Source organism: Dasania marina DSM 21967 (assembly GCF_000373485.1).
Lineage (GTDB): Bacteria > Pseudomonadota > Gammaproteobacteria > Pseudomonadales > Dasaniaceae > Dasania > Dasania marina.
The window spans coordinates 1-57,671 of record NZ_KB891586.1; the positions used below are offsets into that span (position 1 = coordinate 1).

A 57,671-nucleotide genomic window follows, 5' to 3' on the forward strand; every position below is an offset into this window, starting at 1 on the left:
CGGTGATCTCAAGCGGTCGCTGCAACACAAGTATTAAATCTAGCAGCAGGTGTTTCGTATTCCAATGTTTTTCTCGGCCTTTCGTTGAGTCGTCGAGCTATCCCATTTAACTTTGCTTGGGAGTGATCAGACAGGTTTGTTCCTTTTGGAAGATACTGCCGCAATAACCGGTTAGTATTTTCATTAGAGCCTCGCTGCCACGGTGACTGAGGGTCACAAAAGTAGACCTTAATATCTGTCGCTAGCGTAAATCTCTTGTGAGCGGACAGCTCACTACCGCGATCCCATGTCAGAGATTTATAGAGTTCGTTGGGTAACTTTTTTGATTGTTTGATTAACGCTGTAACTACAGTGGCTGTCTTTCTGTCTGCTACTTTCACGAGCATGACGTATCGCGAATGCCGCTCAACTAGCGTCGCTATATAGCTGTTGTGGGTACCTGCAATTAAATCGCCCTCCCAGTGACCAGGTACCGCTCTATCTTCAACGGATGCGGGTCTCTCACTAATGGTAATGGCATCTACGATCTTTCCCCGCCCTACGCCTTTAAGACTAGAATACTTTGATCTACGCTTAACACGTTGTGATCGCAGGCACTGAATAAGCTCTTTTTTTAAGGCTCCTCGCGCTTGTATATAAAGCGTTTTATAAATAGTTTCGTGTGACACGTAAAAGTTCTCACCTGCCGAATATTCTCTCTTCAACCAACCTGATATTTGTTGAGGAGACCATCCAGCTTTAAGTTTTCGAGCGACGATCATACTAAGCGATTGATTACATAGCAGCTTACATCGCTTTGGCCGCTTGGCTCTCTCCCATGCGACTTTATCTGCTCGGCTAGCCCGATAGAGGTCGTATCCTCCGTTACGATTAATTTCACGACTAATTGTAGACGGAGCGCGACAAAGCCCACTCGCTATCTCTCTAATTGATTCATCAGTCGCTATGCCTCTGGATATTTCCTCTCGCTCGGATAACGACAAACAACGGCTCGACCTTTTTCGGACTGGAGGTCGTATGCCACCGGTTTCAGCGATGATGTGCTCAATTGATGAGTGATACCTATCAAATAGCCGAGCTATATCGGCTAGTGAGTCACCTTGTTGGTAGCGATCCCACATTAACTCTCTCTGCTCGGCGGTATAATATATTCGTTTTCTTCGTTTCATAGCGACGCTCTCCTTAATTAAAGAATAGCGTTGCAATGACCAATTGAAACCACAGCTAGATTTAGACTTTTAAGTCTATACCAACAGTTAAAAGTGTGAATATGCACATAAATAGTTCGACTGTATAAGCCTCTCAATAAATAACCAATGGAAGTATATATAGATAAGCCCCCTTTCAACGCACGATATTGCAGGCAGTAAGCTAGTTGTTTGCAAGACAGTCGCTGGCATGGATGCCAGCGCCTAGCCTACACGGATGTATTCACGGCGTGTCTTGCGGGCAGCTGGCTTGCTGCGGCCACAAGGATTAATAAATTATTTAGGGATTAGGTTTATCGCGCTAAGTTAGAAATGATTGGCGGGTAGGCCGGATTAGGTGGATACCGGATCGAGTCCGGCATGACAGGGTAAGTAGAACATAGTGATAAGCAGTTTAACCCTGCACCGCAAAATAAACTGAACCCCAGTAAATTAAAGATCATTATTATTCAATAATTCCACTGTGATTTTTTGGCTATGAGCAAAAGTTTCCGGCCCAAACTGATTATAAATAGCCACATCGGCAGCATCGCGGCCAAAACCTACCGCAATATATCCTCCCTTAAGTTGGGCTTGGGTGGGGTCAAAACTATACCAGCGGCCGCCCACATAGGCTTCAAACCAGGCATGTAAATCCATGGGCTGTAACTGGTGTAGATAGCCCACCACCAGACGCGCAGGTATGCTAATACTTCGGCACATGGCGATAGCAATATGTGCCAAATCTCTACACACCCCTTGGCCGTTTTGATTGACCTCTACCGCAGTGATGGGCCAATTATCTTGGCTAGGGCTATAGCTGATATTTCGCCTCACCCAGTCGACTATGGCCGCCACTTGATCATAGCCCGCTAGCTGCCCATCCACTACCGGCATAGTCATTTCATGGAAACGATCAGACTCGCAATAACGGCTGGGTAATAAATAAATTAATACCTGCTCAGGTAAATACTGTATCAAGGTGAACGGTGCACCTGGCGCTACATCCAGCTGAGCGCTAGTCATGATGTCGGCACTGGTACGTACAGTTAAATTACCGGGATCAGCAATCAAGCGTTGGCAGAGGTTACCGTAAATATCGGTAAATTCCGAAGCCTGATAATGCGGGGTGATAGCGTATTCCTCACGCGCCACCCATTGTTGAACACCACTGCGCGGCCTTAGCATAAACACAAAGGGCGTAGGCTGGTGTATCACAAAGTTTAATTCGCAACTAGTACGCAACCACATGAGTCATGCTCCTTCATAGTTAAAACTTCATCATTAAAATCAGTATTATTGTTTGTTAGAGCCTGGAACTTTTAAAATCTGGCCCTACATCAAGCACTGCTCTGCTCTTGAGACTGCATTTTTCCAGACAAAAAATACTGATCGGCAAAAGCATCGCTAATATGTATCAGGCTGAGCTGTAACTCATCGATATATTCATGCAAGGCTTCTTGCTCCAGTTTGCCCACCTTAGTTTCAATCAAGTCGCGCTTTACCCGACCTATAAGCCGTAAAGGCGCTTCATTATTAGGTAAGTCTAGGGTGCAAAATTCAACTCTAGAAATACAATGATAAGGCGCACGCGGAAACACCTCAGATTGGAATAAAAACTTCAACACATCCGAACGATTAATTTTTACCTGCATACTACGCCGGTACATTTGATAGGCAGACAGGGATTTCAAAACACTCATCCATTGAATCAGGTCAAAAGGCTGCAGGGTTTGATTTTCATCAGCCAGCAAATCGGCGGAGCGCACATCGATAATACGCGAGGTCATATCACAACGTTCTAAATTGCGGCCTATTAACAGAAATGAATAACCCTCATCTTGATTCATAGTGCCAGCCAACAAACCATTAAGGGTTTGGCAGCGTAAAATAATGTTATTTAAGTACTCGAAGCGTTGCGATTTTATAAAAACCCTACTGGCATTGTCTTTAGCGTATAAATACAGGGCATTAATCTGCTCCCAGCTTTCCCTGGGGATGACATCGCGTATGGTGCGGGCGCTTTCTCGCGCCCCGGCCAAGGCCTTTGCCAAGGACGAAGGGCTATTCTCTTGGTTAACTAAATACGTTAACACCGTGCGCTCACTAAAATCATCATGCAGCTCAAGATAGCGCTCGCGTGTGCCGGTAATATTGATCAATGGTTCCCATCCTGGGGCTATGCTTTTAGGTAAGTCCAGTAATAAATTAGAGTTAACATTAATCAGCCGAGCTAGATTTTCGGTGCGCTCTAAGTATCTAGCTGTCCAATAAATCATTTCAACAACGCGAGATAACATACCCTAGGCCTCTTCATCCACTATCCAGGTATCCTTGCTGCCACCGCCCTGAGAGGAATTAACCACCAAGGAGTTTTTCACCAAGGCCACTCTAGTTAAGCCACCGGTAGTGACCTCTATTCTATCGCTGCTTAAAATAAAAGGCCGCATATCCACATGGCGCGGCTCCACTTTATCGCCAACCAAGGTGGGCACTGTTGACAAGTTCAAGGTGGGCTGGGCTATATAATTACCGGGGTTAGCTTTAATTAACGCCGCAAACTCCTTTTGCTGCTTTTTGGTAGAGGCAGGGCCTACCAGCATGCCATAGCCGCCGGACTCGTTGGCGGGCTTTACCACCAACTTATCTAAGTTTTCCAACACATACTTCCTATCGTCTTCATACATACAGATATAGGTTTTTACATTGGGCAAGCTAATTTCTTCGTCTAAATAATATTTAATAATTTTTGGCACAAAAGCATATACCACCTTATCATCGGCCACCCCAGCACCCGGCGCATTAGCCAGTGCAACATTATTTTTACGCCATGCTCGCATTAACCCTGGCACACCTAAAGTCGACTCTTTATTGAATACTTCCGGGTCTAAAAACAAATCATCGATACGGCGGTAAATCACATCTACCCGTTTTAGTCCTCTCATGGTGCGCATATACACACAGTCGTCATCGCAAACTACCAAATCTCTACCTTCCACTAATTCACAGCCCATTTGCTGGGCAAGATAGGCGTGCTCAAAATAGGCGGAGTTATAAATACCGGGGGTTAGCACCACCACTTCCGGGTAATCGGCAGGCCTAGGTGAAATAGACGCCAACATATCAAACAGTTTTGAGGGGTAATCATCTACCGGCAGTATGCTGTAATCCTCAAACATTTCAGGGAATACCCGTTTCATGACCAGCCGGTTTTCCAACATATAAGACACCCCAGAGGGCACTCTAAGATTATCTTCCAGCACATACATAGTGCCATCTTTATCGCGCACTAAATCTGATCCGCAAACATGCGCCCAAATATTTAAGGGCGGCTTAACACCTACACACTGCTCGCGAAAATTTTTTGAATTTTTAAACACCGCTCTAGGAATAATGCCATCTTTTAAAATGCGCTGTTCACCATACAAGTCGGCGATAAATAGGTTTAAGGCCTGTACCCGCTGTTTTAATCCCGCTTCGATTTTCTCCCATTCGGTTTTAGTCATAATGCGGGGGAATATATCTAAGGGCCAGCTGCGATCTATAGAACCGCCTTCCTGATTATAAACGGTGAAACTCACCCCTATTTCCTTAATCGATAACTCTGTCGCTATACGATAAGTTTCAAGCTCACTATTGGATAAAGAGGCTAGGTATTTTGCCAGTTTCTTGCCATGGGGGCGGGCTTTATTACCTGACAGCATCAATTCATCATAGTACTTTTCGACTCGATAATTTTTCCATTCAATAGTCATATCATGCACTTTCCTGGCTGGGTGCCAACATGGGCGCAACATCCACTTTCACTTCTAACTTATGCGCGCCACCGCCATAAATAACCCCCTTCAAGGGAGTAACATCAGCATAATCACGCCCCACCGCCACGGTCACATAGCGCTCATTGGGCTGTTGATTATTAGTAGGGTCGAAATCTTGCCAGCCAAAACCTGGGATATAAACACTGAGCCAGGCATGGGAGGCGTCCGAGCCGACTAATTTCACTTTGCCGGGAGGTGGGTCGGTTTCTAAATAACCGCTCACATAGGCTGCAGGCAGGTTCATGCTGCGTACGCAGGCGATTTGTAAATGAGCAAAATCCTGGCACACCCCTTTGCGGTGCTCCATCACTTCGCTGAGTGGTGTACTAATAGTGGTAAAGCCAGGTTCATAGCTAAAGTCGGTATAAATACGGGTGGTTAAATCTTGTAAGGCCTCAAAAACAGGCCGGCCTTCGGTAAATGATAACTGGGCATAGGCTTTTATTTCGTCATCCAAAGGGACTAGTGGCGAAGCCAATAAATATTCTTGGGCTTCTATATCGATACTATTAGTCGACGTTTGGATAATATCCCGCGCCTCATGCCAAGGCATTTTCTCGCACTCTACACTAGGCTGCGGTGGCGGTAACGTAAGCACCTCACTCACCACTGTAACGGTGAGTATTTTATGCTCTCGATGTATATCAAAGCTTGCCACCTTATTGCCAAAGTAATCTAACCTTTCAAAAACTTTTTGCGGCGCAGGAAATACTTTAGTTTTTGTTTTCTCTACCGTTTGGCTGCGATTATTAAGCGGGGTCATGCGTACTTCATTATGACAACGGCTGACAGATTCACTATAAATATATTTGCTGGTGTGGCTCACACGGTACTTCATGGTGCGATCTCCAAACGTATAGTCGTTAACTGTTGTGCACTTTCGGTATGGCTAAAGTAGGTGTGATGCAGGGATTTAGAAAGCGCGGTAATAGTCTGCTCAATATCATCCAAAAATAAGGTTAATTCAGCACGCTTATTATTTTCAACCGCCGTTAAATCATAAGCCCGTGTAACCCTAATACGCGTGGTGGCGAGTAAACACAGGCGCTGCTCTTCATCTAAATGCTGCGCCTTACTGGTGCGAGGCAAACGACTCACAAATTGATCGATACGATAAACCTGGTAAGCCAAGGAGCGCGGGTTAGTCGGCTCCAGTAACAACAACTCTAATGCAGTTTCTATACTCTGGGATTTTCTAAAACGCCGCCTATGGGTAATTAAACTTTCCTGCGTGGTTAACATGGCCTCGATTAATAGATGTTCAACCACTTTTTCTCTGACATCACTTAGGCAAAAACGCAGCAATTTAATTTGTATTAATACCCGCTCTATACGCCGCCCTATATCCAATAAATGCCAGCTATTATCGTGTGGCATGCTTTCACTGGCTAAACCGATAAAGGCCATAATATACGATATGGCCTTATCTAAACGATTGTGCAGTGTGTACAAATTGGTGGGAGTAGCTTGTAATTGATTAAATTCTTCGTCTAGATCATCTATGGTTCGCCAGGTATCGTTAGACCATAAATCACGTACACTAAATGCCGAACGCACAAAGCTATTTAACACTTGCGCCAGCCCGCCCATACGCTTGCCATCGAGTATCAAAGACTTAAGCTCTACAAAAGGTTGCTGTAATAGCTCTGCCTTTTTCTCACCTATAAACCCCGGTAAAGTGCCGGTCATGACAGTCAATGCTTGTAACAGTATGTGCAGGCAGGCCTTATCGCTATCATCACCATAGTCATCACTGTCGTTGAGGTTGGCAATCACTGTGCGCAACAGCCTAGCCGTGCTCTCACTGCGCTCTATATAGCGCCCCACCCAATATAAGTTTTCTGCTGCGCGGCTTGCTAGCACCTCCTCTTCCGGGTTGTCGAATTGCCCCGTGTGCGCCACCTGCGGCCACACTCTTAGTTGCTTATCGGGAGCGTCGCTTAAAATCCAGGTATCCTTACTGATGCCACCTTGCTCAGCCGACACATAAGAACTATCAGCATGGCGTGCCGTGCGGGTTAAACCGCCAGGCATAGCGCTATAACCGTTTTCAGTCGCCACCAAAAAACTACGCATTACGCTAAGCCTAGGTTCAAGTGAGTTACCAATTAATGTTGGCGCAGTTGAACAATGTAAATACTCTTGGCCTACATAGAGATACGGATTGCGCTTTATACGTAAACGTAACTCATCCAACTGTGCTTTATTGAGTTCGTGACAAAAGATACCCGAGTGGCGATCGCTAATAGATTTAACGACCAGCTGTGGCAAATGCTCTAACACATACTGTAATTCTTTATCTTGGCCACACCACCACGTTGCCACTGATGAAATCTTTAATTCTTCCCCCAACAAGCTTTTGGCAATTGCCGGTAAAAAAGGTAATAGCCCAGGGCTTTCCAACACGCCTGAGCCTAAGGGGTTAGCAATAATGACTTGTTTCTCACGTACAGCCTGTAACAAGCCAGGTATACCTAGCTTGGAATCTTCATGCAGCTCTAGCGGGTCACAACAACTATCATCTAAACGCCGAAAAATAATATCGACTTGTTTTAAACCCTCTAAGGATTTAAGCCAGACCTTGCCATCTTTTACGGTTAGGTCATTACCCTGCACTAAATGGTAGCCTAGGTATGAGGCCAAATAGGCATGTTCAAAATAGGTTTCACTGTTTGGGCCGGGTGTTAAAACTACAATGCGGGGATCTTCACGTAGCGGCGCGAGCTTGCTTAAACTTTCACGTACCATGCGAAAAAATAACGACAACCTATGTACTTGAATCTCCCTAAAGGTATCGGGAAACAAACGCGTCATCACTATACGGTTTTCTAAGGCATAGCCCGCACCGGAAGGCGTTTGCGTGCGATCGGCCATTACCCACAGCTGCCCGTCAGGGCCGCGAGAAATATCACAGGAATAAAAAGTTAAGGTGTTGGCTTCTTTTGGTAAGTTATTACAGGGGCGCAAAAAATGTTTATTGCCATACAATAATTTTGCAGGGATTAATCCCTCTTTAATTAGGCGGCGCTCACCATAAATATCCTGCAGGATAAGATTAAATAAGGTGGCCCGCTGCGCTAACGCAAGCTCGCGCTGATCCCATTCTTTTTGTGGTACTAATAAGGGAACGGGGTCCAGCTGCCAAGATTGTGAATAATTATCGGCATCATGATAAACATTGTAGTTAACGCCATTCTCGCGCAACAAACGCTGCGCCTCCATATGGCGGCGTTGTAACTCCTTGCCACCGACCGCCTGCAAAGAGCTAATTAAAGGCTGCCAATGCGCCTGCGTATGCTTGCCCTCTTTAGACCACATTTCATCATAGGCCTGCCCTTGCAGCGCGCCATAATTATTAGCTAGCTGTAGGCCTATAAGCTCGGCGGTTGGCATTTCGGTTGCATCAGTCAATCGTCAATCCTTCTATAGTCATTAGCGTAAATCGACTTACGCTATGTACAAATTTAAACTCTTTATAGTTTTTTTAGTATTAGGCTTCAACGAAAAATAAGCACATTATTTTTTTGCCCGCCGCAAATCTAAGGTGTGCGGATATTCCGGCTCAACAATGACTTGCGGCAGTGCCATAGGCCCAAGCATCGATCCTTCTGCCACAAAATAGCCAGCGCTAACCTGGCCGGAAAACTGCGCGCCAAAATTGCCCGGGGTGTGGCCGATATCCCAAAAGCGGGACAGCCTTCGGCCCTCGGCCTCTAAGCTATTGACGGGGAAGGTGGCAAAATGGCGGCCCCCTGGATGGCTAACATGGTAAGTGCAGCCGCCCACCGCCCTGCCCGACCAGGTATCAATTAAGTCAATTATCAGCGGCGAATGCACAGGAATTGTAGGATGCAGCGCCGAAGGTGGCTGCCAGGCGCGAAAGCGCACACCGGCCACATATTCACCCTGCACACCGGTATTCATTAAAGGCAGGCGATAACCATTGCACGACAGCGCATAGCGCGTGTCGGTTAGGCCAGTGACTTTTACTTGTATGCGCTCTATAGAAGAATCGACAAACCGCGAGGTGCCACTGCTGCTAACCTCCTCACCCAATACATGCCAAGGCTCGATAGCGGTGCGCAACTCTATTTCTATATCGTTAATTTGGCGGCGGCCATACACCGGAAAACGAAACTCTAAAAAGGGAAACAACCACTCGGCTTTAAAATCAAAACCGGCGAGCTTTAAATCTTCGGCGATATCTTTAATATCGGCCCACACATAATGGGGCAGTAAAAATCTATCATGCAGCTCAGTGCCCCAACGCACTAAGGGGTGGTGATAAGGCTGGTGCCAAAACCGCGCGATCAAAGTGCGCAGCAATAACATTTGCACCAAACTCATACGCGGATGTGGTGGCATTTCAAAGGCGCGAAATTCTACCAAACCCATGCGGCCGGTAGCACTATCGGGCGAGTACAATTTATCGATACAAAACTCAGAGCGGTGAGTATTACCGGTAATATCCACCAACAGGTGGCGCAACAATCTATCCACTAACCAAGGCTGTGGTGTTTCGCCGTTAGGTATTTGGCTAAAGGCGGTTTCCAGCTCATACAAATATTCATGGCGGCCTTCATCCACCCTAGGCGCTTGGCTGGTGGGCCCTATAAACAAACCAGAAAACAAATAAGACAAACCTGGGTGATGCTGCCAATAGGTAATTAAACTGCGCAGCACATCGGGGCGACGCAACATGGGGCTGTCGGCAGGGGTAGCACCACCTATGGTTACGTGATTGCCACCGCCGGTGCCGGAGTGGCGGCCATCGAGCATAAACTTTTCGGTGCCCAAGCGCGCCAAACGCGCTTCGGCATATAAAGTATGGGTGTTGTGTTTTAAATCCTGCCAGTTTGCCGCGGGGTGTATATTGACTTCTATCACGCCGGGGTCGGGCGTCACCGCATATTTGTTAAACCGGTTATCATTAGGTGGCGCATAGCCTTCAATAATCACCGGCATGTTGATGGTTTTGGCGCATTGCTCTATGGCCGCCAACAACGCTAAGTAATGTTCTAGGTAGGCCAGTGGCGGCATAAAGATATACAGCTTGCCCTCTCGGGGCTCTACTGCCAGCGCGGTTAATACCTTCTCTGCACTGGCGATGCTGGCCGAGGTTTTAGCAGCGGCTGCATGCTCTTGCTTACAAGCTTTTGTCGACTTGGCAGTGACCGGCGCTACCGCTTGCTGGCTAAAGGTTTTTGGTAAAGGCGCTACCGCCTCAAACAAATCCCGCGGCTGCAAGGTATCGGCAGGCTCGGGGCTGTGGCCATAAACCCGCTCTAACGGCAGCCGTAAGCCCATGGCGGAATTACCCGGTATTAAAAACACATGTTCACGGCGCAACTGCCAATGGCTGCTGTGCCAAGCTTGCGCGCGTAGATTCCAAGCTATAGGCAACACATAACCCACCGCCTTACCTAGATCATTGCCAAGTACTTGCGCTAGTTTTTGGCGCTCATGGGAGTCTTTTAAATCCGCCTTAGTGGGATCTAGGCTGGCCGGTTGATTGCCCTCCAACCATAAAAAATATAACCCATCTTCATAGGCGGGTTTTATGTAACTATTAGCCAAACCAATGATGCGACATAACTCGATGGTGAACTGTTGGGCGTGCTCAATCGTAGCGCCATAGTCTTTACGCCTATCTGCCATTAACGCGGCATCATGCCAAATAGGCTGTTGATCACGCCGCCAATAACAGGCCAGTTGCCAGCGTGGCAAAGGCTCGCCCGGGTACCATTTACCTTGGCCATAATGGCGAAAACCGCCGGGGGAAAATTGCGCCTGTAGGCGCAGCAATAAATCTTCTGCCAACTCACGTTTGTGCGGGCCATCGGCGGCGGTATTCCACTCATCCGCCTCCATATCGTCTATGGATACAAAAGTAGGTTCGCCACCCATAGTCAGGCGGGTATCGTTTTTTTCTAACAAGCTATCTACATAAATACCCAGCTGATCAATGGCCTGCCACTGTTGTTCGCTATAGGGTTTGGTTACCCGTGGGTCTTCATGGATGCGGGTGACGCTATTACTAAAACTAAACTCCACCTCGCATTCATCGGTGCCGCCAGTAACCGGTGCGGCACTTTGATAGTGAGCGGTACAGGCCAGCGGAATATGGCCTTCGCCGGCAAAAATTCCGGACGTTGGGTCCAGCCCTATCCAGCCTGCGCCGGGCACATAGGCTTCAACCCAAGCATGTAGGTCAGTAAAGTCCTCAGCCGGGCCACTGGGGCCGTCCAGCGATTCAACATCTGATGCCAATTGCACCAAGTAACCGGAAACAAAGCGCGCGGCCAAACCTAACTGACGCAAAGCCTGCACCAGTACCCACGCCGAGTCGCGGCAAGAGCCAGTTTTTTTAGTGAGAGTTTCTGCGCAGCTTTGCACCCCAACCTCAAGGCGTATGGTGTAGCCTATGTGTTGTTGCAGCGCCGAATTTAGGCTTACTAAAAACGAAACGGTATTGCCTTTATGCTCCCTAAAAGGCTTAAGCCAGGATAGCAACTCTGGACTATCGTCTTCACATTCAAAATACGGGGCTAGTTCTTTTTTAAGCTGCGCTTCGTAGGCAAAGGGGTAAACCTCGGCATACTCTTCCACAAAAAAATCAAAGGGGTTAATCGCCAACAGCTGGGCGATGATGTCTACCTCAAAGGAAAACTCAGCGGTTTTTTCTGGAAACGTCACCCGCGCCAAATAGTTACCAAAAGGGTCTTGCTGCCAGCTAATAAAATGGTTTTCAGGAATAACCTTAAAACTATAGGCCTGTATATGGGTACGGCTATGGGCCGCAGGCCGCAAGCGAAACACATGGGGCGACATCGCAACCAAGCGGTCGTATTGATAATGGGTCTTGTGGTTTAAGGCAACGGTGATAGACATCAAGCGAACCCTTGGTACTGAGCATAGCCTAGGGGGGCTGATAGCTCGGATTAAACCCTTTACTACTGCTAATCGGCATAGTGATTATAGCCGGTTAACTATAGACCTAAATTGGGAATAAAGCTTTTTTGTTATTAGAAAGGTAAGGCCCATGGCTGTGGCTTGGATACGGTATTGGGCGCTGTGTTGGCTATGTCTAGTTTAGGCTGGAGGGGTGTGGCGGGGAGGTTTTTGGCGGTTGTAGCTTAGAGTGAAAAATTGCATGGGTTCAGTAACTGCTGATAGCTCATGGGGTTGGTTTTTTAAGGGCTATGGCTTTGTTGATCCATTAATCACGGTTGTTTGTTATATTTTCTTGGCGCCGGTAAATATTTCTCTGGCCCTAAATCACTGACGCTACAGTACTGCCCCTACAGTACTCGCCTTAAAGCACTCTAGAATCATAACGCCGCATTAGCGGCTTGTACGCTGCAAGGCCTTGTTGAGTAACTCTATATCAGGCATTTCCTCAAAGTGTTTCCCAGATGACGGAATCTCTTCCCAGCTTGCTTTTGATTGGGTATAGATGTGCACCACAATTTCTAGATCCTCTTCATTTTCAAGCAGCCCTGCTGGAACCCAGTATTTGTCCGTGCTTCCCAATTGATTAGGAACGGGGCTACCGCATTTAGCGCAAAAACTGGAACTGAAACCAGTATCTTTTTTGTAATGGGAAACGTTATTTTGACCAGACGTCCAAGTGAACTTACTTTCATGCACAAATGTTGAAGCATTGGCAGATGAACCACTTTGTTTGCGGCATAATGAGCAATGACACTGTAAAAGATTTGGAATTTCACCTTCAATTTCAAATTGCACGTCGCCACAAAGACATTTTCCGATCATTTTTATTTCCTATTACACTTAACAGTTTGTTATTGGATGTGGTTAGATCTAAAGTTCAAAGGATCAGAGAGATACTGCCTAGTTTATTATCTCGATGTAGTTACAGGGTTAAGTTTCAAAAATTGTGACTCCTTGATCGCATGATCGCACTACACATTGCTCATCGCTGAGTAGTGTGAAATTACGCGCTTATTCCACCGTACTAAAGTATTTTTTCTTTCCATATGAGAGCTTAATAGCTTTTTATCCTCAGCTCTAAATTCATTTTTTTCATAGATATAGTTTTGAAATTCGTAGACCTGCTTAACCAGCTCATGCAGTGGATTTGAATCAGAGTGTTTAATATTCTCAAACTCAATTGGTTGATCAACATCAAATATAGGGTCGACGCGATCCTGGTGCTGAAAATAAAGCACCCCCCTTTCCTGCTGGATATGGCTAACCACTAATAAGACACCCACTTTAAAGCTTGACACAGAACCAAACAACTGTATATTTAACCAGCATCAGTAACCAAGGAGCGGTTAACTATGCCAAAACCCAGAAAGGAACTGGTCTCCCTAGACGCAACCCCTTACTATCACTGCACCTCCCGCTGTGTAAGGCGNNCTTTTTTGTGCGGTATAGANAGCTTTACCGGCAAAAGCTACGAACACCGAAGGCAATGGGTTGAAGACCGTATTTTATTGTTAGCTAAAGTCTTCACCATTGATCTGTGTGCCTATGCAGTGATGAGTAATCACCACCATGTTGTATTGCATATCAATAAGGCAGCATCGCTAAACCTAAGCGATAAAGCAGTTAACTGATGATTAAGCCCGACAGAACTTGATGCTGTTAAACTCAAGCTTGAACAATGGCGCTTACAGCTTTGTGATATCAGCTGGTTTATGCGGGCTTTAAATGAACCTATCGCCAGGCAAGCCAATGCGGAGGACCAGTGCACCGGCCGATTTTGGGAGTCACGTTTTAAATCACAAGCCCTATTGGATGAAAAAGCCCTGCTTGCCTGCATGGCCTATGTAGACCTTAACCCCATTAGAGCCAAACTGGCTAAAACACCTGAGCAGTCACAGCACACCTCGATTAAAAAACGTATAAATGCAATAAAACAGCAGCAACACCAACCCAAAGCCCTAGCCAGATTTATCGGCAACCCCCGAGATCCTATGCCAGAAGGCATCCCCTTTCATCTAAAAGATTATATAGAATTAGTCGACTGGACTGGGCGCATTATTCGCAGTGATAAACGCGGTGCTATTAATCAACAGCTACCACCTATACTTGAGCGCCTAACGATAGAGCCACAACAGTGGCTAACGCTAAGCACTCAATTTGAATGCCGATTTAAAAGCTTGGTCGGAGTGAAAGAGAAACTGAAAGAAATGGCGAAGATTTTTGGCTATCAACGTACGCCTGGATTATCTAACTGCGCAGCTTTGCTTTAATTAAATCCCACTCTCAAATAATCCTATGCCAGATCGGTAGGTTCAGTGCTGCCTAAAAATCGTGAAGACTATTAATTCTTGTAATTTTAAAGATCTGACAACTCACTTCCTTGAATCAGTTGTTTCGCTTGATTACAGGATTGTGTTTTTTTAATTTATTAGAGTGGGTGTCTTACTAAGATTGAAGATTGATTTATTAGAGTGGGTGTCTTACTAAGATTTAGAGTGGGTGTCTTACTAAGATTTTATTACAGGATTGTGTTTTTTTAATTTATTAGAGTGGGTGTCTTATTAAGATCTTGCGGCGAAGATTTTTGGCTATCAACGTACGCCTGGCTTGGCTAACTGCACAGCTTTGCTTTAATTAAAACCCACTCTCAAATAATCCTATGCCAGATCGGTAGGTTCAGTGCTGCCTGAAAATCGTGAAGATTATTAATTCTTGTGATTTTAAAGGTCTGACAACTCACTTCCTTGAATCAGTTGTTTCGCTTGATTACAGGNTTGTGTTTTTCTTAATTTATTAGAGTGGGTGTCTTACTAAGATTCTGGTGTCTTACTAAGATTCTTTAGAGTGGGTATCTTACTAAGATTTTACTAAGATTAAGATTGGGGAATTATTAAAGCTTAAGCTAATCGCGCTAATTTAGAAAAGGTTAGCGGGTAGGCCTGATTAGCTGGATGCCGGATCGAGTCCGGCATGACAGTATGAGGAGCAACTGGACACCGGCTAGCAGGCCGGTAATGACCCTATGAGGATGTACAACTTGATACCGACCAGAGGCCGGTATGACAGAGAGGCAACCGCTAGGCGACTTTCTGCGCCGCTTGCTGGCTAGCTAAGTACTCATCATAAGTACCTTGGTAGTCGATGACCGCTTCATTTTTAATCTCTACCACTCGAGTAGCCAAGGAAGAAACAAACTCCCTATCGTGGCTAACAAAAATCAAAGTGCCATCGTAGCCTTTCAGCGCGATGTTTAACGCCTCTATAGCTTCTAAGTCCAAATGGTTAGTGGGCTCATCCATAATTAACACGTTAGTGTCCAGCATCATTAACTTGCCAAATAACAAACGGTTTTTCTCACCACCCGAACATACTCTTGCTTTTTTGTTAGCGTCATCCGCGGTAAACAACAGGCGACCCAACATGCCACGCACAGCTAAATCATCGTGCTTAGGGCTGCGCCATTGTGACATCCAATCGAACAAGTTGAGGTCACTATCAAAATCGGCGCTGCTGTCTTGCGGGCAGTAACCTATATTGACGTTTTCTGACCACTTAATCATGCCGCTATTAGCTTGCAACTCATTCATTAGGCAGCGTAAAAAAGTGGTTTTACCGGCACCGTTATCACCTATTACCGCTAACTTCGCACCGGCTTCTAAAATCATATTGCCGTTACTAAACAACGTTTCGCCGTCGTAGCCGTGGCTAAGCTTTTCTAACACTAGCGCTTGACGGTGTAATTTTTTAGTTTGCTGAAAGCGTAGTGAAGGTGTTTGGCGACTGGTAGTTTTCACTTCGTCTAAAGAAATCTTATCCATCTTTTTAGCGCGCGAACTAGCCTGCTTAGCTTTAGAAGCATTAGCCGAAAAGCGATTAACAAAGGCTTGCAGCTCGTCTATCTCGGCGCTCTTTTTCGCGTTCTCGGTTAATAGCTGTTCGCGTATTAACGATGAGGCTTCTAAAAAGTATTCGTAATTACCCGGGTAGATGCGCAGCTCGCCGTAATCGATATCGGCCATATGAGTACACACTGAGTTTAAAAAGTGCCTATCGTGCGAAATAATAATCATGGTGCACTTACGATCGTTCAGTACTGTGGCCAACCAGTTGATGGTATCGATATCAAGGTTGTTGGTGGGTTCGTCCAGCAGCAATATATCGGGGTTGGCGAATAGCGCCTGGGCCAGTAGCACACGTACTTTATAACCGGGGGCGACTTGCGCCATAGAGCCAAAGTGAAACTCCTCAGCTATGCCTGCTTCTAGCAAGATATCGCCAGCGCGGCTTTCGGCGCTATAGCCGTCCATTTCGGCAAATTCAACTTCTAGCCCGGCAACTTCCATGCCTTCGTCTTCGCTCATTTCTGGCAAGGCGTAAATACGATCGCGCGCTTGCTTTATCTTCCACAGGGCCACATCGCCCATAATCACCGCATCCACGACACTGTAAGCCTCAAAGGCAAACTGATCCTGGCTAAGCACGCCGACTTTAGCGCCGGGGTTAATAGACACATTACCCGAGGTAGGTGCCAGCTCGCCGCTGAGTATCTTCATAAAAGTGGATTTGCCGCAGCCATTGGCGCCAATTAAGCCATAGCGATTGCCGCCGTCAAATTTAGCAGAGATATTTTCGAACAAAGGCGCAGCGCCAAATTGCATGGTGATGTTTGCAGTGGTAATCAAGAGAAGTTCCAGAATGCTGTAGTGTAGTGGGCCCGCAGCTAATGCTCAGGGGCCGCGCACTATAAAGAGTAGAGAGGCTAATGTCGAGAGCTGCTCACTATTTAACCTAAAAAACAGCTCTCAACCTAGGGAGTTTTAGCGTAAATAGCGGGCTACTAGCTACTTAGCATCCCGCTAGTATTAACGCTTGCAGCTTAGCTGTTTTCCGCTAAGCCAGCGGCAGCGGGCTTGTTAGCGTGGCTGGCAGTATCAGCCTGTTCATTGGCTTGCGCGGCCACACCCGTTACTACACCCGCGCCTGCACCTGCACCCATACCTATACCTAAATAGGCCAACACTATAGACATCACCGGGTTGATCAAATTAAAAAAACAGTAAGGTAGATAAGTGAGCGTGGCTACCCCCAGGGTACCTGCTAAAAAAGCGCCGCAGGTATTCCAGGGTATGAGTGGCGAGGTGATGGTGCCGCCGTCTTCTAGCACGCGGGAGAGTATTTCCGGCCTAATGCCGCGCTTTTTATATTCCTCGCTATACATACGGCCGGGCATGACGATGGAGATGTATTGATCCGAGGCTATGGCGTTCACCCCTATGCAACTGACGATGGTTTTAGCTACCAAAGCCGCGCTGGACACCGACATAGCCAATAGGCCGCGCACTAGCTTTTGTAACATGCCGGTTTTTTCCATCATGCCGCCAAAGCTCATCGCCGCAATAATTAGCCATAAGGTATGCAGCATCGAAAACATACCGCCCCTAGATAGCAGGCTGTCGATTTTGCTATCGCCGGTATGGGACTCATAGCCATCAAACAGCACCGTCCAGGTGCCCTTCACCATGGCCTCAAAGGTATTTAAGCTGCTGTCATCCACAAACTGAATAATCACCGGCCCTTGAAATAGGAGGGCAAACACACAACCCACGATAGTACCCGCCAACACCGTAGGCAGGGCCGGCACTTTTTTCATGGCGAGAAACACCACAAAGGCCACCGGCAATAACATAAAGCCATTAATGGTAAAAGTTTCGGCTAAACCCGCCGAAAACAGCGCGCTATCTACCGCCGTAGCCGGAGGCTGATAATTGAGCCCTAACACGGTAAAAATAACTAAGGTAATGAACATGCTGGGCAAGGTGGTCCACATCATGCTGCGTATATGGGTAAATAAATCGGTGCCCGTCACCGCCGGGGCAAGATTGGTGGTGTCGGACATGGGCGACATTTTATCGCCAAAGTAAGAACCCGATATAATCGCACCGGCGGTAATATCTATAGGCAGATCCATGCTTACCGCCGTACCCATTACCCCTACCCCTATGGTGCCTACAGTAGTCCAAGAGCTACCCACACAAAAAGACACCAAGGCGCAGAGCAAACACCCCGCCACATAAAAATATTCAGGGCTTAGCAGCAGGCCGCCGTAATAAATCATGCTAGGCACGGTGCCGGATAAAATCCAGCTGCCGATTAAGCCCCCTACTGATAGTAAAATCAGTGCGGCCATTAATGCCGCCGACACCGAGCTAATAATAGTTTGCTCAATATCCTGCCAACACAAACCATTTTTAATACCTATAATCGCCACCACTGCAGCAACAAAGGTTAAGACAATTTGGTTGGGGCCTAGGGAGGAATCCTCACCAAAAAAATACACTGATAGCGATAATAAACTCACTAACAAAACCAAGGTAAAGCCTATATCCCAACGGGAAGGCGCTTTAAGCGTAGACATAATAAGCGGCCTCTGTGCGTTTCAATACCTGCATGATGTTAGGCATGTTTTAGCTCTCTGTATTACAAGCACTTTTTTAGAGTGGCTTAAGGCTTTATGGTTGGCTGCAATAGTTATTATTGATGTAAAACTGCGTTAGCCAGCTGTAATAAAACCGCAATAAAATTCAAAAAAAGACCATAGCTTAGCGGGCTAAGCTATGGTCAATAGGGACATACTCCTGGGAGCACTATGAAAACATGGGGGTAAAATAGTGTTTACAAAAACACTAGCTAACCCCAAAGGGCTTAATAATCGTAAGACACCCGCAAGCCTACGGTGCGCGGCCGGTTGGTGGTAATTCTCAAGCTGGTATCTAGCGAGTTAATAAACAACTCGGCGCGCTCATCGGTTAAGTTCTCTACAAATACCTCTGCACCCCAGTGCTCATCTATAGCCATGCCGAATGAGGCATCAACGGTTTGATAAGCATCTTGTAGATAGCGATTTTTCTCTATCACTGAGCTGTATTGCTCGTCGGTATAGGAGTAAACCACTTGCGCATAGGGCTGCATATCACCTATGGCCCACTCATAACGCGCGCGCATATTTAACTGCACCGGTGGCGCTAAGGCTATTTCGCTGCCGGCTTTGGCAATTTGGCTACCGCCCTGTGCGACTTTGGTCATCTCGGTATCTAATAATGAGAATGAAGCAAATAGCATTAGGTTATCGGTGGCGGCAAAGGTTAAGTCGCCCTCTATGCCGTAAATTTCTGAGTTAGACACATTGCCTACAAAGGTCACTACGCCTACGTTTTCGAAATCGGTAATGCCTACTTGCATGCCCTTCCAATCGATAAAGTACATCGCGCCGTTAAAGCGTACCCGGCCATCCATCCAAGTCGTTTTCCAACCGAACTCATAGTTAGTGACTTCATCGCTGTCGTAGGTTTGCGAAACAAAAGCGCTTTCAGGTGGGCGGTTTAAACCACCGGGCCTAAATCCTTCTGAGTAGGTGAAGTAATACAACTGGTCTTCCGTATGGTTGTATTCCATGGTGGCTTTAAAAATGGTGTCGTCTTGCTCGTAAGGTAGGTGATTGGCAAAAATTTCGTCGTAGTTTCTGCCGTTATCATCTTCGTCTGCTGTATTACCCACTTTCGGTGTGGCAAAGCTGGTAGAGCCCAACATAGTGATATCAATCTCGTAATATCTGGCACCCAGCGTTAAGGAAAGCTGATCGCTAAGGTCTAGATTTAACTCACCAAAAATAGCGCGCTGATCTTCTCTACGGGTAATATCATTGGTGTAGCTAATACCCCGTGGACGGAAATCAGGATTTACCGTGGTAGAGCCAGGTATGGGCCTGTTTTGGTAAAAAGATTCGCTATCGTAAATGGCCTGTACATAAAAATTGCTGTCCACTTCGGTTTTTGCATCGTCGTGGTAAAGGCCGGCAATAAAATTAACACCGCCATCAAAATTTGAGCTTAAGCGCAGCTCATTGGTTTGCCTTTTGTTATTCACCTGGCTATCTGGCATGCCCTGTATGGGGCTGCCACAGTGGGTGTAACTGGGTTGGCATAAGTAGTAATAGGAGAAGGTGCCGACGTGGGTATAGCCGGTGTAGTCAAAGCTATTAACCACTTCCCTATCCAAATAAGAACCGGCATAGACTAAATCTAACTCGCCTATGTGGCCTTCTATGGTAATGCCCATTTGATCAAACTGATCGTCTAACTCATCGGGGAAGTAACGGGTAACTTCTAAATCGCCTACCGCAACACCGGTAATGGGTTCGCCTGATGATTGCAAATCATCTATCTTGCTGGGGGCATGATCGAATACACCATCGGCTACCAACTCTTGGTGCATAAACTGACCTAAGATACTCCAGTCATCGTTGATGATGTATTTGGCACCCAAACGGTAACCGGTATATTCAGTGTCGTTAAAATCATCCTCTACAAAGGCTGCGTTATTGGCAACCGTAGTGGTGGCACCTACGGGGAAGCCTTCATCGCCGGGGCCAAAGGAGGTTTCCCCGTAGACGTTATCGATATAGCCACCATCTACCGCTTTATAAAACACACCACGCACCGCTAACTTGCCCTCGATTAACGGAAAGTTAAGCACTAGCTCTTCACTATGGCTGGACTCACCCATGTGGGTGTCAGAAACACTCACATCGACAGCAATTTGTGTTTCATTCACATTCGGCTTATTGGTAATTAAGCGTATGGTGCCCGCCTGTGAGCTAGCGCCAAATAAGGTACCCTGCGGCCCAGGCAACACTTCTACCCGCTCAAGATCAGCGGCGTAAACATCTAAGTTACGGCCAGTGGAGCTGGCAGGCTGCTCATCTAGGTATAAAGCCACATTGGGAACGGGGGCACCAAACTCCACCGAGGTTTGGTCTGAGGAGTCGGTAGCCATGCCGCGTATAAACACGGATGACTGGCCAGGCCCGCGGCCTGCGGAGTTAACGCCTGGCAAGTAACGTACATAGTCGTCAAAGTTAGTGATATTAAACTCATCTAACTCATTCTCTCCCATGGCGGTTACCGCTATGGCAACATCCTGCAAACTCTTAGCGCGCTTGGTTGCGGTTACTACCACTTCTTCCAATGCGCTGACTTTTTTTTGTTCCTGAGCCTGCACGGCGGCGCTCATACTGCTGGCTGAGGCCACGATAATGGCTTGTGTTAATAGTTTTTTAGTAAACATTGCTTATCCCTTGTTATTGTTTTGGGCTTAAGGTCAACACTTAGCCGCCAGAAGCTGCACTAAGTTTATTGATAGAACGAGGCTATAATAGGCAAGGCTGTAGGCTGCTGAATAGTGAAAAGAAAACACCGCAGCTGTAACTAAAAGGCACTAGCTAGCTAACCCCTGCACTAGCGACACTATTTGGGCATTGGCCTTGTTTAAAAACAACTAAATTCATACACTTAAAAGCTTGTTAACTTACACCTAGCTATAAAAATTGGGCTATAACGCTTTATGACTAAACTGCCACCACTCAATGCCCTGCGCGTATTTTCTGCGGTTGCCAAGCACTTATCCTTTGTGCGCGCTGCCGATGAGCTATGCGTTACCCACAGCGCAGTAAGCAAACAAATCAAACTGTTAGAAGACAACTTAGCAGTAAAATTATTTGATAGATCCACCACCCAGGTGCATTTAACCGCCGAAGGTAAAACGCTGCTACCCGCCGTTAGCTCAGCGCTAGAGCTAATCACCCGCTCGGTAAAAGATTTAAAACAAGATGACTATAGCGGTGAGTTGGCCATTTCTACCCCCCCCGCCTTTGCCGCCTATTGGCTAATGCCCAGGCTGCATAAATTCAAAGCCCTATACCCGCAGCTGCGTATTAACTTACTCACCTCCGACGACATAGAAGCCGCCTACAACCCCGACCTAGACGTGTGCATATGCTGGGGCAACGCCGACCAATGGCAATACCGCGATGTGATTTTACTGGTGGAAACATTGAGCTTTCCGGTGTGTAGCCCAGATTTATTAGCGCAAGAGCCGAAGCTGCTTAGCCCCATAGACCTTAAACAACACACCTTGATTAACGAAGGCAACGATGGCCTGTGGTCTACCTGGTTGGCCGCCGAAGGGGTAACCGGCATAGACACTAGCAACAGCATGATAATACCCAGCACCATACATCAGATGATTGCCGCAAGGCACGGCCTAGGCGTAGCCATGGGGGATAACCTCACCTGCGCTGACGATTTACTCACAGGCGTTTTAGTACAACCCTTTGCCAGTAAAATTCACGACCCTTCGTCCTACCATTTAATTACCAGCCAGCAAGAAAGTTTGTCCGAGCGTTGCAAAGTATTTATAGAATGGCTGCTAAGCGAAGCTAATATGACCATACCGACCTAAGCCCTCGCAGTCGTTTCGTTCAGTTTTTAGCCTGATGTAACAGACTTGTGAATATATATCACAAGCCCTCTTAAAAAATGTCTCTTGTGGCTATTTTAAAAAAAGTTGAGAGTACACTCAGTTTCACATTTCCTTAATTCATAGTGTTTGCAAAAACACTGCAACTGAGTATGAAGAATGAGCCTAGCTGTCGCTTTACACCCTTGGGGCCGCCCCGGCCACTTGACCAGCCAAAACAATCAACTGTATATCGATGGGGTAAATACAACTGAGCTGATAGAACAATACGGTTCGCCCTTATATGTGTATTCAGAAGCTAAGCTGCGACATAACGCCGAAGATATACTGAGTAATTTCCGCCGTGTGCACGCCAACACCACCGTGTGCTATGCCAGTAAGGCCAATGCCAATATTGCTGTGCTGCAAGTTTTAAAAGACGCAGGCCTCAGTATAGAAATTAACTCTAGCGGCGAGTTTTTTAAAGCCAAAACTGCCGGTTATAGCGCCCAAGACATGGTATTTAACGGCGTGGCCAAATTGCGCGTAGAGCTAGAGCAAGTTATTGCCGAAGATATCAAAGCCATTAACGTGGACTCCGTCGCCGAGCTAGAACGCATTCTGTCGGTAGCCCAAGACTTAAACAAAAAAGCCAATGTCACCCTACGCATTGTCCCCGAGATTAAAGGCGGCGCTATCGCCGGCTGGGAAACCGGCACCTCGGACTCTAAGTTTGGCATGACCCGCGAAGAGCAGCTTACCGCCATTGCTTTAATTATTCAGCACCCTGAATTTTTAACCATGACCGGTATACACGCGCACATAGGCACGCAAGTCACTGACCTTAGCACCTATCAAAAAGAAGCGGATTTTTTAATCGCCTATGCCAAAGAAGTGAGCGCATTACTACCCTACCCCTTGCAACATATCAACCTGGGCGGCGGTTATCCCAAAAACTACAGCAGCTCACAAGAAAACTGGCGCACCGTTGCTGAGCACTATCAAAAAAAATACCGCACAGATGTCGATTTTGACGCCATCGCCAAAATTTTAATCCAACCCATTACTGACTCCCTAGGCAGTGATATAGAAATCATTGTTGAGCCTGGCCGCAGCATGATGAGCGATACCGCTATTTTATTAAGCCGTATAGAATGCGACAAACAGCGTAGCGCTTTCCCAGTGTATTATTTGGATGCAGGCTACAACATCTTGTTTGATATTTTTTCGGGCTGGTATTTCCACATGGTTAACGCCAATCGTGCCGACGATACCGACACCAAGCTATGCCGCATAGTGGGGCCACTATGCGACAGCAGCGACACCTACTACGACATAGAAGGCGAAGGCCGGGTTAAATCCCTGCTGGCTACCGAACCGGCATTAAGCGCCCACCATGCCACTTTAGAGCAGGTGTTAGTACACCAGCCCAACCTGCGCGAGCTGCCCGCCAACACCCAAAACGGCGACATCATAGCGCTATTGGACACCGGCGCTTATGCACTGGAAATGATGAACGACTACTGTGGCCGCCTATCCGCTGCCGCTGTGCTCACTGACATGCAGCAGGGCAGCAAGCTGATACGCAGGCGCGCAGAGCCTGAGGACTTGTTACGCTTTGATGTGTTTTGATGTCAGTCGCTAGTTCTTAGTCTCTTGTCTCTAGGTGGCAGCCTCTAGGTGGCAGTCTCTAGAGGCTATCATCTAGAGTTAATCGCCAGTTAATGCTGACGATTAACTTCTGCTCCATTCCCTAGTCCTTCGCAATAGCATAATCACTCAGCAGTGCTAACCTTAAATAGATCCAACTCTGCCACTCTGTAATATTCATACGATGAGAGTAAGCCTATGTCTGCTGTTGCCTGTCATGTCGCTATTATTAGTCACGATAAAGATTTCCGTGAGCACTGGTGCGCACAACTTAATCGCTGTGCGCTACAGCAAAAAAATGACCTCAATATCAGTTTTATAGCCAGCAGCTGTGACCAGGCCGCGACGCTGGCTAGCGATGACGGTTTACTGCAAGCGGTAGTCATAGATACAGCCACCATAGACCAGGCCCAACAATTATCCTCAAGCCTAAAAAAACTGCGAGCCGAGCTATCACAATTTTTAACCGTTGCCGATGCCAGCCCTATCGCCGACAACTTCGATGAGCTGTTTGCCCGCGACGAACACAACTTCAATAATGTGTACCGCTTAATTCAGTCTGCCCTGCAAAAACGCGCCAGCACGCCCTTTGCCGATGCCCTGCGTGAGTATATCTACAGCGCCAAAGACTCCTGGCATACCCCCGGCCACGCCGGTGGCGACAGCCTGCGTAGCAGCCCCTGGATATCCGATTTTTATGCACTGATGGGCGAGCATGTATTTAATGCCGACCTGTCCTGCTCGGTGCAATCGCTGGACTCATTAATGGACCCACAATCGGTAATGCAAGAGGCACAAAAGCTGGCGGCAAAAACCTTTGGCGCTAAGCATACTTTTTTTGTCACCAATGGCACCTCTACCGCCAACAAGGTGGTGGTACAACAACTGCTGGGCGGTGGCGGCAAAATATTGCTAGACCGAGGCAGCCACAAATCTATGCACCACGCGGTGATCATGTTTGGCATAGAGCCCATCTACCTCAACCCCAGCCTGCAACCTGAATACGGGGTTTATGGCCCGGTATGTCGCCGTGATATTTTAGCCGCCATAGACGCCAACCCCGACGCCAAACTGTTAGTGCTTACCTCGTGCACCTACGACGGCCTGTATTACGACTTAGCGCCTATTATTGAGGCTGCCCACGCTAAAAAAATTAAAGTGCTAATAGACGAAGCCTGGTATGCCCACGGCTATTTTCACCCCGCACTCAGGCCCAATGCCCTAGACTGCGGCGCCGATTACGTCACCCAAAGCACCCACAAAATGTTGTCGGCGTTTTCGCAGGCCAGCATGGTACACGTCGCCGACCCCGATTTTGATGAACACCGCTTTCAAGAAAATATCAATATGCACACCTCCACCAGCCCGCAATACTCCATGATTGCCAGCTTGGATGTGGCCCGCAAACAAATGAGCATGGAAGGCTACCAACAACTCAGCCGCTGCTTGGCCATGTCTAAGCGGCTGCGGCTAGAGATCAATCAAACGCAGGTTTTTCGCGTATTAGAGCTGGAGGATTTACTCGCCCCCGAAGTACAAGGCGATGGTATACGCCTAGACCCCACCAAGGTCACCATAGACACCAGCGCCTCTAGCTACACCGGCAAGCAGTTGCAGCAATTGCTGTTTGATCAATACGGCATACAGGTGGAAAAAACCACACACAACACCGTCTCGGTATTAGTCACCCTAGGCTCTACCGACAGCAAAGTGCTGCGCCTCATCCACGCCTTGCAGCAAATGGCCAGCACCGCTAAAACCCCCAGCAACACTAACCAAGTCATTCCCTTACCCGCCATGAGCGAACTCAAATGTTTACCTAAAGACGCCTACTTTGGTGACACCGAAGACCAGCCCTTATTGGATGACAGCCAAAAGGTAAACCCCAGCCTAATAGGCCGCATCAGCGCCGACGAGTTAGTGCCCTACCCACCGGGTATACCGCTACTAGTACCCGGCCAAGTGATCACCCAAGGCATAGCCGACTATTTATTACAGCTCATTAAAGGCAAACACGTAACCGAGGTACATGGCTTAATTTACTTGGATGAAGAGCCTATGCTGCGTTTGGTGCGGGATTAACTCACAACGGCTTATGGGGCTATTGATTTTTTAGAGCGACTACCTTGTCGGTGACCTTGTGGCTGACCCTGTTAGCGCTAGAGCCTAGATCTTAGATCCATAGGTCCATAGGTCCATAGAACCATAGAACCATAGAATCTAGATTAATAGAGCCTAGCCCTATGGTGAACACTGCAGTTGCAGAATTTACCAAAGCAGCGATAATAGCCGCCATCGAATCAGCCGCCGCCAAACATAACCACCATGGCTGCACCCTGACCCCACGTACACTGTGATGACGCCATCAGTTGTCATCTCATAATATAAACACGTCAACCACAGCTATCAGCAACCGGTAAATTCCATGCGCGCCTTTGTTTTACGAGCTCGATCCGCACCTACCGACAGCCAAAAATTATTAGCCGCCGTCGGCCAAGAAGCACACAGCGAAATTATCGCGCACACCCTGATGAATGCTATTTTTGTGGCGCAATCACACCGCGACGACGTTATTGTCCATATCGTATTAGAAAGCACGCAGGATTTTTCCCGCACGGTAAGCTTTAATTCCAATGAAATACGTAATATTGGCGGCTTCCATGAGCAGGCCCTATTACAAAAAGTGGCACAGGCACTGGACGTATCAAAGGGCATGGGCAAGGAACAGCAACGCCAAGTGGAAGCGGGCATTAGTGTACGCACCATCAGCTTTGAAAAACTGGTGCAAGAGTTAGCAGAAGATTATCAACTGTTTGTGATGGATAAAAAAGGCACCGCTATCCGCGAGCAAGCCTTTGACGGTAACCCCTGCTTCCTACTCACCGACCATATTCCCATGCCGAAAAAAAGTTTTAATAGTTTGAAACGCCTAGGCGCAGAAAAAATTAACTTAGGCCCCAAGATGCTATTTGCCTCACAGTGCGTGGTGCTAATTCACAATGAACTGGACTGCCAGTAATAGCAGCAGCTAATAGATTCAAACGATTTTAATTATCATCTTAGTTAGGTTTTTAAATAACCTTCATCAGATCACCAGCTAGCAACGAAAATACTTTATATGCCAAAAGCCAACGACAGTACCGCGCAAGATTTTTTACAGCAAGTATCCGCCAGCCTAGAGCAGAAGAACCTGGTAAAACTGCTGCTAGGTAAATACCGCGGTAGCGATAAAGAGTTACAACGCTTAACCATGCGTCCTATAACACTGCGTAATGAAGCCGCTATCTCCTGTGTTTACACTTATAAAACCAACACTATCACCAAGAACTTCCCGCCCGCTGAAGCGTTAACATTGATAACGGAGCTGCTACAAAGTGATTTTAAAAGCGCACACCTACATACTGACACGGTAGAAACCCAGCTTAACATCAGCAAAAAAGGCAAGGCCAGCATCAGCAGCCACAAGGCCCAACAAAATGCCCCCAGCAGCCAACAGCACAATCGCGAGAAGAAGCGCTATATCGACATTAAACGGCCTTTTTTAACAGCCTTAGGCGTTACCGATCAGCAACAGCAACTGATACCGTCGATGTCACGCAAATGGAAACAAATTAATAAGTTTATCGAGGTGTTCAGTCAGGCCCTAGACAGTTCACCTGCGCCTAAAGACACAGCCTTACAGGTGGTTGATTTTGGCTCTGGCAAGGGCTACTTAACCTTTGCCATCCATGACTATTTACGTCATAGCCTAGGTAACCCCTGCCTAGTTACCGGCGTTGAACTGCGCCAGGAATTAGCTGACTTGTGCAATAACACCGCTAAAAAACTGGAACAAACTGGCCTGGAATTTGTTTGTGGTGACGTCAAAACCCATGCGCCTAGCCACACCGATGTGATGATAGCCTTGCATGCCTGTGATACCGCCACCGACTATGCCATCAACTACGGCATTCAGGCTGGCGCCTCTATCATCATGTGTTCGCCTTGCTGCCATAAACAAATACGCCCACAAATGCAAAGCCCGGCGCTGTTTAAACCCATGCTGCAATACGGTGTGCACTTAGGCCAAGAAGCCGAAATGGTGACCGACTCCTTACGCGCCCTGCTCTTAGAAGCCCATGGCTATAGCACCAAGGTCTTTGAATTTATCAGCCTAGAGCACACCAACAAAAACAAAATGATCCTGGCGGTAAAAAGAACGACGCCGGTAGACAATAGCGAAGTGTTACAACAGATCGCTGCTATAAAAGAGTTTTATGGCATTAGTGAGCATTGTTTGGAAAGTTTATTGGCGCAATAACACGTACCCCAAACTTGCTCTATAAGCGCAAAACTCATTGACGCTTGTTATAAAAGTGCTGCTGAATCGTTTCTCTAAAAGCCTGATGGCAGCGCAAGCAATTATTTTGTATTACTGCAAATTGCTCAATAACTGCAGCACCATCTTCACGACCCGCTGCTTCTGAGAAAGCTTTCACGCGACTCTATCTTTACGTGCTTCGGGGGTAAACTATGCGTTTTGTTATGGCTAAACGCCCAAAATTAAAAGATAGCAGTCAGCCATCACCTTGTTGCGGATAGGTATTTTTCAATAATTTAGTATGGTGCTGTCCCGCATAATCCCGTCCTAATCCTTATTGATTAGCGCAACCAAGGCATTAGCAAAGTAATCAAAACTATGCAGATTACATTTAAAAACAACCCCACCCTAATCATTTGTCTTTGCATGACTAGGCCAGTGCCGTACACAATCGCATTGGGCGGTGTTGCAACAGGCAACATAAATGCACAGGAGGCAGCAACCGCGATAGCGATAGACAGCAACTCCGGCGATACGCCAATTTGCGATTGCGGTAGCGAATAGAAAATAGGAATGAGTAACGCAGCACTGGCGGTATTACTGGCCAGCTCGGTTAAAAATATCATCAGCGCAACCGCTAAAGCCAAAAAAAGCAACGCAGAGCCGCCAGCAAATATGGCGACTAACTGATCGGCCAAAAAAGTGCTTGCCCCGGTTTTGGCCAGTACAACACTCAGCGTAATGCCGCCGCCAAATAACAGTAACACGCCCCAGTCCGTCGAACTCTCTAACTCTTTCCATTTCAGCAAGCCCGAGGCCAACAATACGATGATGGCAGTTAGGGCAACAATGGTATCGAAACTTTGCGTAATATCCAGCCATTCGCTAATGGGCTTGCTCATCAGCCAGCAACTCACAACGGCTATAAAAATAAATAGCACCCACCAAGTTTGCTGCCCCCAAGGCGTTACCTCTAGAGTTTTATCTGACATTGCTGGCAGCTGTGGCCGTATACATAACCATAGAGTGAGTATCATTGCTGGCAACAACACAATTACCAGTGGCACACCAATAGCCATCCACTCAACAAAGTCCAAGCCCAAAATCGATGCGGCAATGGCATTGGGCGGGCTGCCCACTATTGTACCTATACCGCCTATATTAGCGCTGTAGGCAATACCCAGTAATACAAAAGTAAAAGTGGCCCGATAATGCTCTTTATCCAGGTTGGCTAGTAGGCCAAACACTATAGGTAACATCATCACCGCCGTGGCGGTGTTACTAATCCACATACTCAGAAAAGCGGTCGCAACAAACAGTAAAACAATGGCAACAATAAGACGGCCGCGGGCAAGTTTTATCACATGTAAAGCCAGCCATTGGTCCAAGCCCTGCTTACGCATGGCAGCGGCTAAAGCAAAGCCTCCTAAAAACAGGAATATTATAGGATCGGCAAAACTCACTAACGCTTCGTCTATAGAAAGCACACCTGAGATTGCCGCAACTATAGGCACTAGCAACGCCGTAGCGGTGATATGAATCGCCTCAGTAACCCACAGTATTGCGATCAAGCTCAATATCGCTAAGCCCTTAGCCAAAGCAGGCTCCAAACCACTGCCCCAGTAAACCGTTAAAGCTACCGCAACAGCAACGGCTATCAATAGCACTACCCGCAATGAATACTCTCCCCTAAGACATGCCAAAGTTGGCTCTAATTATAAATCAGTAGGCTGAATGGTATTCTCAGCGCGGAATCCTTGCCGACAGAAAATAAACCAACGATCGTGTAAAGCCAATAGGTCTAGCTAAGCTAATAGTTCATGCTAAGAAAGTGTAATACCTTCTCACCACCCTTGCCGTCAGTAAAGCATTTCACCCACCCCATACAAATTACGTCCCATTTATCGTAACATCCCCACCCTAATACCTTCTTTAACCCAAATAATGACGAAGCCTTAAATGACTGCACCTACTGCCACCGCCCAACACACGCCTATGATGCAGCAATACCTTAAAATTAAGGCTCAGCACCCTCAGGAGTTGGTGTTTTACCGCATGGGTGATTTTTACGAGATTTTTTTCGATGATGCGAAATTAGCCTCCGAAGTGCTGGACATCACCTTAACCGCACGGGGTAAGTCGGGCGGCGAACCTATTCCTATGGCAGGCATACCCTATCACTCCGCTGATGGCTATTTGGCGAAGCTAGTGAAGCACGGCATTTCGGTGGCTATCTGTGAGCAAGTGGGCGACCCGTCCACCAGCAAGGGGCCGGTAGAGCGCAAGGTCATGCGCATCGTCACCCCTGGCACGGTGAGTGATGAAGCCTTATTAGAAGACAGACGCGACAACCTGCTGCTGGCCATTAACCAGCACGGCGAGCGCTACGGCGTAGCCAGCTTGGATATAGGCAGCGGCCGCTTTCAGGTGTTTGAGGTAGAGGGCTTGGATGCGGTATTAGGCGAAGTGCAACGCCTAGACCCTGCCGAGATTTTAATACCCGACAGCTTGGACAATAGCTCGACCTTTACCCGCAAAGGTTTGCGCCGCCGCCCGGTGTGGGAGTTTGAGTTGGAAACCGCCGAGCGCTTATTAACCCAGCAATTTCACACTAAAGATTTAACCGGTTTTGGTTGCGCTGATTTACCCTTAGCGATTAGCTCGGCGGGCTGCCTGCTGCAATATGCGCAAGAAACTCAGCGCACCGCCCTGCCTCATATACAAAACATTATTCATGAGAAGCGTGAAGACAGCGTAATTTTAGACGCTGCCACCCGCCGCAATCTAGAGATAGACATCAACCTCAATGGCGAAAGCGGGTACACCCTGCAGTGGATTATGGACCGCTGCAAAACCGCCATGGGCAGCCGCCTGTTACGCCGTTGGCTGAACCGTCCGCTGGCCAATATACAGCTTATAGGCCAGCGCCAAGATGCCATTCAAGCGCTGCTGCACAACTACCACTTTGAAAGCCTGCGCGAGATACTCAAGCCGGTAGGCGATATGGAGCGTATTTTAGCGCGCGTGGCCCTGCGCTCGGCTAGGCCCCGTGACTTATCGCGGCTATTACAATCCTTATCGGTGTTACCGGCTCTGCAACAGCACTGCCAAGATATTAGCGCCGCCCAAATACAGCAATTGGCCCAGCAGGCGGGCATCTACCCCGAAACCACCGAGCTGCTAGACCGAGCAATAATTGAAAACCCACCGGTAGTGATACGCGACGGCGGTGTGATTGCCGAAGGCTACGACGCCGAGCTGGATGAGCTGCGCGCATTGAGCAGCAACGCAGGCCAATTCTTAATCGACTTAGAAACCCGCGAACGCGAGCGCACCGGCATCGCTACCTTAAAAGTGGGTTATAACCGGGTACACGGCTACTTTATAGAAATCAGCAAAGGTCAGGCCGGCAAAGCCCCCGTCGAGTATTTGCGCAGGCAAACCCTAAAAAACGCCGAGCGCTACATCACCCCCGAGCTAAAAACCTTTGAAGATAAAGCCCTCAGCGCCAAAAGCCGCGCCCTTAGCCGTGAAAAAATGCTGTATGAAGAGCTAATCGAAAACCTCAACCAGCAGCTGCGCCAATTACAAGACACCGCCGCCGCCTTGTCGGAGCTGGATGTGCTGGCTAACCTAGCCGAGCGCGCCGATCAGCTCACCCTATGCCGCCCCAACTTTGTAGAGCAACCCTGCATTAACATCGTGCAAGGACGCCACTTGGTGGTGGAGGCGGTGATGGACGCCCCCTTTATCCCCAACGACGTTAAGCTGGACGACAGCCGCCGTATGCTGATAGTCACAGGCCCAAACATGGGTGGTAAGTCTACCTATATGCGCCAAACCGCGGTGATCACGCTACTGGCCCATGTCGGCAGCTTTGTACCGGCACAGGCGGCTACCCTGGGCTTAACCGATCAAATCTTTACCCGCATAGGCTCTGCGGATGACCTGGCCGGTGGCCGCTCTACCTTTATGGTAGAGATGACCGAAACCGCCAATATTCTGCATAACGCCAGCGAACGCAGCTTGGTGTTAATGGATGAAATAGGCCGCGGCACCAGCACCTTCGACGGCCTATCGCTGGCCTGGGCTGCGGCCATACACCTGGCCGAGCAAGTTAAAGCCTTTACCTTGTTCGCCACCCATTATTTTGAGCTAACCGCCCTACCCGACAGCTACGCGCAAGTGAGCAACGTGCACTTGGATGCCACCGAACACAACGACCACATCGTATTTTTACACAGCATACAAGAAGGCCCAGCCAGCAAGAGCTACGGCTTACAGGTTGCCAAGCTCGCCGGTATACCTAAGCAGGTAGTCGATGCAGCTAAGCAGAAGTTACAAGATCTGGAAAGCGGCTCAGCAGCCGAGGGCTCGCAGCCGGTAGCCTCCGCTATACCAGCACCTGCATCTGCGCCCAAGGCAGCAGCCGCTGTTAGCAGCTCGCCGCAACCCGATATGTTTGCGGTGGCTGAGCACCCAGCTATTAGTAAGCTTAATAACATCAACCCCGACAACCTCACCGCCAAACAAGCGTTGGATTTATTGTATGAGCTAAAAAAGCTATAAGCGTCAAGCTGCAAGCCGCAAGAAATTACTTACCACTTACAGCTTGTGGCTTGTGGCTTCATTAATTTGATGATGATAAACTGCGCGCCGTTGCCGATGGCAGCTTAGATTAGCGTTTAGGATTAGAGGCAAAACCATGACATTCGTAGTTGGCGAGAACTGTATCAAGTGCAAACACACAGACTGTGTGGAAGTATGCCCTGTGGACTGTTTTTATGAAGGCCCAAACTTTCTTGTCATTCACCCCGACGAGTGCATAGATTGCGCCCTATGTGAGCCCGAGTGCCCCGTAGACGCGATTTACTCTGAGGATGAGCTGCCCGAAGATCAGCTGGCGTTTTTAGAGCTCAATGCCGAGCTGGCAGAAGTATGGCCTAACATCACCGAGATGAAAGAAGGCCCAGCCGATGCCGAAGAATGGGACGGTAAACCCAACAAGTTAAAACTGCTAGAGCGCTAAGCGAAAAGTGTGAGTCTTTCCGGCCTCCGAGCCGGAATCCAGCTGTTGAATATGGATACCGGCTTTCGCCGGTATGACAAAGCAGTGAAGAAATATGGCTTAAGTAAGTGCCATTCGACTCTGACCCCAGTTTTTCAGACACAAAAAAGGCAGCCTAGGCTGCCTTTTTTAGTTTATGGGGTTTAACCCCTATTCATCTGCATCTATTACTAGTGTTATTGCCCAGCAAAGACGGACTCACTGCTCAAACCCTGCTTCTCTAAAATATCTCGTAGGCGCTTAAGAGCTTCAACCTGAATTTGGCGTACCCGTTCACGGGTTAAGCCTATCTCTCTACCTACTTCTTCTAGGGTGCTGGTTTCATAACCGCGCAAGCCAAAACGGCGGGCCACAACTTCGCGTTGTTTCTCCGTTAGCTCACCTAACCAGTCACCTATGCTGGCGCGCATATCATCATCCTGCAGCAAGGAAGCAGGGTCTGACACATGCACGTCGGCTATGGTGTCCAGCAAAGACTTATCCGATTCAGGGCCTAAGGGCGTATCGATAGAGGCCACACGTTCGTTTAAACCCAACATGCGTTTGACATCACCAACGGGCTTATCTAATAAGTCGGCAATCTCTTCCGGCGACGGTTCATGATCTAGTTTTTGGGTTAGCTCGCGAGCGGCGCGCAAATAGACGTTTAGCTCTTTCACCACATGTATAGGTAAACGTATGGTGCGCGTTTGGTTCATGATGGCGCGCTCTATGGTTTGACGTATCCACCAAGTCGCGTAAGTAGAAAAGCGGAAGCCGCGCTCGGGGTCAAATTTTTCAACCGCCCGAATCAAGCCCAGGTTACCCTCTTCTATTAAATCTAATAAGGTTAAGCCACGGTTAACATAGCGGCGTGCTATTTTAACCACTAAGCGCAGGTTGCTTTCTATCATGCGCTTACGCCCCGCATCTTCACCGCGCATAGCCATGCGGGCAAAATAGACTTCTTCTTCGGGGGTTAATAAGGGGGAGAAACCTATCTCATTGAGATAGAGCTGGGTAGCATCTAGCGTTTTTTGAAAGCGATCGGCGGGGAGTTTTACCGGTTTGGATTTTTGTTTGGCTTTGGGCGCAACGACCAACTGTTCGGCATCATTGTCACTATCATCCAAATTAAGATCTATATCATTTACATCAAAATCACTGGCAACAATTTTATCAAACTCAATTTTGCCTACACTCTCTTCCCGTGTCGCTTCCATATATATACCCTCTCTCTTGGGTTAAGAAGAATACTAAGCTTACACCTAAACTAAACAGTTTTTTGGCAACACCCCTGCATACATCCTCGGGGCTAAACTCAGCACACTTTAACTGTTACTACTATGCTTACTGCAGAGTGAAACACGCACTACCTTCTCTTTGGCAACAAACTCTCTGGGTTTACCGGCTTACCATCTCGTCGAATTTCAAAGTGCAATTTAACGTGATTGGTGCTGGTGCCACTATCACCCATTTCGGCAATCTTCTGGCCTACTTTAATCAGCTGGCCTTCATTCACCAGCAGCTTGCTGTTGTGGGCATAAGCACTTAAATAACTTTCACCGTGCTTAACAATAATTAACTTACCATAACCAGCTAAGCCACTACCCGCATAAACAACAGTACCGCTGTTTGCTGCCAATACAGGCTCTCGCAAAACACCATGAAGATCAATACCCTTATGCTGCGGTGCGCTGCCACGAAACGATTTGATCACCCGGCCTTTAGCAGGCCACTGCCAACGAAAAGGGTAGCCCTTAGGCAAAGTTACGGAAGTAGCTTCTTTATAGCTAACAGTTTGCTTCGTGGTGCTGGCCACAGCACTTTTGCGCGATGCTTTTGGTAGGCGAGGAACAGCGGAGGGCGCTGACCCTGTCACCGCAGATGTTACTTTGGCCTGATCATTCAGTAACACTTTGTCACCGGGGCGAATAAGATAAGGCGCAGCAATATGGTTAGTTGCCGCTAACCCTCTAGCATCTAAATCATAACGCCAAGCAATAGAATATAAGGTTTCACCACGGCTCACTATGTGATGCTTATTAAAAGAAAAGGGGATTTTTGAGCGATCTTCTATGGGCGCATAGTTACTTCCCGTACCGCAACCAGAAAGCAGTAACACGTAAAACACAGTCCATAGACTTAGTAATTTCAAGCCAAAACTTGCTTGCTTTTCAGCCACAAAAATACTATCTCCAGAGGGCTAGACAGCCCAGCTCATATTAAAATTATGTCTTAAAACACTGATTTTATTCAAAAAAATTATATTTCGTCGACCGCTAATGCTTATATTTTAAACGACTAACAACCACTTAAGTGTATAAAAAACAAAATGTATATAAAAATAAAATCTAAGTATTTGTGAATTATTTCATAGTTTTTAACTTGCTTTCGTATTTTTACTGCTTACCAGCTCCAATGCCAGCACCAAAATCACTCCCAATACCGCCATAGCGATGCAACTGAGGGTTTGCGCAGATTGCTGCGTTAGCAATGCGTAGTCTGTGGGCCAGCGATTGATCTGTTCTAAGGCCAACTCTTTGCCTTTGCTATTGGTATAGGTGCTGAGGGTTTGCTTCCAAGGCCACACCAGATTGAGCGAGCCTAACAGAAATCCCGTTAGCAGACTCATGGTGGCATAGTAAAAACGCGCCAACAACCACGACAGTAAATGGGCGAAGCTCAACAAACCTACCCCGCAGCCCGCGGCAAAGCAGGCGATAATCACTAGGTTTAACTCTTTTACCGCAGTCAAGATAGGCCCATACAAGCCCATAAGTACTAATAAGAAGCTGCCGGAGACCCCCGGTAAAATCATCGCACAAATAGCGATGCTGCCCGCTGCAAACACCACCCAAGGGCTAACCGATAGTTCTGAGGGTTTCAGCTCGGTTATAGCCACCGCTAACACTACCCCCACCATCAGTATTAAGGCGTAAGACCAGCGCCAGTGTTTAATTTGCTTGCCCACATGCAACGCCGAGGCAACGATCAAACCAAAAAAGAACGACCAAATCAGCAGCGGGTGCTGCTCCAATAAATAACTAATGACTCTAGCCAAAGACAAAATGCTGGTGACTATGCCCAGCAATAAAGCCAATAAAAAATTGCCGTTAACCGCCTGCCAAAAGGCCTTAAAGCCCTGCTGGTAAATCAGCTTAATATTGCTAGGGTTTACTGATTTAATAGACGCCAGCAAGGTTTGGTATATGCCGGTAATAAAAGCAATAGTACCGCCAGAAACCCCAGGCACCACATCGGCCGCGCCCATGGCTAGGCCTCGTAAATAAATTCCTATTAAGGACATGTAACAGTCTCTAGTTAGCAGTCTCTTGTCGCTAGTTTGTTTCGCTGTGCCTTTCTAGAGACTAGCGACTACCAATCTAGCGACTGCAATTATTTAATAGTGCCTGATTGGAAAGGCACAAAGAAAGCGGGCTCTATAATTTTACGTTTTATACCCTGTTCGGTTTTTTCTATGAGCACTAAATCCTGCGAGGTTTCATTGCCTACGGGTATCACCAAACGGCCGCCTTCGGCTAGCTGGTCTATCAGCTCGGCGGGTACATCGGCTGGCGCAGCAGTAGAAATAATCCCGTCGTAGGGGCCTTTGTAAGGCCAGCCAAAAACACCGTCGGCGTGTTTGTATTGCACGTTGCGCATGTTTAATAGCCGCAGGCGCTCACGGGCTTTGTCTTGCAGGGGTTTAATGCGCTCCACTGTAAAAACATTTCCCACTAGCTGTGCCAGTATCGCGGTTTGATAACCCGAACCGGTGCCCACTTCTAACACCCGTTTTAAGGGACCCGCCGCCAATAGCAACTCAGTCATCCGCGCCACTATATAGGGCTGCGATAGGGTTTGGCCGTAGCCTATAGGCAGCGATTTATCTTCGTAAGCCATATGCGCAAAGGCTTCATCCAAAAAAATATGTCTAGCGGTTTTACTCATGATATCTAACACATGAATATTGCTAATGCCTTGGTCAACTAAACGCTGTACTAGCCTATCACGGGTACGCTGGGAGGTAACGCCTATCCCGGCGAGATTAAACTGACTCACTGATTGCAACTCCTAATACAGCCTTACTGGTTTTAATTATTGTTGTTGTCCACGTTTTTACTCACGGCCTTGTTATCGGCCACGTCTTGAGAGTAGTCGCGTTCCATAGTGCTATAGGCGACTAATTCTGCCATAACTGCGGTAGCGAAACAGCCACTGGGCAACTCAAAGCTCAACTCTAAAACATCATCAACTAATTGGTGGCTGAGCTGAGCCGGTATTACCCGCAAAGCACGGCGTTCAGACGCAAGCCCCTGCGTTAACAGGCCAGCACACAAGTCTGGGTGCTGTTCAAAAACACTTTGCTCTAACGCCCCCGCCTGCTCACTGGTCGCCATAGCAGAAGCTTTGCCAAACATCGGGCCGGTACTATGCACATCAGCTTGCTGCAAACGCAGCGCTATATCTTCAACTTCATTTAATTCAGGTTTAAAAACACTATGGGTGCCAGCCAGCATCATAATATCGCCGGGGATATAGTCAGCCCAATTACCCTGCGCCACCCGTGCCGACAGTATCTGATTAAACAGTAAAGAACGCGCCGCCGATAGAAATATACCCTGCTGGTTGCGGCGCGGCTTAAAGGCACCGGCAAACCAACGCTGAGCCGAATTAAGATTACGGCCACCGTGGCCAAAACGTTGCTCACCAAAATAGTTAGGCACGCCTAGGGTGGCGATGCTGGCCACTCTATCGGCCAAGTAACTGCTATCGCCCTCAAGCTGGCGCAAACGCAGGCGGAAGTAATTCGCCTTATGCACCCCTCTACGCAATTTACGCGGGTGGCGACTTTGTTTTAATACGGTTATTTCGTCATGTTTGAGCGCGGTAAAATCAGGACTGGTTTTACCGGGCAGGTGCACGCTAAACCATTGCCTAGTGACCGCCCAGCGATCTTTCATGCCGGAAAAGCTCACGTTTTTTATCGCCACCTTGGCAAAGGCAGCTAACTGCTCGGCAACAAACTGGGTATTAGCGGCGGTTTTTTCTATATATAAAAAAACGTGCTCGCCTTCACCTTCGGGCTCAAAGCCTAATATTTCATCGACAAAAAAATCTTCTGGGCAACTGCGTAACACGCCACTCAGTGTGGGCTTGTCGTAAGCGCTGTGCTGGCTATTGAGTAGCGTTAGATAATCAGTCATCGCGTGCTGCCAGTAATACCACGGCGTGTGCGGCTATGCCTTCTTTACGGCCAGTAAAGCCCAGTTTTTCGGTGGTGGTGGCTTTAACATTGATTTGTTTAATTGTGGCCGACAAGTCAGCGGCTATATAACTACGCATGGCATCGGTGTGCGGTGAGAGTTTAGGTGCTTGCGCAATCACAGTAATATCGGCATTAAGCAGTTGGTAGCCCTCTTGCTTTACTAGGCTATAAACATGACGCAATAATTCACGACTATCGGCACCGGCGTATTGGGCATCGGTATCGGGGAAGTGTTTGCCTATATCCCCCAGTGCACAAGCGCCTAGTAAGGCATCGGCTAAAGCGTGTAATAATACATCGCCGTCAGAATGCGCCAACAGACCTTGCTCATAGGGGATGCGCACACCGCCTAATACAATTTCATCGCCGTCACAAAAACGGTGTACATCATAACCATGACCTATACGCACCGTTATTTTTCCTCGCTGTTGTTTGTTAGATTGCTTGTTAGATTGTTAGCTAGATTGCCTGCTGGATTATTTGCTAAATTGCTCTCTAAATAATAAGCCGCCAGAGCTATATCTTCCGGCCGGGTAATTTTGATATTGCTAGCCAAGCCTTCTACCACCTTGGGCTGTAAGCCTAATAGCTCTATGGCCGAGGCTTCATCGGTAATCGCCAAGCCCTGTTGCAAGCCCTGCTGTAAACCTTGTCGTAATAAATGATAGGGGAACATCTGTGGCGTTTGCGCAGCCCATAACAGATTGCGATCCAGCGTACGGCGTATCATTTGCGGTGGGCTTACTTGCTTAACAGTATCACTCAGCGGCATAGCCAAAATACCGCCTACCTCGTCGTCTTTTAGACTAGCTATGAGCTTGTGTATAGACACTGCAGTAAGACAAGGCCTAGCCACATCGTGTACCAGTATCCAATCGTCAGGGTTTACCTGCAGTGTCGTTAAGGCCGCCAGCACAGAATCACTGCGCTCTTTACCGCCCTGTACTATGCGTATCAGTGGGTGCTGTAATAAGGCTATCTGCTGCCAGTTATTATCTTGCTCGCTAACCGCAATGATAATTTCGCTAAACACCTCGGCACTTAATAGCGCAGCCAAGGTATGCTCTAAAATTGTTTTGCCCTGTATGCGTATATATTGCTTGGGCTTATCGGCCCCTACACGGGCGCCTACCCCAGCAGCGGGTATCACCGCGTAGTATTTTTTATCGCTAGCCGTCATGGTTTGCGACTCGTATTCTTATCACTGATTAGCAGATAGAAGGTTTCATCTTCTTTAATCATGCCCAGCTCGGTACGAGCGCGCTCTTCTATCGCCTCATAACCATTTTTTAAGCTATACACTTCACGCGCTAATTCGGCGTTGCGCTGCTCTAAAGTATGGGTGGTTATTTTTTGCTCGACCAGTGTTCTTTCTATAGACACGATATTCGCCCAGCTACCCTCACCTATCCACAGGCGATATTGCAGGCCTATAAATACAATGATTAATAAAGGGAGTAGCCAGCGCATAGGGTACACAACTCAATAAAGTAAACCGTGATTATTATCCACAATAGGTTTCAATGCTATCTTCATTCTATCTACACATCACTGCTAATACAGCAGAGCCTAAACACAAAAAAGGCGGGCCATGCCCGCCTTCCTTAATGCTGAATTATGCTTTGAATTCAGCGCGTCCGCGGTAAGGTGCAGCGGCACCTAGCTCGGCTTCTATACGTAACAAACGATTGTACTTGGCGACGCGGTCAGAGCGACACAAAGAACCGGTTTTGATTTGGCCTGCAGCAGTAGCAACAGCTAAATCAGCAATAGTGGTGTCTTCGGTTTCGCCAGAACGATGCGAGATAACCGCGGTAAAACCAGCAGCTTGCGCCATTTTAATCGCATCCAAGGTTTCGGTTAAAGAGCCGATTTGGTTGAATTTGATTAAGATAGAGTTGCCTATACCTTCATCGATGCCGCGCTTTAAGATTTTAGTGTTGGTCACAAATAAATCGTCACCCACTAGCTGTACCCTATCTCCAATTTTATTGGTGAGGTCAGCCCAACCTGCCCAGTCGCTTTCGTCCATACCATCTTCTATAGAAATGATAGGGTGCTTGGCACTTAAGTCCGCAAGGTAATCAGCAAACTCAGGGGCGCTGAATACTTTGCCTTCGCCGGCTAAATCGTATTTGCCGTCTTTATAAAATTCAGACGCAGCACAATCTAAAGCTAGGGTAATGTCTTTACCTAATTCATAGCCGGCATTGGCAATGGCTTCTGAAATAATATCCAAGGCAGCCTCATTAGAGGGTAAGTCGGGGGCAAAACCACCTTCATCACCTACCGCTGTGCTCAACCCTCTATCGCTCAATACTTTTTTCAGCGCATGAAAAATTTCAGCACCTTGACGCAAGGCCTCGGTAAAGGTTTTAGCCGCAACTGGCTGTATCATAAACTCTTGGATGTCGACGTTGTTGTCGGCGTGCTCACCACCGTTGATGATATTCATCATAGGCACAGGCATGGAGTACTGGCCGGGGGTGCCGTTTAAATCAGCAATGTGTTGATAAAGAGGAATACCCTTTTCTGCTGCTACCGCTTTTGCTGCCGCTAATGACACGGCCAAAATCGCATTGGCGCCAAACTTGGCTTTATTTTCGGTGCCATCGGCATCAATCATAAGCTGATCTATAGCACGTTGGTCGCTGGCATCTTTACCCACTAATAAGGCTTTAATATCGACATTGATATTATTAACCGCGGTTAACACGCCCTTACCTAAGTAGCGGCTTTTATCGCCGTCGCGTAATTCCAAAGCTTCGCGGCTACCAGTAGAGGCACCAGAAGGTGCACAAGCCGAACCTATCGCACCTGAGGCCAAAATCACATCGGCTTCTACGGTGGGGTTACCACGAGAATCTAAAACTTCGTACGCTTTAATGTCGGCAATTTCAGCCATGATGTTCTACTCCACAATTTTAAAGTTAAAAAGTTTGAAAGTTAAAAGGTCTAAAGTTAAAAAATTAATCGATATCCAGAGCCGGCAAAGATTTTACCGCCTCATCTATAGCTTTCATATGCACTAAGAACGGCTCCAATGCCGACAAAGGCAAGGCCGAGGGGCCATCACATTTAGCCTGATCGGGATTGGGATGAGCCTCTAAAAACAAGCCCGCTATGCCTACCGCCATACCAGCGCGACCCAACTCGGCTACCTGATGACGACGGCCACCGGAGGCTGAACCCATGGGATCGCGGCACTGCAGCGCATGGGTGACGTCAAAAATAATCGGTGCGCCACCGCTAACCTCTTGCATGGTGCGAAAACCCAGCATGTCTACCACTAAATTGTCATAACCCATGCAGGAGCCACGTTCGCACAACATCACATTTTCGTTGCCGCACTCTTTAAACTTTTCCACAATATTGCCCATTTGCGCGGGGCTTAAAAATTGGGGTTTTTTAATATTGATAGCCGCGCCGGTTTTTGCCATAGCCTCGACTAAATCCGTTTGCCGCGCCAAAAAAGCAGGCAGCTGAATAATATCGCACACTTCGGCTACGGGTTGTGCTTGGTATATCTCGTGCACATCGGTAATCACCGGCACGTTAAAAGTCTGCTTAATTTCTTGAAATATTTTTAAGCCTTCGTCCATGCCGGGGCCGCGATAGGAATGCACCGATGAGCGGTTGGCTTTATCGAAAGAAGCTTTGAACACATAGGGGATATTTAAACGGCCACACACCTCTACGTAGTGCTCGGCAATTTGCATGGCCATGTCGCGAGATTCCAACACATTCATACCGCCCATTAAAACAAAGGGACGGTTATTGGCGATAGCGATATTCGCGACAGAGACCGTTTTATGCATGGCTAATTATCCTAGGGCTAGCGCTTATAACTGCGACTGTTTAATGGCGGCGTTAACAAAGCCAGTAAACAAAGGGTGGCCATCTCTTGGAGTAGAGGTGAACTCGGGATGGAACTGGCAAGCGACAAACCAAGGATGGTCTACCACTTCTACCACTTCTACCAAGGTGTCATCAGCTGACCAGCCGCCTATGCGTAACCCCGCCTGCTGTAACTGATCAACAAAATTATTGTTAACCTCATAGCGGTGACGGTGACGCTCAACAATTAACTCTTTACCGTACACCTGTTTAACCAGTGAACCTTCGGCTAAGCGACACTCTTGGCCACCTAAGCGCATAGTGCCACCCAAGTCTACCGCCTCATCGCGTTTTTCTTTATTGCCTTCGGCGTCTATCCACTCGGTAATTAGCGCAATTACAGGCTCTACCGCGTGCTTATCAAATTCGGTGCTATTGGCTTTGGTTAAGCTGGCTACGTTTCTGGCGTATTCAATTACCGCCACTTGCATGCCTAGGCAAATACCTAAATAGGGGATTTTATTTTCGCGGGCGAATTTAACCGTGCTAATTTTACCCTCTACGCCGCGGGCGCCAAAACCGCCGGGGACCAATATGGCATCCACTCCTTCTAATGCGCCAGTGCCTACGCGTTCTATCTCTTCAGAATCGACATATTTAAAATTAATTTTGGTGTAGGTGTGAATACCCGCGTGCTTCATGGCTTCGATTAGCGACTTATAAGCATCCAGCAGCTCCATGTACTTGCCCACCATAGCAATGGTGACTTCTTGCCTGGGATTCATGTCGCCATCTATGACTCTATCCCACTCGGATAAATCGGCAGGTTCGCAATCAATTTCAAAGCGCTCAATAATAAACTGATCTAAACCGCGCTCGTGTAATAGGCGGGGGATTTTATAAATACTATCGGCGTCTTCTAAAGGAATTACCGCACGCTCTTCAACGTTGGTAAAAGAAGAAATCTTTCTTAGTGAAGGGTCATCAATTTTATGATCTGAGCGACATAATAAAATATCAGGCTGCAAGCCTATGGAGCGTAACTCTTTAACAGAATGTTGAGTGGGCTTGGTTTTGGTTTCACCAGCAGTGGCTATATAAGGCACTAAGGTTAAGTGCATTAGCATGGCGCGCTTGGGGCCCAACTCCGATTTTAGCTGCCTAGCCGCTTCAAAAAACGGCAGGCCTTCTATATCACCTATGGTGCCGCCAATTTCTACAACGGCGACATCGACAGAGCCAGCGCCTTCAATAACCCGGCGCTTAATTTCATCGGTAATATGGGGGATAACCTGTACAGTGCCGCCCAGGTAATCACCGCGACGCTCTTTGCGCAACACGGTTTCGTAGACACGACCGGTGGTGAAGTTGTTACGGCGATTCATTTTAGCGCGTATAAAGCGCTCGTAGTGGCCCAGGTCTAAATCGGTTTCAGCGCCGTCTTCGGTAACAAATACCTCACCGTGCTGTATGGGGCTCATGGTGCCCGGGTCTACGTTAATATAAGGGTCTAACTTGAGTATGGTCACATTGAGACCGCGGGCTTCAAGTATGGCCGCTAAAGAGGCCGATGCAATACCCTTACCGAGTGATGAAACAACACCACCGGTGACGAAGACAAATCGAGTCGCCATGAAGAACCTTTATATAAACTGTATCGTTGAACGTGTGTGCAATGTACTTGAGTTGGGTGTGAACAGCTTATAAATAAAGCAAAAAAACAGCCGCTATTTTACCCCCTAAGATGGGACGCCAGTGTACCAGCATTGGCATAGTGGCTCAATCAGATAATCGCACTGTAAGCGCTGAAAAGCAGATTTAAGCGCCTGATATTTCAGCCGCCGTAGTTTTAGGAATTTAAGGCCGCTGCCACTGGATTTGCCAGCCCGGCTCACCGGCCGCGGCCTGCCAACCTTCAGCCACCAGCATATCGGCCACCGCGATCAGCTCATCACCACTATAAATCAACGGTACTCGCTGGCGTAGCCAGTATGGTACAGCCAGCTCTTGCAGTAGTTTTTTAAGCTTGCGGGAACCGCCGCGACCAGCCGGCCGACACTGCTCGCCGCCTTGGCGAAAACGTATGGTTACATCCGCAGCACTTACACCCGCAGGCAGCCGCAAAGCGCCATCAGTACAGGGCTTAATCGACAAGACCCCTGCGCCAGCCAAGGTGATAGCACTGTGTAAATCCCAGCGGTACTGGCTACTAGCCGCAAAGTCAGGCAAGGGTGCGTGGGCAAACAGCCTGCCCTCATAGCGGCAAACCTCTACCCCCGGCCATGAAACAGTAGGGCTGGCATCGGCCTGAGCGTTGATCACCGTTGCTATTACCGCCAGCAACTGCGCCTCGCTGGGCATGGCCAGTTGCTGCTGCGCCAACCAGTAACGCAGCAGGTTTTTGCCACGCGCTGCCGTTAATTTTTTCAACCCCGCTACAGCCAAGCCTGCGCCATGCGCACCCCCTGACTCATCCGCCAAAGCTTGGGCATCGATAGCCGCCAGCTCTTGGTTGAGCTGATAAGATTCTGCACTCAACCGCGCCGAACGGGAGAAGCTCTCTAACACTTGCGGCCAACGCTGCGCTAATTTGGGCAGCAGCTCTAAGCGCAAGAAATTGCGATCATAGTCGCTGCTTTGATTACTGGGGTCCTCTATCCACTGCAACTGCTGTTGCTGGGCGTAGGCTTCAATGTCCGATCGAGATACCGCCAACAGCGGCCGCACCAGCACACCCGCAGCCAAAGGCCTAGCGGCTGGCATAGCCCCTAAGCCTTGGCTGCCACTACCCCTAAGCAAGCGCAGCAATAGGGTTTCGGCTTGATCGTTGCTGTGATGACCCTGCAGTAATAAGTCGCCAGGCTGCAACAGCTTTTCAAAGACTTGATAGCGCGCCTGCCGGGCCTGATCCTCTAGACTTTGCCGGGGCTGCTTATTGATAGTTACCGCCTCCACCTGCAAAGGCACAGACCACACCTGCGCCTGCTGCTGACACTGCTGCGCCCACTGCAACGCCGGCGCCTGTAGGCCGTGGTTAATATGCACCGCGCACAGTTCGGGTAGAGCTTGAGCAGATTGCTGCGCCAAAAAAGTATGACAAAGATGGAGTAAAACCAAGGAATCTACCCCGCCACTATAGGCCACCACCCAACGCTGGGCGTTGGGGTAGTCAGTGAGTAGCGGGGATAAGAGTTGGGAGGCTGAAAGTGTTACGTGTGTAGCCAATCGGCCTCCCTGCAGTGATGTGTTATTCGTTACCGTAGGACATTAAACGCTGATAGCGTTTTTCTAGCAAGTCTGCCTCGGGTAAATTTTCCAATACCGTTAAACGCTTAACCAAATGGTCTTTAATACGCTCGGCCATCAAATCGATATCGCGATGGGCGGCACCCAGCGGCTCGGGGATGGTAGCGTCAACTATGCCCAAATCTTCAAGTATAGTCGAGGTCAAGCCCATAGCCTCGGCGGCCTCAGGCGCTTTTGCTGAGGTTTTCCAAATAATATTGGCACAACCTTCAGGGGAAATGACGAAGTAGGTAGCGTATTGCAACATGGCTAGGTGATCACCCACGCCTATGCCTAAAGCACCACCTGAGCTGCCCTCACCTATAACTATGCAGATTATCGGCGTGCTTAGACGCGACATTACCGCTAGGTTTTTGGCTATGGCTTCACTGATGCCACGCTCTTCTGAATCTATACCAGGGTAGGCCCCGGGTGTGTCGATTAAGGTAATAATGGGCAGTTTAAAGCGCTCGGCCATTTCCATTAGGCGCAGGGCCTTACGGTAACCTTCGGGCTTAGGCATACCAAAATTGCGGCGTACCTTTTCCTGCACGCCACGGCCTTTTTGCTGGCCTATCACCATCACAGGCTTGCCATTCAACCTGGCCATACCACCAATAATGGCGGCATCATCGGCAAAGTGCCGGTCGCCGTGCAGCTCTTGGAAATCGGTAAATACGCGATCGATATAATCCAGCGTATAGGGGCGCAGAGGATGACGGGCCACTTTGACCGTATCCCAAGGGGTTAAATTCGCGAAAATCTTTTCAGTGAGCTTGGTACTTTTTTCACGCAGCTTGTCAATTTCCTCAACAATATTGAGGTCGTTATCGCTGCCTACCAGCTGTAACTCTTCAATCTTAACTTCTAGATCGGCAATGGGCTGTTCAAAATCGAGATAATTTGGGTTCATAGGGGGCAAAAAACTCAGTTTACGAAACAATGAAAGGCGCAGACTCTACTAGAATTTTTCTCCAGAGTCGACAGCTAAGGCCGCATAATCAAAGGCTTGTAGCGCATTTTACAACAAACCCGTTAGACGATTTTACGGTGTTTATACCACAACTGGCCGCGCCAATAGGCTAACGGCCGCTATCGTCGAGAAAAAGCACAAAACCTGCGCACCGGTTCTATTAATACTTTAGCTCAACTTTTTCATTTCCGAAGCGATCTTTTAAACATTGTATTAACTCATCGCTGGGGCTGACCTGCCAACTGGGCCCTAAGCTCAGTTCACCCTGCGCTTGCGCTTGCTGATAGGCTATACGCACCGGGCAAGTACCGCCCAAAGCAGGGGTTAATATATCGCTAAACTCTTGGCTAAAGCCACGCCTGTGGCTGGAGTTAAAATCTTCGCTATTAAGGCTTAACGTCAGCGACTGCACTAATTCCTCACGCACCTGTAATAGGCTGCGTACGGATTTGCCACGCACCTTAGTTTGCTTGCGATACTCATCATACTCCACCTCGCCCTCTACCAAAATCACGGTATCTTTACCGAGCAAGTCTCTGGCCTGCTCATAGGCATCAGAGAACAGGCCTATTTCTATACGCGCGGTTCTATCGTCTAATTGCACAAAGGCCATGGTGTCGCCACGCTTGGTTTTCATGGTGCGCATATCCACCACCAAGCCTGCGATTAGCTGGGTACTGCGATCGGGCTTTAAATCGACGATGCGATTGCGCACGATCTTTTTTAATTCTTTTTCATATTCGTCTATGGGATGACCGGTGACGTATAGGCCCAAGGTATCTTTTTCACCCTTTAAACGTTCTTTAGGGGTGAGTGGCCGCATATCTTCAAAACCAGCATAAACATTATCGCCCTCACCGTTGGGCACTACCTCGCCAAATAAATCCATCATGCCGGCGTTTTTATTGCTGGCGCTTTGTTCTGCCGCCTTCACCGCCTCTTGAGTGCTGGCAATTAACACGGCCCGCTCTACCCCTAAGCCATCAAAAGAGCCCGAGCGTATCAAGGCATCCAAGGCGCGTTTGTTAACCTTACGTGGATCTACCCGGCCACAAAAATCAAACAGGTTTTTAAAGGGGCCACCCTCTTGCCTAGCGGCAATAATACTGTCTATCGGACCTTCGCCTAAGCCTTTAATCGCCCCTAGGCCGTAAATAATTTCGCCCTGCTCGTTAACCGTAAACATATACTCGCCCTCGTTCACGTCGGGCAGCTTTAAGGGCAGTTTCATCTCGCGACATTCTTCTATGAAGATCACGATCTTATCGGTGTTTTGTAATTCCGAACTCATGGTGGCGGCCATAAACTCAGCAGGGTAATGGGTTTTTAGCCACGCAGTTTGATAAGACACCAAGGCATAGGCGGCAGAGTGGGATTTGTTAAAACCATAACCGGCAAACTTTTCCACCAAGTCAAAGATTTTCATGGCCAGGTCGCTATCCACGCCCTGCTTGATGGCACCCTCTTTAAAGATACTGCGCTGCTTAGCCATTTCTTCGGGTTTTTTCTTACCCATAGCACGGCGCAGCATGTCAGCACCACCTAGGCTATAGCCCGCCAAGACCTGGGCAATTTGCATAACCTGCTCTTGGTAAACAATAACCCCGTAGGTGGGTTCTAATACCGGCTTTAGCCATTCATGTTGATACTGCACATCGGGGTAGGCCACTTCTGCCACCCCGTGTTTACGGTTGACGAAGTCCTCAACCATGCCCGAATCTAGTGGGCCTGGGCGGAACAGCGCCACCAGTGCAATCATATCTTCGAGGTTATCGGGCTTGAGCTTTTTAATCAGCTCTTTCATACCGCGAGATTCCAGCTGGAATACCGCAGTGGTTTCACCCCGTTTTAATAATTTAAACGTTTCGGCATCTTCTAAATTGATGCGATCAATGGCCAAGGCCGCGACGCTGCCGTCGGGCTTGGGGCGATTGATCATTTTAACCGCCCAGTCGATGATAGTTAGAGTGCGCAAGCCCAAGAAATCGAACTTAACCAAGCCCGCCTCTTCCACATCGTTTTTATCAAATTGCGTTACCAAACCACCGCCGGTTTCATCGCAGTACAGCGGCGCAAAATCGGTGAGTTTAGAAGGTGCGATAACCACACCACCGGCGTGCTTACCGACGTTACGAGTAACCCCTTCCAACTGCGTGGCCATGGCCCAAATTTCTGCAGCCTGCTCATCGTCAGTAATAAAAGATTTTAAACTAGGCTCTTGCTCTATCGCCTTAGACAGGGTCATGCCTATCTCAAAGGGAATCATTTTAGAGAGTTTATCGGCCAAGCCATAAGACTTGCCCTGTACCCTAGCCACGTCGCGCACTACCGCTTTTGCTGCCATAGTACCAAAGGTGACTATCTGGCTAACCGCATCCCTACCGTAGTTATCGGCCACATAGCTAATCACCTTGTCGCGGTTATCCATGCAAAAATCGACATCGAAATCCGGCATGGAAACCCGCTCGGGGTTAAGAAAACGCTCAAACAGCAAGTCGTACTCTAGCGGGTCTAGGTCGGTTATTTTTTGCACATAGGCTACCAGCGACCCAGCACCGGAACCTCTACCAGGCCCTACCGGTATATCCTGATCTTTCGACCATTGAATAAAATCCATCACGATAAGAAAGTAGCCGGGGAAGCCCATTTCCAAAATTATATCTAACTCAAAATCCAAGCGATCTAGATATTCCTGATCCACCAAGGGCGGCAGACTGGCTTTACGATGCTCTTTTAAAAAAGCTAAACGTTCATCCAAACCCTCACGGGAAATTTTTCTAAAGAAAATCCCGGTGCGCAATTCTTTTTTATACTCAGGGCTGTCTTCTTTACCGGCCCAGTTTTTTGCCAGCGACTTTACCGTTTGCTGTTCAAGCAACTGATAAGAAACTTTTTGAAAATAGGGATCAGCTTCTAAATCATCAGGGATAGGGTATTCGGGCAGATAATAAGTGCCCAGTTTGATTTCAACATTGCAGCGCTTGGCGATTTCCACGGTATTTTGTAACGCTTCCGGGATATCACTAAACAGCTCTTGCATTTCCGCAGGGGAACGCAGGTATTGTTGTTCAGAATATTTTTTAACCCGGCGCGGGTCATCCAGGGTTCGGCCCTCGTTGATACACACCCGCGCTTCATGGGCTTCAAACTCGCTGGCTTTTATAAAGCAAACTTCATTAGTCGCCACCACTGGGCACTGATACTGGTTAGCCAAGGCGACTGCTTGATGCAAATAATTCTCATCGTTTTCTCTGCCGGTGCGCTGCAGTTCTAGATAAAACCTATCGGGAAACAGAGTCATCCAGCTTTGTAAACGTTCAGCCGCCAGAGCCTGTTTGCCCGATAATAAAGCCCTACCGATTTCACCGGCCTTACCGCCGGACAAAGCAATTAACCCCTCAGCCTTTTCCGCCACCCAGGAGCGTTTAACATATGCCACCCCTAAATACTGACCCTGCTGATAGGCCATAGAAATTAATTCGGTTAAGTTTCTATAGCCTTTGTCGTTTTGCGCCAGTAGGCACAGCTTAGAGACTTGGGTTTCATCGTCATCATCTTTAAGAAAAAAGTCACTGCCATAAATAGGCTTAACACCGGCAGCTACTGCAGCCTTATAAAATTTTATTTGGCCATAAAAATTACAATGGTCGGTTAAAGCTACCGCAGGCATACCCAAGTCTGCCACTTGCTTAACCAAGGGCTTTAGGCGCACCAAACCATCAATGAGCGAAAACTCACTGTGTAGGCGTAAATGGACAAAAGATGGATTCATAACAGGTCGCTCAGAGTCATAGTTATAGCAAACGCAGTTGTTCTATTAGTTTTTTAACCGGGCCAAAAGAACGCCGGTGTATAGGCGTAGGGCCTAACTGCTCTAAAGCCTGCATATGCACTTTAGTGGGGTAGCCTTTATGCCCCGCTAAACCATAGCCGGGGTATATCGCATCCATGGCCTGCATCTCTCGGTCGCGCGTCACTTTCGCCAATATGGACGCTGCGGCAATGGCGGCAACACGGCTATCACCTTTAACCACCGCTTCGGCGGGATAGCGCCACTGCGGGATTTTATTGCCATCCACCAAAACATGCTCAGGTTGCACCGCCAGACCCTCTACCGCTCTGGTCATAGCCAATAAGCTGGCCTGCAAGATATTAATCTGATCTATCTCCTGCACTGAGGCTCTGGCTACACACCAGCTTAAGGCACGCTCTTGAATGAGCGGAAACAAGGCTTCGCGTTTTTTCTCGGTAAGCTTTTTAGAATCGTCCAAGCCCTCTATAGGATTATTGGGATCTAAAATAACCGCCGCGGCAACCACATCACCCGCTAGCGGCCCGCGCCCCACTTCATCAGTACCGGCCATCAGTACGCCTTGATAACTGCTTTCAAAAGCCTCCATTACGCTTGCCCTGCGCTGGTTTCATCGCGACGATGTTGAATCATTTTTAATAATACCTCGGCGGCACGCGCACTGGCGTCCCGTTTTAATTCTTGATGCAACTCGGTAAAGCGCTTATCTAATACGTCACGTTTGGCTTGATTTTGTAAGGCCTCCAACACCAACGGCCCTAACATTTCTGGGCGCACATCATCTTGTAGCACTTCCGGTACCAGCTGCTCGTTCGCTAATAGATTCGGCAGGCTGATAAATTTTGATTTCACCATGCGTGAGATGATGGCATAAGACAGCTTGGCCATTTTATACGCCACTACCATGGGACGTTTTAATAACATAGCTTCTAAGGTGGTGGTGCCCGATGCCATTAACACCACATCGGCCGCCGCCATCGCGGTTTGCGAACCACCTTGTATTAAGGTGATAGGTAGCCCCGCACCCCGTTGCGCAAGCATGGCCTGTAACTGCTGATAACGGGCCTCGTTGGCGGCGGGTAAAATAAACTGTAAATCTGCGCGTTGGTGCAAACACCAGCGGGCGGTTTCTATAAAGGCCTCACCCAACATACGCACTTCGCCGCCACGGCTGCCGGGCAACAATGCCACCAAAGGCTGCTGACCGGAAATGGCCAGCGCATCTTTAGCTTGCTGCTGATTATTTTGCAGTGGGAATTTATCCGCTAAGGGGTGACCTATAAACGACACCGGCACATTATGCTGATGATAAAACTGCGCCTCAAAGGGAAATAAGGTAAGCATTCTATCTACCGCTTTGGCAATTTTATGCACCCTACCACTGCGCCAGGCCCATACCGATGGGCTAACATAGTGGGCAGTTAGCAGCCCCTGCTTGCGCAGCGCCAGCTCTAAGCCTAGGTTAAAGTCGGGAGCATCTATGCCCAAAAACAAATCGGGCGGGTTAGTAATAAAATGCTGTTTTAAACTGCGGCGTATGCGCAATAATTCCGGCAGGCGTTTCAAGGGCTCGACCAAACCCATCACCGCCAAACGCTCCATGGGGTAATGGCTGTTAAAACCTTGCGCCAACATTAGTGGCCCACCTATACCTTCAAACTCGGCATGGGGATGACTCAATTTTAGCGCCTGCATCAGGCTGGCACCGAGAATATCGCCGGACGCTTCACCGACTACTATCCCTATGCGTAAACGTTCCGCCATGATTTAACCCTAAAGACGATGATGAAAATATGACTGACCGACGAATAAATTATTAGCGAACTTTCCCCTAACTACAGTGGAGCTAAAGAAGAACTACAAGCAAACTATCAACCCGCTATACACAGAATATAATTAACGAACGATACCGCGCTGCGAAGCCCGTATGGATTGTATTAATGGGCCTAGCTCGGCACAGTCTGCTTGCATAGCTTGCAACTCTTGCAAAGCTTCCTCAGTGGTTAAACCGCGCCGGTAAATCACTTTATAGGCTTTGCGTATAGTGGCTATAGCCTCGCTACTAAAACCCCTACGCTTTAAACCTTCGGTGTTAATACCTTTGGCCGCCGCGGGACTACCCACCACCGTAACATAGGCAGGTACATCTTTACCTATAGCCGAACCCATACCACTAAAAGAGTGTTCACCTATGCGGCAAAATTGATGGATTAAGGTATAGCCACTGACTATGGCCCAATCCCCTATGTGCACATGGCCCGCCAAAGCTGCGTTATTAACCAAGATGCAGTGATTACCCACCACCGAGTCATGGCCTATGTGCACATAGGCCATAATCAGATTGTCGTTGCCTATGGTGGTTTCGGCCCTATCTTGCACGGTGCCGCGGTGTATGGTGACACCTTCGCGTATCACATTATTATCACCTATCACTAAACGGGTAGGCTCGTCCTTATATTTAAGGTCGGGGGTATCGTCACCAACAGTGGCAAACTGATAAATCGTATTGTTACGGCCGATAACTGTAGGGCCTTTTAGCACCACATGGGATTTAATTACCGTGCCCGCACCTATCTCCACGTCGGGACCGATGATACTCCAAGGGCCCACTTCTACATCGTCGGCCAGCTTGGCGCTGGGATCAATAATGGCTCTACTATCTATCAACATTCAACTGTGTACTCTTAAACTTTTTTATCTGCACATAATATAGAGGCAGATGCCGCTAATTTGCCATCGACAAAGGAACTGCATTGAAACTTCCAAATACCGCGCCTATCAGAGACATAGTCCACTTTTAGCTCTAGCTGGTCACCAGGGACTACTTGCCGCTTAAAACGCACATTATCCACACCAACAAATAAATATATAGAGCCATCCGAGGGTTTTTTATTTTGAGTTTTAAAACCCAAAATGCCAGCTGCCTGCGCCATGGCCTCAATAATTAATACACCGGGCATAACTGGTTTATCAGGAAAATGACCATTAAAAAAAGGTTCATTAGCGCTGACATTTTTAATCGCAGTAATAGACTCACCTAACACCAACTCAGTGACACGATCTACCAGTAAAAAAGGATAGCGATGGGGCAAGTACTCTCGTATTTCTTTTACGTCCATAATCATGGAGTGTATCCCTATAAAACGGTGCACAGTTGCACAGCTATTGATCTATTGTTGCTTATTAGCTTTGATAAATCGGCTAAGTTTTTTAATCCATACGTCTAGCTGAGCAAAGCGTGCCGCCGCTTTGCGCCACTGCTGTGTTTCCAGCATGGGCGTGCCCGAGGAGTAAGAGCCGGGCCGGGCAATTGATTTAGTCACCAGGGTGTGAGCGGTAATATGAACATTATCCGCGAGGCTAATATGCCCCACTATGCCCACGCCACCCGCTATAGTACAGCGACTGCCTATGCGCGTGCTGCCGGCAATAGCGGTGCAACCGGCTATGGCCGTGCCATCACCTATTTGTACATTGTGTGCGCACTGTACCAAGTTATCGATGATGACATGGTTGCCTAGGATGGTGTTATCCAAGGCTCCTCTATCTATGCAGCTATTAGCGCCTATCTCTACGTGATCACCTAATACCACGCCGCCCAACTGCTGAATTTTTTGCCAGCCCTGTGATGTAGGCGCAAAACCAAAGCCATCGGCACCTAACACCACACCGCTGTGTAATATAACAGAATGACCTATGCTCACGCCGTGATACACCGTGACATTGGCGTGTAACAAACCCTGGCCACCAATGACTACGTCGTCCCCTATCACGCAGCCTGGGCCTATCACCACATTGTCAGCAATCTGTACACGCTCCCCTATGACACAGTGGGCACCTATACTGGCACTGCTGGCTATGGTCGCCGACGCCGCCACCACGGCAGAGGCATGCGCGCCTGCCTGTTGCGCGCTACTGGTTTTAAACAGCTGGCTGGCTTGGGCATAACTCAAATAAGGATTGTCAGACACTAAGGCTGCCACCGAACAATGGGGCAACATAGCACGGCTGACTATCACCGCCGAGGCGGCGGTGTGGGCCAGCTCTTTTTGGTAGCGCGGGTTAGCTAAAAAGCTCAGCTGGCCGCTGCCAGCCGAAGCTAGCGTTGCTAAACCAACAATGCGCAGGCTGGAATCGCCTACGCATTGTAAGTGCAGCTGCTCTGCGAGTTCAGCTAGGGAGTAATCACGCACTGTCATGGCTGAGTGAAAATAGTCTAGGTTTATTGCAGATTTAATTTGGCAGTGACTTTAGCCGTCACATCAAAACCGTTATCCACATGCAAGGCGGTTTTTTTATCTAATAATAAACCTAGGCTTTCTTCTTTAATCACTTCAGGCATGATTTTTTGTAGTTTGGGGTAAAAAGCCTGCATTAGTTTTTTAGCCAGCTCTTGCTCAGCGGCTTGTAATTTTTCACGCACATACTTTATATCGGTAGCACTGCTTTGTAGCTTTCGCCCCTCAGCTTGTTTTTGCTCGTCGCTCATTACCGCACTGTCTTTCTGCAACTTTTCTTTATTGGTCATAAATTCTTTTTGCAAAACTTCTAACTGCTTAACACTCTCGGCGTAATCGGGGCGCGCCTGCAAGTCCTTAAATTCTTTTTTAGCCACTTCAGTTTGTAAAATAGCGGTTTGCACATCTAATACCGCAATTTTACCCTGCGCCGCTGCCATTAATGGTACCGCTGCCGCTGTTATAAGCAACATGACTTTTAAGATATTTTTCATAGGTGTTCTCCTCATTATTGTTAAGCAATACTATCCGTATAGTGGACAAGCTACCAGCGCTTAGCCTAAATAGTTTAGAAACTGCGACCTAGTGAGAACTGGAAGTTTTCCGTCTCATCGTATTCGCTTTCGTTTATCGGTTTTGAATAGCTAAAGGTTAAGGGGCCAAAGCCCGTAATCCACGTCATGCCTACACCTACGGAGTAGCGCAATTCATCGACATCGAAATTGAAACAGTTAACCTGACTAGCGCGGCAATCGGTGCTAAACACATTACCCGCATCGATGTAAAAGGCTGAACGTATAGAGCTTTGATCTTTAATAAAGGGCAGTGGGAATAATAACTCCACGCTGGCCTCTACTAATAAGTTACCGCCAAAGGGGTCGGGTTTATTATCCACAGATCGACTACTAAACGAACCATCTGTGGCGGTATATGATAGCTTATTATCCAGCTGTTTGGACTGACCTTTTACTAAGCAGTCGGCAACACTGTTATCAACATCAGCTTGGCTACATATCGCTATTACAGCCTGGCCGCGATCATAGCGCTGGGCCGGAGTACTTCTAGGCCCTAAAGTATTACTCTTAAAACCACGCACCGAACCAAAACCACCGGAGTAAAAGTTTTGGAAGAAAGGCAATTCCTCAACATCACCAAAGCCATCGCCGTAACCTAAATCACTGCGCAGGCGCACTATCCAGTTTTTAGTAATAGGTAAAAATATTTGGCCGGTATAGGTTAATTTAAAAAACTCTAAATCACTACCCGGTACAGTCACCTCAAAAGCCAAACTTTGCGAGGCTCCTCGAGTCGCCATACGGCCACGGTTTAAAGTGGATTGCGACCAGCTAGTGGTGAAGGTGAAGTCATTAAACTCATTGCCGTATAAACCTATAAAGCCGGGCTCGCTGGGTGGTGTTAATAAATCGGCATTGGCTACTGGATCAAAGGTTTTGGGCAGCTCTGCTTGGGCATAGGTGTTAACACCATTGACTACGCCCGCGAATTCGCTGTCGTAATAATGGTTAATAAATTCTGAATCTGTGCGCGGGCTGGCATAAATCTCCTGCACTGCATAATCACCCGCCTCTATCTCGGTGTTGGTAAAGGTAAAGCTATAACCTACCCGCTCGGTTTCTTTAATAGGGTAACTAAAGTTCATCGATGAACCTAAGGTGTTGGTTGAATAGGTGGAAATGTTGGGGATTTCACTTTTCCTATAAAACACTGAGAAACCACGGCTAACACCATCTTCCGTATAATAGGGATTGGTATAGCTAAAGCGTACATTGGTCATATAGCGGCTTTTGTTGAGGCCTATGCCTACCTGCTTGCCGGTACCCATCACATTGTCTTGCTGGATATTGGCGCCAAAAATAATGCCGCTATCCTGCGAGTAACCGACGCTAGCGCCTATGCTGCCGGAAGGTTGCTCTTCCACTTTGTATTTAATGTCTATTTGATCATCGCTGCCAGGGACCTCTATAGTCTCTACCTTGGCGTCTTTAAAATAACCCAGGCGATCTAAGCGTATACGTGATTGCTCTATGCGCGAGGATGACGCTGGCGCACTTTCCATTTGCCGCATTTCACGGCGCAGTACTTCGTCGGCGGTTTTGCTATTGCCTTCAAACTCTATGCGACGCACATAGGTACGCTTACCGGGGTCTATAAAAAACTTGAGATTGACGGTTTGATTTTCTTGATCGATATCGGTAATGGTTTCTACCTTGGCGAAGTTATAACCATCGTTACCCAAACGCTTGGTTAACCATTCTTCGCTGCTAGTCACCGCTGACTGAGAAAAGGTTTGCCCCGACTGTATCAACACAAAAGGCCGTAACTGTTCTTCTTTTACCACTAAATCGCCAGACAGATCGACTTTATCAACGGTATACACATCACCTTCTTTAATATTAATAGTGATGTACACCGCCTTGCGGTCAGGGGTTACCGTAACTTGGGTAGACTCTATGGCAAAGGTTAAATAACCGCGATCTAGGTAGAAGGATTTAATAGCTTCTATATCACCGGCCAAGGCCTCTTTGGCGTATTTATCATCGCTGGTAATCCACGACCAAAAGCCAGTGCTTGATAAGGCCACCAGATCCAGCAACTCGTCTTCTGCAAAATCTTTATTGCCCACAATATTAATATGCTTAATCGCGGCCGTATTGCCCTCATCAATATTGATGTTAACCGACACCCGGTTACGCGGCAGTGATACTACTTCGGTATCTATGCCCGCATCATAACGGCCCTGCGATACATATTGGCGGGTCAACTCTAGCTTCATGGTTTCTAAAGTGGAGCGCTTAAACACCTGCCCTTCTGATAAGCCAGCGCCTTTTAAACCCTCTAACAAGGCCTCAGACTTAATAGCCTTATTGCCCTCTAACACGATTTCGCTAATCGAGGGACGCTCTACCACCGCTACCACCAGCACCGTGCCGTCACGGCCTATTTCCACATCGTCAAAGTTGCCGCTGCGAAACAAGCCGCGTATAG

42 protein-coding genes and 1 pseudogene (1 of these 43 running past the window's edge) are annotated in these 57,671 nt (G+C 47.9%); 8 read left to right on the forward strand and 35 right to left on the reverse strand.

The window, feature by feature from the left end:
• Window positions 1–8: 8 nt before the first annotated feature.
• The 9 genes from B067_RS0112780 to B067_RS0112820 all read right to left on the reverse strand — a co-directional run bounded on the left by B067_RS0112780 (window position 9) and on the right by B067_RS0112820 (window position 13,257).
• The gene (locus B067_RS0112780) at window positions 9–1,169 is read right to left on the reverse strand and encodes an IS30 family transposase (protein WP_019529719.1); all 1,161 of its coding nucleotides are present in this window, start codon (window positions 1,167–1,169) and stop codon (window positions 9–11) included.
• Window positions 1,170–1,640: 471 nt separating this feature from the next.
• Window positions 1,641–2,438: a transglutaminase domain-containing protein gene (locus B067_RS0112785; protein WP_019530473.1), complete on the reverse strand. Its 798-nt coding sequence runs from the start codon at window positions 2,436–2,438 to the stop codon at window positions 1,641–1,643.
• A gap of 89 nt (window positions 2,439–2,527) precedes the next feature.
• Entirely contained in the window at window positions 2,528–3,487 is a 960-nt protein-coding gene (locus B067_RS0112790; RefSeq protein WP_019530474.1) for an alpha-E domain-containing protein, read from the reverse strand.
• Between the two features lie 3 nt (window positions 3,488–3,490).
• Window positions 3,491–4,942 carry a circularly permuted type 2 ATP-grasp protein gene (locus tag B067_RS0112795; RefSeq protein WP_019530475.1) on the reverse strand — a complete coding sequence of 484 codons (1,452 nt, stop codon included), beginning with the start codon at window positions 4,940–4,942 and terminating at the stop codon, window positions 3,491–3,493.
• 1 nt (window position 4,943) lies between these two features.
• Window positions 4,944–5,843 carry a transglutaminase family protein gene (locus B067_RS0112800; RefSeq protein WP_019530476.1) on the reverse strand — a complete coding sequence of 300 codons (900 nt, stop codon included), beginning with the start codon at window positions 5,841–5,843 and terminating at the stop codon, window positions 4,944–4,946.
• Window positions 5,840–8,416 (reverse strand): circularly permuted type 2 ATP-grasp protein, encoded by a 2,577-nt coding sequence (locus B067_RS20435; protein WP_156820838.1) that lies wholly within the window; start codon window positions 8,414–8,416, stop codon window positions 5,840–5,842. Before B067_RS20435 ends, B067_RS0112800 begins: the two co-directional genes overlap by 4 nt.
• Window positions 8,417–8,521: 105 nt before the next feature.
• On the reverse strand, window positions 8,522–11,896 hold the full coding sequence (locus B067_RS0112810; RefSeq protein ID WP_019530478.1) for a transglutaminase family protein: 3,375 nt from the start codon (window positions 11,894–11,896) through the stop codon (window positions 8,522–8,524).
• A 453-nt stretch (window positions 11,897–12,349) separates the two neighbouring features.
• Entirely contained in the window at window positions 12,350–12,781 is a 432-nt protein-coding gene (locus tag B067_RS0112815; protein WP_019530479.1) for a GFA family protein, read from the reverse strand.
• Between the two features lie 149 nt (window positions 12,782–12,930).
• Complete coding sequence (locus tag B067_RS0112820) at window positions 12,931–13,257, reverse strand: hypothetical protein (RefSeq protein WP_156820839.1); 327 nt, start codon at window positions 13,255–13,257, stop codon at window positions 12,931–12,933.
• Window positions 13,258–13,311: 54 nt separating this feature from the next.
• Here B067_RS0112820 and B067_RS20445 point away from each other — a divergent pair.
• Window positions 13,312–14,229 (forward strand): annotated as a pseudogene (locus B067_RS20445) (transposase).
• Window positions 14,230–15,036: 807 nt separating this feature from the next.
• Here the strand turns inward: B067_RS20445 and B067_RS0112830 are convergent.
• From B067_RS0112830 to B067_RS0112840, 3 genes are all read right to left on the reverse strand, one after another.
• A complete protein-coding gene (locus tag B067_RS0112830) occupies window positions 15,037–16,641 on the reverse strand; it encodes an ABC-F family ATPase (RefSeq protein WP_019530483.1) in 1,605 nt (534 codons plus the stop codon).
• Between the two features lie 194 nt (window positions 16,642–16,835).
• Window positions 16,836–18,374: a Na+/H+ antiporter NhaC gene (nhaC, locus tag B067_RS0112835; RefSeq protein ID WP_019530484.1), complete on the reverse strand. Its 1,539-nt coding sequence runs from the start codon at window positions 18,372–18,374 to the stop codon at window positions 16,836–16,838.
• A gap of 287 nt (window positions 18,375–18,661) precedes the next feature.
• Entirely contained in the window at window positions 18,662–21,082 is a 2,421-nt protein-coding gene (locus B067_RS0112840; protein WP_019530485.1) for a TonB-dependent receptor, read from the reverse strand.
• Between the two features lie 276 nt (window positions 21,083–21,358).
• Between B067_RS0112840 and B067_RS20450 the strand changes: the two genes are divergently transcribed.
• The 5 genes from B067_RS20450 (at window position 21,359) to B067_RS0112870 (ending at window position 28,202) form a co-directional block, all read left to right on the forward strand.
• Window positions 21,359–22,255, forward strand: coding sequence for a LysR substrate-binding domain-containing protein (locus B067_RS20450; RefSeq protein WP_019530486.1), 897 nt, complete (start codon window positions 21,359–21,361; stop codon window positions 22,253–22,255).
• Between the two features lie 177 nt (window positions 22,256–22,432).
• Entirely contained in the window at window positions 22,433–23,884 is a 1,452-nt protein-coding gene (gene lysA, locus B067_RS0112850; RefSeq protein WP_019530487.1) for a diaminopimelate decarboxylase, read from the forward strand.
• A 216-nt stretch (window positions 23,885–24,100) separates the two neighbouring features.
• Complete coding sequence (locus B067_RS0112855; protein ID WP_019530488.1) at window positions 24,101–25,984, forward strand: aminotransferase class I/II-fold pyridoxal phosphate-dependent enzyme; 1,884 nt, start codon at window positions 24,101–24,103, stop codon at window positions 25,982–25,984.
• Window positions 25,985–26,327: 343 nt separating this feature from the next.
• Complete coding sequence (gene trmY / locus B067_RS0112865) at window positions 26,328–26,921, forward strand: tRNA (pseudouridine(54)-N(1))-methyltransferase TrmY (RefSeq protein WP_019530490.1); 594 nt, start codon at window positions 26,328–26,330, stop codon at window positions 26,919–26,921.
• A gap of 99 nt (window positions 26,922–27,020) precedes the next feature.
• The gene (locus B067_RS0112870; RefSeq protein ID WP_019530491.1) at window positions 27,021–28,202 is read left to right on the forward strand and encodes a class I SAM-dependent methyltransferase; all 1,182 of its coding nucleotides are present in this window, start codon (window positions 27,021–27,023) and stop codon (window positions 28,200–28,202) included.
• Between the two features lie 34 nt (window positions 28,203–28,236).
• Here B067_RS0112870 and B067_RS21855 read toward each other — a convergent pair whose 3' ends face one another.
• Window positions 28,237–28,380, reverse strand: coding sequence for a cytochrome c (locus tag B067_RS21855; protein ID WP_019530492.1), 144 nt, complete (start codon window positions 28,378–28,380; stop codon window positions 28,237–28,239).
• Window positions 28,381–28,543: 163 nt separating this feature from the next.
• A complete protein-coding gene (locus tag B067_RS0112880) occupies window positions 28,544–29,869 on the reverse strand; it encodes an SLC13 family permease (RefSeq protein WP_019530493.1) in 1,326 nt (441 codons plus the stop codon).
• Between the two features lie 292 nt (window positions 29,870–30,161).
• On the opposite strand from B067_RS0112880, the gene mutS reads away from it, so the two are divergent.
• On the forward strand, window positions 30,162–32,771 hold the full coding sequence (gene mutS, locus B067_RS0112885; protein ID WP_019530494.1) for a DNA mismatch repair protein MutS: 2,610 nt from the start codon (window positions 30,162–30,164) through the stop codon (window positions 32,769–32,771).
• Window positions 32,772–32,907: 136 nt separating this feature from the next.
• Window positions 32,908–33,231, forward strand: coding sequence for a ferredoxin FdxA (fdxA, locus tag B067_RS0112890; protein ID WP_020700305.1), 324 nt, complete (start codon window positions 32,908–32,910; stop codon window positions 33,229–33,231).
• 215 nt (window positions 33,232–33,446) lie between these two features.
• On the opposite strand, the gene rpoS is transcribed toward fdxA, so the two are convergent.
• The 21 genes from rpoS to bamA all read right to left on the reverse strand — a co-directional run.
• The gene (rpoS, locus tag B067_RS0112895) at window positions 33,447–34,472 is read right to left on the reverse strand and encodes an RNA polymerase sigma factor RpoS (protein WP_019530496.1); all 1,026 of its coding nucleotides are present in this window, start codon (window positions 34,470–34,472) and stop codon (window positions 33,447–33,449) included.
• 149 nt (window positions 34,473–34,621) lie between these two features.
• Entirely contained in the window at window positions 34,622–35,434 is an 813-nt protein-coding gene (locus B067_RS0112900) for a peptidoglycan DD-metalloendopeptidase family protein (RefSeq protein ID WP_019530497.1), read from the reverse strand.
• Window positions 35,435–35,632: 198 nt separating this feature from the next.
• Complete coding sequence (locus B067_RS0112905) at window positions 35,633–36,559, reverse strand: polyprenyl-phosphate transporter (RefSeq protein WP_035802256.1); 927 nt, start codon at window positions 36,557–36,559, stop codon at window positions 35,633–35,635.
• 89 nt (window positions 36,560–36,648) lie between these two features.
• Window positions 36,649–37,314 (reverse strand): protein-L-isoaspartate(D-aspartate) O-methyltransferase, encoded by a 666-nt coding sequence (locus B067_RS0112910; RefSeq protein WP_019530499.1) that lies wholly within the window; start codon window positions 37,312–37,314, stop codon window positions 36,649–36,651.
• A gap of 32 nt (window positions 37,315–37,346) precedes the next feature.
• Window positions 37,347–38,459 (reverse strand): tRNA pseudouridine(13) synthase TruD, encoded by a 1,113-nt coding sequence (gene truD / locus B067_RS0112915; protein WP_019530500.1) that lies wholly within the window; start codon window positions 38,457–38,459, stop codon window positions 37,347–37,349.
• A complete protein-coding gene (gene ispF, locus B067_RS0112920; protein ID WP_019530501.1) occupies window positions 38,452–38,931 on the reverse strand; it encodes a 2-C-methyl-D-erythritol 2,4-cyclodiphosphate synthase in 480 nt (159 codons plus the stop codon). The genes truD and ispF overlap by 8 nt, the downstream gene beginning before the upstream one ends.
• 2 nt (window positions 38,932–38,933) lie before the next feature.
• Complete coding sequence (gene ispD, locus B067_RS0112925) at window positions 38,934–39,701, reverse strand: 2-C-methyl-D-erythritol 4-phosphate cytidylyltransferase (RefSeq protein ID WP_019530502.1); 768 nt, start codon at window positions 39,699–39,701, stop codon at window positions 38,934–38,936.
• The gene (gene ftsB, locus B067_RS0112930; protein ID WP_019530503.1) at window positions 39,698–39,991 is read right to left on the reverse strand and encodes a cell division protein FtsB; all 294 of its coding nucleotides are present in this window, start codon (window positions 39,989–39,991) and stop codon (window positions 39,698–39,700) included. The genes ispD and ftsB overlap by 4 nt, the downstream gene beginning before the upstream one ends.
• 145 nt (window positions 39,992–40,136) lie before the next feature.
• Entirely contained in the window at window positions 40,137–41,426 is a 1,290-nt protein-coding gene (gene eno / locus B067_RS0112935; protein WP_019530504.1) for a phosphopyruvate hydratase, read from the reverse strand.
• 64 nt (window positions 41,427–41,490) lie between these two features.
• Window positions 41,491–42,339 carry a 3-deoxy-8-phosphooctulonate synthase gene (kdsA, locus tag B067_RS0112940; RefSeq protein ID WP_019530505.1) on the reverse strand — a complete coding sequence of 283 codons (849 nt, stop codon included), beginning with the start codon at window positions 42,337–42,339 and terminating at the stop codon, window positions 41,491–41,493.
• 24 nt (window positions 42,340–42,363) lie between these two features.
• Entirely contained in the window at window positions 42,364–43,992 is a 1,629-nt protein-coding gene (locus B067_RS0112945) for a CTP synthase (protein WP_019530506.1), read from the reverse strand.
• Between the two features lie 223 nt (window positions 43,993–44,215).
• Window positions 44,216–45,583 (reverse strand): tRNA lysidine(34) synthetase TilS, encoded by a 1,368-nt coding sequence (tilS, locus tag B067_RS0112950; protein WP_019530507.1) that lies wholly within the window; start codon window positions 45,581–45,583, stop codon window positions 44,216–44,218.
• Window positions 45,584–45,605: 22 nt separating this feature from the next.
• A complete protein-coding gene (locus B067_RS0112955) occupies window positions 45,606–46,556 on the reverse strand; it encodes an acetyl-CoA carboxylase carboxyltransferase subunit alpha (RefSeq protein ID WP_019530508.1) in 951 nt (316 codons plus the stop codon).
• Between the two features lie 220 nt (window positions 46,557–46,776).
• Window positions 46,777–50,388 carry a DNA polymerase III subunit alpha gene (dnaE, locus tag B067_RS0112960; protein ID WP_019530509.1) on the reverse strand — a complete coding sequence of 1,204 codons (3,612 nt, stop codon included), beginning with the start codon at window positions 50,386–50,388 and terminating at the stop codon, window positions 46,777–46,779.
• 22 nt (window positions 50,389–50,410) lie between these two features.
• A complete protein-coding gene (gene rnhB / locus B067_RS0112965) occupies window positions 50,411–51,016 on the reverse strand; it encodes a ribonuclease HII (RefSeq protein WP_019530510.1) in 606 nt (201 codons plus the stop codon).
• Window positions 51,016–52,191: a lipid-A-disaccharide synthase gene (gene lpxB / locus B067_RS0112970; RefSeq protein WP_019530511.1), complete on the reverse strand. Its 1,176-nt coding sequence runs from the start codon at window positions 52,189–52,191 to the stop codon at window positions 51,016–51,018. Before lpxB ends, rnhB begins: the two co-directional genes overlap by 1 nt.
• A 132-nt stretch (window positions 52,192–52,323) precedes the next feature.
• Window positions 52,324–53,097: an acyl-ACP--UDP-N-acetylglucosamine O-acyltransferase gene (lpxA, locus tag B067_RS0112975; protein WP_019530512.1), complete on the reverse strand. Its 774-nt coding sequence runs from the start codon at window positions 53,095–53,097 to the stop codon at window positions 52,324–52,326.
• Window positions 53,098–53,111: 14 nt separating this feature from the next.
• Window positions 53,112–53,549 carry a 3-hydroxyacyl-ACP dehydratase FabZ gene (gene fabZ, locus B067_RS0112980; protein WP_083921442.1) on the reverse strand — a complete coding sequence of 146 codons (438 nt, stop codon included), beginning with the start codon at window positions 53,547–53,549 and terminating at the stop codon, window positions 53,112–53,114.
• 48 nt (window positions 53,550–53,597) lie between these two features.
• Complete coding sequence (gene lpxD, locus B067_RS0112985; RefSeq protein ID WP_019530514.1) at window positions 53,598–54,626, reverse strand: UDP-3-O-(3-hydroxymyristoyl)glucosamine N-acyltransferase; 1,029 nt, start codon at window positions 54,624–54,626, stop codon at window positions 53,598–53,600.
• A 23-nt stretch (window positions 54,627–54,649) separates the two neighbouring features.
• Entirely contained in the window at window positions 54,650–55,159 is a 510-nt protein-coding gene (locus B067_RS0112990; protein ID WP_019530515.1) for an OmpH/Skp family outer membrane protein, read from the reverse strand.
• 74 nt (window positions 55,160–55,233) lie between these two features.
• Window positions 55,234–57,671 carry the 3' portion of an outer membrane protein assembly factor BamA gene (gene bamA, locus B067_RS0112995; protein WP_019530516.1) on the reverse strand. Its footprint extends 193 nt past the window's final position, so only the last 2,438 of its 2,631 coding nucleotides appear in the window; the start codon falls outside the window, past its right edge — the gene reads right to left on this strand; it ends in the stop codon at window positions 55,234–55,236.

Excerpts from the sequence above, each read along its gene's own strand:
- lpxA (WP_019530512.1), bottom strand. The coding sequence starts at position 53,097 with ATGTTGATAGATAGTAGAGCCATTATTGATCCCAGCGCCAAGCTGGCC.
- eno (WP_019530504.1), bottom strand. The coding sequence starts at position 41,426 with ATGGCTGAAATTGCCGACATTAAAGCGTACGAAGTTTTAGATTCTCGT.
- B067_RS0112945 (WP_019530506.1), bottom strand. The coding sequence starts at position 43,992 with ATGGCGACTCGATTTGTCTTCGTCACCGGTGGTGTTGTTTCATCACTC.
- B067_RS0112815 (WP_019530479.1), bottom strand. The coding sequence starts at position 12,781 with ATGATCGGAAAATGTCTTTGTGGCGACGTGCAATTTGAAATTGAAGGT.
- B067_RS0112785 (WP_019530473.1), bottom strand. The coding sequence starts at position 2,438 with ATGTGGTTGCGTACTAGTTGCGAATTAAACTTTGTGATACACCAGCCT.
- fdxA (WP_020700305.1), top strand. The coding sequence starts at position 32,908 with ATGACATTCGTAGTTGGCGAGAACTGTATCAAGTGCAAACACACAGAC.
- B067_RS0112800 (WP_019530476.1), bottom strand. The coding sequence starts at position 5,843 with ATGAAGTACCGTGTGAGCCACACCAGCAAATATATTTATAGTGAATCT.
- dnaE (WP_019530509.1), bottom strand. The coding sequence starts at position 50,388 with ATGAATCCATCTTTTGTCCATTTACGCCTACACAGTGAGTTTTCGCTC.
- B067_RS0112870 (WP_019530491.1), top strand. The coding sequence starts at position 27,021 with ATGCCAAAAGCCAACGACAGTACCGCGCAAGATTTTTTACAGCAAGTA.
- B067_RS0112855 (WP_019530488.1), top strand. The coding sequence starts at position 24,101 with ATGTCTGCTGTTGCCTGTCATGTCGCTATTATTAGTCACGATAAAGAT.
- B067_RS0112840 (WP_019530485.1), bottom strand. The coding sequence starts at position 21,082 with ATGTTTACTAAAAAACTATTAACACAAGCCATTATCGTGGCCTCAGCC.
- rnhB (WP_019530510.1), bottom strand. The coding sequence starts at position 51,016 with ATGGAGGCTTTTGAAAGCAGTTATCAAGGCGTACTGATGGCCGGTACT.
- kdsA (WP_019530505.1), bottom strand. The coding sequence starts at position 42,339 with ATGCATAAAACGGTCTCTGTCGCGAATATCGCTATCGCCAATAACCGT.
- mutS (WP_019530494.1), top strand. The coding sequence starts at position 30,162 with ATGACTGCACCTACTGCCACCGCCCAACACACGCCTATGATGCAGCAA.
- trmY (WP_019530490.1), top strand. The coding sequence starts at position 26,328 with ATGCGCGCCTTTGTTTTACGAGCTCGATCCGCACCTACCGACAGCCAA.
- lpxB (WP_019530511.1), bottom strand. The coding sequence starts at position 52,191 with ATGGCGGAACGTTTACGCATAGGGATAGTAGTCGGTGAAGCGTCCGGC.
- B067_RS20450 (WP_019530486.1), top strand. The coding sequence starts at position 21,359 with ATGACTAAACTGCCACCACTCAATGCCCTGCGCGTATTTTCTGCGGTT.
- lpxD (WP_019530514.1), bottom strand. The coding sequence starts at position 54,626 with ATGACAGTGCGTGATTACTCCCTAGCTGAACTCGCAGAGCAGCTGCAC.
- B067_RS0112905 (WP_035802256.1), bottom strand. The coding sequence starts at position 36,559 with ATGTCCTTAATAGGAATTTATTTACGAGGCCTAGCCATGGGCGCGGCC.
- B067_RS0112990 (WP_019530515.1), bottom strand. The coding sequence starts at position 55,159 with ATGAAAAATATCTTAAAAGTCATGTTGCTTATAACAGCGGCAGCGGTA.
- B067_RS0112780 (WP_019529719.1), bottom strand. The coding sequence starts at position 1,169 with ATGAAACGAAGAAAACGAATATATTATACCGCCGAGCAGAGAGAGTTA.
- ftsB (WP_019530503.1), bottom strand. The coding sequence starts at position 39,991 with ATGCGCTGGCTACTCCCTTTATTAATCATTGTATTTATAGGCCTGCAA.
- B067_RS0112790 (WP_019530474.1), bottom strand. The coding sequence starts at position 3,487 with ATGTTATCTCGCGTTGTTGAAATGATTTATTGGACAGCTAGATACTTA.
- B067_RS0112810 (WP_019530478.1), bottom strand. The coding sequence starts at position 11,896 with ATGTCTATCACCGTTGCCTTAAACCACAAGACCCATTATCAATACGAC.
- ispD (WP_019530502.1), bottom strand. The coding sequence starts at position 39,701 with ATGACGGCTAGCGATAAAAAATACTACGCGGTGATACCCGCTGCTGGG.
- rpoS (WP_019530496.1), bottom strand. The coding sequence starts at position 34,472 with ATGGAAGCGACACGGGAAGAGAGTGTAGGCAAAATTGAGTTTGATAAA.
- lysA (WP_019530487.1), top strand. The coding sequence starts at position 22,433 with ATGAGCCTAGCTGTCGCTTTACACCCTTGGGGCCGCCCCGGCCACTTG.
- truD (WP_019530500.1), bottom strand. The coding sequence starts at position 38,459 with ATGACTGATTATCTAACGCTACTCAATAGCCAGCACAGCGCTTACGAC.
- B067_RS0112795 (WP_019530475.1), bottom strand. The coding sequence starts at position 4,942 with ATGACTATTGAATGGAAAAATTATCGAGTCGAAAAGTACTATGATGAA.
- nhaC (WP_019530484.1), bottom strand. The coding sequence starts at position 18,374 with ATGTCTACGCTTAAAGCGCCTTCCCGTTGGGATATAGGCTTTACCTTG.
- B067_RS0112955 (WP_019530508.1), bottom strand. The coding sequence starts at position 46,556 with ATGAACCCAAATTATCTCGATTTTGAACAGCCCATTGCCGATCTAGAA.